Annotated in this window: 45 protein-coding genes and 2 tRNA genes; 28 read left to right on the top strand and 19 right to left on the bottom strand. The window is 38.3% G+C overall.

Annotation, left to right across the window (positions count from 1 at the left end):
- Positions 1-410: 410 nt before the first annotated feature.
- On the bottom strand, positions 411-1,331 hold the full coding sequence (locus tag VGE44_RS00310) for a PfkB family carbohydrate kinase (protein ID WP_331075780.1): 921 nt from the start codon (positions 1,329-1,331) through the stop codon (positions 411-413).
- Between the two features lie 107 nt (positions 1,332-1,438).
- On the opposite strand from VGE44_RS00310, the gene VGE44_RS00305 reads away from it, so the two are divergent.
- The 11 genes from VGE44_RS00305 to VGE44_RS00255 all read left to right on the top strand — a co-directional run bounded on the left by VGE44_RS00305 (position 1,439) and on the right by VGE44_RS00255 (position 13,768).
- Positions 1,439-1,512 (top strand) — tRNA-Asn (locus VGE44_RS00305).
- A 617-nt stretch (positions 1,513-2,129) separates the two neighbouring features.
- Entirely contained in the window at positions 2,130-3,380 is a 1,251-nt protein-coding gene (locus VGE44_RS00300; RefSeq protein WP_331075779.1) for a serine/threonine protein kinase, read from the top strand.
- Positions 3,381-3,558: 178 nt separating this feature from the next.
- Entirely contained in the window at positions 3,559-4,383 is an 825-nt protein-coding gene (locus VGE44_RS00295; protein ID WP_331075778.1) for a competence protein CoiA, read from the top strand.
- A gap of 442 nt (positions 4,384-4,825) precedes the next feature.
- Positions 4,826-6,142, top strand: coding sequence for a hypothetical protein (locus VGE44_RS00290; protein ID WP_331075777.1), 1,317 nt, complete (start codon positions 4,826-4,828; stop codon positions 6,140-6,142).
- Between the two features lie 314 nt (positions 6,143-6,456).
- Positions 6,457-7,425 (top strand): hypothetical protein, encoded by a 969-nt coding sequence (locus VGE44_RS00285; RefSeq protein ID WP_331075776.1) that lies wholly within the window; start codon positions 6,457-6,459, stop codon positions 7,423-7,425.
- Positions 7,425-7,919, top strand: a complete 495-nt coding sequence (locus tag VGE44_RS00280) for a hypothetical protein (protein ID WP_331075775.1) — start codon at positions 7,425-7,427, stop codon at positions 7,917-7,919. The genes VGE44_RS00285 and VGE44_RS00280 overlap by 1 nt, the downstream gene beginning before the upstream one ends.
- A 37-nt stretch (positions 7,920-7,956) precedes the next feature.
- Positions 7,957-9,291, top strand: a complete 1,335-nt coding sequence (locus VGE44_RS00275) for a hypothetical protein (protein ID WP_331075774.1) — start codon at positions 7,957-7,959, stop codon at positions 9,289-9,291.
- 278 nt (positions 9,292-9,569) lie between these two features.
- Complete coding sequence (locus tag VGE44_RS00270) at positions 9,570-11,522, top strand: AAA family ATPase (RefSeq protein WP_331075773.1); 1,953 nt, start codon at positions 9,570-9,572, stop codon at positions 11,520-11,522.
- An 86-nt stretch (positions 11,523-11,608) separates the two neighbouring features.
- Positions 11,609-12,853, top strand: coding sequence for a hypothetical protein (locus VGE44_RS00265; protein WP_331075772.1), 1,245 nt, complete (start codon positions 11,609-11,611; stop codon positions 12,851-12,853).
- Positions 12,854-13,246: 393 nt separating this feature from the next.
- A complete protein-coding gene (locus VGE44_RS00260) occupies positions 13,247-13,576 on the top strand; it encodes a JAB domain-containing protein (protein ID WP_331075771.1) in 330 nt (109 codons plus the stop codon).
- A 118-nt stretch (positions 13,577-13,694) separates the two neighbouring features.
- Positions 13,695-13,768 (top strand) — tRNA-Asn (locus VGE44_RS00255).
- Between the two features lie 232 nt (positions 13,769-14,000).
- Here the strand turns inward: VGE44_RS00255 and VGE44_RS00250 are convergent.
- The gene (locus VGE44_RS00250; protein ID WP_331075770.1) at positions 14,001-15,356 is read right to left on the bottom strand and encodes an IS110 family transposase; all 1,356 of its coding nucleotides are present in this window, start codon (positions 15,354-15,356) and stop codon (positions 14,001-14,003) included.
- Between the two features lie 317 nt (positions 15,357-15,673).
- On the opposite strand from VGE44_RS00250, the gene VGE44_RS18405 reads away from it, so the two are divergent.
- On the top strand, positions 15,674-15,871 hold the full coding sequence (locus tag VGE44_RS18405) for a PLDc N-terminal domain-containing protein (protein WP_414649253.1): 198 nt from the start codon (positions 15,674-15,676) through the stop codon (positions 15,869-15,871).
- A gap of 37 nt (positions 15,872-15,908) precedes the next feature.
- Here VGE44_RS18405 and VGE44_RS18400 read toward each other — a convergent pair whose 3' ends face one another.
- Positions 15,909-16,112, bottom strand: a complete 204-nt coding sequence (locus tag VGE44_RS18400) for a DUF5808 domain-containing protein (protein ID WP_414649251.1) — start codon at positions 16,110-16,112, stop codon at positions 15,909-15,911.
- Between the two features lie 324 nt (positions 16,113-16,436).
- Between VGE44_RS18400 and VGE44_RS00245 the strand changes: the two genes are divergently transcribed.
- The 4 genes from VGE44_RS00245 to VGE44_RS00230 all read left to right on the top strand — a co-directional run bounded on the left by VGE44_RS00245 (position 16,437) and on the right by VGE44_RS00230 (position 21,229).
- On the top strand, positions 16,437-17,291 hold the full coding sequence (locus tag VGE44_RS00245) for an NEW3 domain-containing protein (protein ID WP_331075769.1): 855 nt from the start codon (positions 16,437-16,439) through the stop codon (positions 17,289-17,291).
- A gap of 8 nt (positions 17,292-17,299) precedes the next feature.
- Entirely contained in the window at positions 17,300-18,265 is a 966-nt protein-coding gene (locus tag VGE44_RS00240; RefSeq protein WP_331075768.1) for an ABC transporter ATP-binding protein, read from the top strand.
- Complete coding sequence (locus VGE44_RS00235) at positions 18,262-19,230, top strand: ABC transporter permease (protein ID WP_331075767.1); 969 nt, start codon at positions 18,262-18,264, stop codon at positions 19,228-19,230. Before VGE44_RS00240 ends, VGE44_RS00235 begins: the two co-directional genes overlap by 4 nt.
- A 1,801-nt stretch (positions 19,231-21,031) precedes the next feature.
- The gene (locus VGE44_RS00230) at positions 21,032-21,229 is read left to right on the top strand and encodes a hypothetical protein (RefSeq protein WP_331075766.1); all 198 of its coding nucleotides are present in this window, start codon (positions 21,032-21,034) and stop codon (positions 21,227-21,229) included.
- 209 nt (positions 21,230-21,438) lie between these two features.
- On the opposite strand, the gene VGE44_RS00225 is transcribed toward VGE44_RS00230, so the two are convergent.
- Entirely contained in the window at positions 21,439-24,345 is a 2,907-nt protein-coding gene (locus VGE44_RS00225) for a PAS domain S-box protein (RefSeq protein ID WP_331075765.1), read from the bottom strand.
- Positions 24,346-24,679: 334 nt separating this feature from the next.
- Here VGE44_RS00225 and VGE44_RS00220 point away from each other — a divergent pair, with 334 nt between their 5' ends.
- The 3 genes from VGE44_RS00220 (at position 24,680) to VGE44_RS00210 (ending at position 29,589) form a co-directional block, all read left to right on the top strand.
- The gene (locus VGE44_RS00220; RefSeq protein ID WP_331075764.1) at positions 24,680-25,441 is read left to right on the top strand and encodes a helix-turn-helix domain-containing protein; all 762 of its coding nucleotides are present in this window, start codon (positions 24,680-24,682) and stop codon (positions 25,439-25,441) included.
- Between the two features lie 135 nt (positions 25,442-25,576).
- A complete protein-coding gene (locus VGE44_RS00215) occupies positions 25,577-25,966 on the top strand; it encodes a DUF1398 domain-containing protein (protein WP_331075763.1) in 390 nt (129 codons plus the stop codon).
- Between the two features lie 1,172 nt (positions 25,967-27,138).
- Positions 27,139-29,589, top strand: a complete 2,451-nt coding sequence (locus VGE44_RS00210; protein WP_331075762.1) for a TonB-dependent receptor domain-containing protein — start codon at positions 27,139-27,141, stop codon at positions 29,587-29,589.
- Positions 29,590-29,640: 51 nt separating this feature from the next.
- On the opposite strand, the gene VGE44_RS00205 is transcribed toward VGE44_RS00210, so the two are convergent.
- Positions 29,641-30,315 (bottom strand): arylesterase, encoded by a 675-nt coding sequence (locus VGE44_RS00205; protein WP_331075761.1) that lies wholly within the window; start codon positions 30,313-30,315, stop codon positions 29,641-29,643.
- 501 nt (positions 30,316-30,816) lie between these two features.
- Between VGE44_RS00205 and VGE44_RS00200 the strand changes: the two genes are divergently transcribed.
- Positions 30,817-31,017 carry a DUF2683 family protein gene (locus VGE44_RS00200; protein WP_331075760.1) on the top strand — a complete coding sequence of 67 codons (201 nt, stop codon included), beginning with the start codon at positions 30,817-30,819 and terminating at the stop codon, positions 31,015-31,017.
- 36 nt (positions 31,018-31,053) lie between these two features.
- Here the strand turns inward: VGE44_RS00200 and VGE44_RS00195 are convergent, their stop codons facing one another.
- A complete protein-coding gene (locus VGE44_RS00195; RefSeq protein WP_331075759.1) occupies positions 31,054-32,034 on the bottom strand; it encodes a GlxA family transcriptional regulator in 981 nt (326 codons plus the stop codon).
- 158 nt (positions 32,035-32,192) lie between these two features.
- Here VGE44_RS00195 and VGE44_RS00190 point away from each other — a divergent pair, with 158 nt between their 5' ends.
- The 3 genes from VGE44_RS00190 to VGE44_RS00180 all read left to right on the top strand — a co-directional run bounded on the left by VGE44_RS00190 (position 32,193) and on the right by VGE44_RS00180 (position 35,293).
- Positions 32,193-32,636: an SRPBCC family protein gene (locus VGE44_RS00190; protein ID WP_331075758.1), complete on the top strand. Its 444-nt coding sequence runs from the start codon at positions 32,193-32,195 to the stop codon at positions 32,634-32,636.
- 134 nt (positions 32,637-32,770) lie between these two features.
- Positions 32,771-33,262 carry an SRPBCC domain-containing protein gene (locus VGE44_RS00185; protein WP_331075757.1) on the top strand — a complete coding sequence of 164 codons (492 nt, stop codon included), beginning with the start codon at positions 32,771-32,773 and terminating at the stop codon, positions 33,260-33,262.
- Positions 33,263-34,273: 1,011 nt separating this feature from the next.
- Entirely contained in the window at positions 34,274-35,293 is a 1,020-nt protein-coding gene (locus VGE44_RS00180) for a virulence RhuM family protein (RefSeq protein WP_331075756.1), read from the top strand.
- 7 nt (positions 35,294-35,300) lie between these two features.
- Here VGE44_RS00180 and VGE44_RS00175 read toward each other — a convergent pair whose 3' ends face one another.
- The gene (locus VGE44_RS00175; RefSeq protein ID WP_331075755.1) at positions 35,301-36,308 is read right to left on the bottom strand and encodes a carbon-nitrogen hydrolase family protein; all 1,008 of its coding nucleotides are present in this window, start codon (positions 36,306-36,308) and stop codon (positions 35,301-35,303) included.
- A gap of 363 nt (positions 36,309-36,671) precedes the next feature.
- Between VGE44_RS00175 and VGE44_RS00170 the strand changes: the two genes are divergently transcribed.
- A complete protein-coding gene (locus VGE44_RS00170) occupies positions 36,672-37,391 on the top strand; it encodes an AAA family ATPase (protein ID WP_331075754.1) in 720 nt (239 codons plus the stop codon).
- On the opposite strand, the gene VGE44_RS00165 is transcribed toward VGE44_RS00170, so the two are convergent.
- From VGE44_RS00165 to VGE44_RS00110, 12 genes are all read right to left on the bottom strand, one after another.
- On the bottom strand, positions 37,350-37,721 hold the full coding sequence (locus VGE44_RS00165; protein WP_331075753.1) for a helix-turn-helix domain-containing protein: 372 nt from the start codon (positions 37,719-37,721) through the stop codon (positions 37,350-37,352). The genes VGE44_RS00170 and VGE44_RS00165 overlap by 42 nt on opposite strands.
- A gap of 447 nt (positions 37,722-38,168) precedes the next feature.
- Positions 38,169-39,077: a DUF5655 domain-containing protein gene (locus tag VGE44_RS00160; RefSeq protein WP_331075752.1), complete on the bottom strand. Its 909-nt coding sequence runs from the start codon at positions 39,075-39,077 to the stop codon at positions 38,169-38,171.
- Positions 39,078-39,095: 18 nt separating this feature from the next.
- Positions 39,096-39,752, bottom strand: a complete 657-nt coding sequence (locus tag VGE44_RS00155) for a SprT family zinc-dependent metalloprotease (RefSeq protein WP_331075751.1) — start codon at positions 39,750-39,752, stop codon at positions 39,096-39,098.
- Positions 39,752-42,814 (bottom strand): type I restriction endonuclease subunit R, encoded by a 3,063-nt coding sequence (locus VGE44_RS00150; RefSeq protein WP_331075750.1) that lies wholly within the window; start codon positions 42,812-42,814, stop codon positions 39,752-39,754. The genes VGE44_RS00155 and VGE44_RS00150 overlap by 1 nt, the downstream gene beginning before the upstream one ends.
- 1 nt (position 42,815) lies before the next feature.
- A complete protein-coding gene (locus VGE44_RS00145) occupies positions 42,816-44,132 on the bottom strand; it encodes a 5-methylcytosine restriction system specificity protein McrC (protein WP_331075749.1) in 1,317 nt (438 codons plus the stop codon).
- The gene (locus VGE44_RS00140; RefSeq protein WP_331075748.1) at positions 44,125-45,927 is read right to left on the bottom strand and encodes an AAA family ATPase; all 1,803 of its coding nucleotides are present in this window, start codon (positions 45,925-45,927) and stop codon (positions 44,125-44,127) included. The genes VGE44_RS00145 and VGE44_RS00140 overlap by 8 nt, the downstream gene beginning before the upstream one ends.
- Position 45,928: 1 nt before the next feature.
- Entirely contained in the window at positions 45,929-46,423 is a 495-nt protein-coding gene (locus VGE44_RS00135) for a mismatch-specific DNA-glycosylase (RefSeq protein WP_331075747.1), read from the bottom strand.
- Position 46,424: 1 nt separating this feature from the next.
- Complete coding sequence (locus VGE44_RS00130; RefSeq protein ID WP_331075746.1) at positions 46,425-47,699, bottom strand: restriction endonuclease subunit S; 1,275 nt, start codon at positions 47,697-47,699, stop codon at positions 46,425-46,427.
- Between the two features lies 1 nt (position 47,700).
- Positions 47,701-49,764 carry a type I restriction-modification system subunit M gene (locus VGE44_RS00125; protein WP_331075745.1) on the bottom strand — a complete coding sequence of 688 codons (2,064 nt, stop codon included), beginning with the start codon at positions 49,762-49,764 and terminating at the stop codon, positions 47,701-47,703.
- 302 nt (positions 49,765-50,066) lie between these two features.
- Positions 50,067-51,203, bottom strand: a complete 1,137-nt coding sequence (locus tag VGE44_RS00120; RefSeq protein WP_331075744.1) for a hypothetical protein — start codon at positions 51,201-51,203, stop codon at positions 50,067-50,069.
- Between the two features lie 122 nt (positions 51,204-51,325).
- On the bottom strand, positions 51,326-51,595 hold the full coding sequence (locus tag VGE44_RS00115; protein WP_331075743.1) for a hypothetical protein: 270 nt from the start codon (positions 51,593-51,595) through the stop codon (positions 51,326-51,328).
- 93 nt (positions 51,596-51,688) lie between these two features.
- Positions 51,689-51,877 carry a hypothetical protein gene (locus VGE44_RS00110; RefSeq protein WP_331075742.1) on the bottom strand — a complete coding sequence of 63 codons (189 nt, stop codon included), beginning with the start codon at positions 51,875-51,877 and terminating at the stop codon, positions 51,689-51,691.
- A 437-nt stretch (positions 51,878-52,314) separates the two neighbouring features.
- Between VGE44_RS00110 and VGE44_RS00105 the strand changes: the two genes are divergently transcribed.
- The 4 genes from VGE44_RS00105 to VGE44_RS00090 form a co-directional block, all read left to right on the top strand.
- On the top strand, positions 52,315-53,184 hold the full coding sequence (locus tag VGE44_RS00105) for a hypothetical protein (protein WP_331075741.1): 870 nt from the start codon (positions 52,315-52,317) through the stop codon (positions 53,182-53,184).
- An 85-nt stretch (positions 53,185-53,269) separates the two neighbouring features.
- Positions 53,270-53,605: an STAS-like domain-containing protein gene (locus tag VGE44_RS00100; protein ID WP_331075740.1), complete on the top strand. Its 336-nt coding sequence runs from the start codon at positions 53,270-53,272 to the stop codon at positions 53,603-53,605.
- A 6-nt stretch (positions 53,606-53,611) separates the two neighbouring features.
- The gene (locus VGE44_RS00095) at positions 53,612-54,196 is read left to right on the top strand and encodes a PIN domain-containing protein (protein WP_331075739.1); all 585 of its coding nucleotides are present in this window, start codon (positions 53,612-53,614) and stop codon (positions 54,194-54,196) included.
- Positions 54,197-54,688: 492 nt separating this feature from the next.
- Positions 54,689-54,931, top strand: a 243-nt coding sequence (locus VGE44_RS00090; RefSeq protein ID WP_331075738.1) for an ATP-binding cassette domain-containing protein, incomplete at its 3' end; no start/stop codon positions are given.

Genomic DNA, 54,931 nt, shown 5'->3' with positions numbered 1-54,931 from the left:
ATTACGCAAGCCTGCACTCTTAGCATTGAAAGATTACCAGAAACAACGGAAACAAGGCAGTGAAGAACCGGTTTTTGACGCTAAAGCTTTAGGGATTAAGAATACTGAGGTTTGGGAATAAGCCGTTTTATTCCTCATCCCGACGTTCATCCGTTATCCCCTAACGCCCAACCCGTCATCCCGAACATTCCTCCCGTCATCCCTTGACGCCCCCAACCCGTCATCCCGACGCAGGAGGGATCTCATGGCTGAAGCAGAATTTTGATCTTGTAGCACGATTCCCCTCCACTACTTAACGGCATCGTTTGGCATGACACGTTCTTCAATCGAATCCACCGCCCAACAAAAAGGGCACCCCATTCATCCGGAGTACCCTTAAAACTTATAACCTACAACTTATAACCTACAACTTACTTCTCAATAACAAAACTACTCAGTCTCACAAATTGCTGTACCCTTGCCTGAATTTCTTCCTGGCTTAAGTTTTTAATCCGCTCGATACCAAATTTCTCAACACAGAAAGAAGCAAGTGCAGAACCGAAGATGATTGCATTCTTCATATTATTGAAATTGATCGTTCCTACCTGTGCAAGATAACCGATGAATCCACCGGCAAAGGTATCACCGGCACCTGTTGGATCGAATACATCGGCAAGCGGTAAAGCAGGGGCAGAGAAGATCAGGTCTTCGTGGAATAAGAGGGCACCATGCTCACCTTTTTTAATGATCAGGTATTTAGGACCCATGGCCAGAATTTTATTTGCGGCTTTAACCAATGAATACTCGCCCGACAATTGCCTTGCCTCAGCATCGTTAATGGTTAATACATCCACATTTTTAATTACTGATAAAAGATCTTCCAGAGCGATGTCCATCCAGAAGTTCATTGTATCCAGAACAATTAGCTCAGGACGTTTATCTAAACGGTTAATTACAGTCTGCTGAACCTGTGGAGTGAGGTTTCCCAGCATCAGGTATTTGCAGTCCTGATAGCTCGCCGGAATAATCGGATCAAAATCACCAAGAACATTCAGCTCAGTGATTAAAGTATCGCGGCTATTCATGTCATTATGATATTTTCCGGACCAGAAAAAGGATTTTTCGCCCTTTTTTACCTGAAGCCCTTCGGTATCGATGCCATGATCATTGAAATTTTTGATGTCTTCCTGATGAAAATCTTCACCAACCACACCAACGATCTTTACATTCTTATAGAAATAGGATGCGGCTAAACTTGCGTAGGTGGCTGCTCCGCCCACTATTTTATCTGTTTTCCCGAAGGGAGTTTCAATTGCATCGAAGGCAACGGAACCAATAATAACTAGACTCATAATTATTTTAAAAAATTTTGATGCAAATATTGCATTAATAATTTAAAATCCCGAATATTGCACTCCCGAAAGGGGAGAACTTTAAACAAGTTTTCATAACCAGAAATTCCCGAATAGCTCAGCTGGTTAGAGCATCTGACTGTTAATCAGAGGGTCGCTGGTTCGAGCCCAGCTTCGGGAGCTAGATAAGCCCTTCAGTTTTTACTGAAGGGCTTTGTTGTTATTTGCCTGGGCGAGAAGTTTACCCCAAAATATTTTTTGGGGAGCCCAGTTTCGGGAGCAAAGTAAAGCCACTTAGATACGTTCTAGGTGGCTTTCTTGTTTTTAGAGGAAATCAGTAAGACTGTGATAGGGCTCATTTCTACGATATTGTTAGTGCAATGTTAGTGAGGAGTCAGAAGTCTCATCATCATTGGACAATCCGTAGAGCCACTGCGCCTAACTCTTCGGAAAGTGTGAATCGCTCAGGCTTCAACTTGTCACAATTATTGAATTTTCCTAGGCTCATGGCTGTTGGGTCAATAATTCCGCCAAGCCTCGTGTTTTCTGAAGAGAAAACATATCACTGGATCGCCTTATCAGGCTTTACTCCAGTGACCTTCACTCCGTCGCATCGAGGTCGCATTGATGAAAGCAAGTTATTTTTTAGGGTTCATCTCAATATTTCGGGTTAGGATATATTGTTCATAATAAAGATATTTAAAAAAGAGGACAGGATTTGCCACAATACATCCGAATTTGGGTGGCTTGTGGTAGTTATATCACCCCTACATACAAGTTAGGCGTAATTTTAAAAAGATGCTACCACAAAAGTTACAACAGGAATATAAGTTACTCAAGGAATATGGACAAGGTGGACAATCGTTGACCCTCTTAGTTCAAAATGAAGACACAAAATATATTGTCAAAATACCCAAAGCTTCATCTCTTTCAAAAGAAAGGAGATTTAGGTTAGAAAGAGAGATTAAAGCTTTGGAGTTGATGAACGGTTTTGGAGTTCCCAAATTACATTCATATTCCAATGATGAGCAAGTATTTATAGTTATGGATTTTATATCGGGGTTAACACTTAACGAGTATGTTGAGAAGAATTCTGTTGATTTAAAAACTAGCGTCTCAATAGTTATTTCATTATGTGAAATAATGGAACAAGCACATAAAATTGGATTATATCATAGAGACCTTAAGCCAGATAACATTATTATTGAGGAACAATCTAATCTTCCAATTATTATTGATTTTGGAATATGCTGGTTAAGCGATGATACTTCATTCAAAACTAAAAAAGGAGTTGAACTCGGTAACAGGTTTCTCAGGCTTCCAGAACTCTCAAAAGGGACTGATGTAACTGTATCTTCATCAGATATTACATTTTTGGTTGGTATATTATTTTACTTAGTTACTAATCATCACCCAAACATACTTTTAAACGAAGATGGCTTACAACCACATAAAAGACCAGATGTAAAAGACTTAGAAGTAATGTCAAACAAAATTTTGAAAGAAATCTTTGACAAAGGATTTACCTATGAAGTTTCTCTTCGATATTCTACAGTGGAGGAATTAAAAGAGGACTTAAATAAAATTTTGCTACCAATGGCAAACGAGCAAACTGATAACGATGCATCAAAGAGATTAGATGAACTATTTAGTAACGAGTTTTACAAAAAGAAAAGAACAAATATCGAAGCAATTAAAAATTGCCATCAAATGTTTCTAAACCAGTATAGACAATCCATTCACAAATCTTTGGTTTATGGAGGAAATGGACCAAATTTTAACGAAAAAACTCGAACAGTTGAAACAAGAATGTTTTTAGTTCAGACCGGAACAAGTGAGCCTATGGTGCATTTTTATCTTAATTCTGAGTTTAATGAGACATTTGATGTTGTTAACTCTTCGTTTGGTTCAGAAATTTTTAACGGGCAGGAACACCACACCATTAAAGAAACAACTAAAATGGAAAATCTGTATCCTGAGGTTGCAAAAGTAATAGCAGAAAACACAATGAATGAACTATTACCCAAAATTCAAGCAGGGCTAAAATGAAAATACGCCTAACACGGGTTTTACGTCAGGCAGGCTGACTGGCGAAATTGAAGCTTTGTGCTTGTATTCAATTAGTTTTTTAAATCAATTTTTGCAGTAAAAGTCACACCCTTCGAGTAGCTGTAAAACGACGTTAGCTGCAATGCAATGGAGCTACGTACTAAAAAGAAACTTTCATATGAAGTTCGCAATAGTTGACAGTAAAAAAGTTGAAGCTTTCAAGGGAGCGAAAGGTTTCTGCCAAAGTTGCGGAGCAGAAATGATTGCAAAATGCGGAGATTTTAAAATAAATCATTGGGCGCACAAAAAAATCCGTCAATGTGACACTTGGTGGGAAACCGAAACTGAATGGCATCGCGAATGGAAAGGAAATTTTCCAATTGAATGGCAGGAGGTTATTCAATTTGATAGTTCAACAAATGAAAAACATATAGCTGATGTCCGTACAGACAAAGGATTGGTAATTGAATTTCAGTATTCTCACATTAATCCGGTTGAGCGCAGGCAACGCGAGAATTTCTACAAGAATATGATTTGGATCGTTGACGGCACTAGATTACAACGAGATATTCCACGATTTATTAAGGCGCAAAAAGATTTCGTTCCCATAGATATACCAAAGATATTCGGGGTTGAATTCGCGGATGAATGTTTTCCTAAAAATTGGCTTGACAGTTCGGTTCCAGTTATTTTCGATTTTAAAGGAGAAGTTCCTCTGGACAATACTAAAAATAACAAAACTTTTCTTTATTGTATTTTCCCTATTAAGATTGGTTGGTTAACGATATTCACAGAAATCTCTCGAAAAGCTCTTATCAAAAGCATAATAGATGGTGAATGGCAGACGAGATATGACAATTTTATAAATAATGTAGTCGAGCTTAATAAACTCAAAGCGCAACAAGCGAAACAAGAATTAGAACGACAACAAGCGCATGCAAGGTTTGAATTTAATCAAAGGTTATTAGGGAGGATATCTACAAGAGGAAGAAGACGTTTTTGAGTTAAATCAGTGCAAAGCCGCCAACTTTCTAAAAACCCTTATGGATTTAAAGACTCCTATTAAAACCACCTGATCCAGATCTGCTGAAGACAAACCCTTAAAAGGGTTATATACAGTCCTATTTCATTTTTGTCTAATATGCTCATCAATCTAAATAGTGTGGGAGATTTTTCACACACTATATAATAACAGTATTCTTGAATTGAAATCTCCCTTTTGCAATTAACACTACCATTTTAGATTCAATTCAGCCAAGACTCGTATTTTCTCAAGGGAAAACATATCACTGGATCGCCTAATCAGGCTTTACTCCAGTGACCTTCGTTCAGTCGCAGACGGTCGCGGTAACGAATTTATGCACATAGAGTAAGCTTTAATTAATAACTAAGTTATGGCTAGGATATTCTACTGTAAATAAGGATATTTAACTAATCGAAAAAAAATGAAAGAGGAAAAAACTAAAGATGTAAGTAAAAAGGAGCGCACAGTAGAATCCATTTTTAACTCATATTATCGAAATATAAACGGTACAGAATTGTATTTCTCAAAATTTTCAAATCTCGCTGTTACAGAAGATCAGGATGAAATCAAGCGATCTAAAGAATACATTGACTCGTGTTTTAAAGAATTGGGACTTAACCCAAACTCCAAAAGTGGAACTTCAAAAAAAGAATTTTCAGCAGATAAGGTTCAACTCTTTGCGAATAAAATGTCTAAAGTTCCAAAAATTACGCACAAGAACTTTGAGATACTAGCCAATAGTTCCTTTCTAATGCTGAACAATTATTTCGAATATCTTTTAGCTGATTTACTCTCTTATTACTACAACAAGTACGATGGGTCAATTAGTAGAACTGATTTGGTGACTTCTCTTAGTCATATGAATGAGTTTGAAACTATTGAAGATTTAAAAAGAGATTTAATTCAAAGAGAAGTCGAATCTATGCTCATATCAATGACGTTTCCTGAACTTTTAGATCATTTTGATGAATCTCTTAAGATTGAACTGTGCAAAGACATTATTGACTGGTCAGTAATTGAAGAGTTTCGCGAAAGGAGACACTTAATCGTACACAATTCGGCTAGAGTCAATAAAAAATACATAACTCGAACTAAAAATCCATTTAACTTAAAGCAAGGAGACTTAGTCCATATCGGCCCCGAATACTTCAATTCCGCACTTCATGAATTCAAATTAGCAGGTTATTTATTGACACTTTCATGCTGGGGAAAATGGGATAAGGATAAAACGACTGACGCAATCTACAAGCTAATGACCGAATCGTTCGAGGCTTTAAGGAACAATGAGGCACTATTTGCATTACGCTTGACTATGTACTTGAAGCATATAGAACCCAGATCTGAGGAACAAGAAGATTTTGTCCTCAGAACATTGTTCAATAAATGCATAGCCTTTAAAATATTAGACAAGAAAGCTGAATTGACAAATGAATTAAAGAAAATCAAGATTGGAACAGCATCACCAATTTTTAAACTTGCACATGCTATTCTTTCAGGTACAGAACTTAAGTCAATTCTAGAATTAATTAAGCATGCCCATGCTTTAAAAGAAATAGACCTCGAAAAGTATTCAGATTGGCCAATATATCACTCATTAAGAAGTGATTCTAATTATGATGAAGCTGTGCGAAAAATATTGAAAGAATTGGGACCAATAAAGATTGTAGACCCTATAAATAAAACTGATGCCGTAAGTACCAAATCAACTAAAAAGAAATCAGCAACACTTAAGAAATAATAATCGTCTAAACCTTACTAACCAGTCTTTAAATAACTCCATTATATGTGATGAGCTTTTAAAGAAGTAAAATCACATCGGGAGATTTTCAAAGAATATATAATAAGTTTAGTTTTAAATAGAAATCTCCCCCAATAGGTGACCAATCCTCCTGTTTCTCTACAATGAAAACATCCCACAGGATCGAGTGACCCTCTCTACATTCTCAGGATCGGTGCGCTCAGATTGAGTTAATTGCTAGTTTTTTATGACATAGCAGTTTGCACATATGATAATTTTATCGGATCTTGTAAGATACAAACACTCAATAATCAATGCAAAAGCCCCCCAACTCTAAGGACAATTTATTAGAGGTTAAATTCTATCTCCATAATATTAAACTCACTCCTTATAGCAGTTCAACAACAAATTCCAATGACATTCTTTTCGACTTGATGACCTTTTTGAATAAGGAACATGCTGAGGGTAAAGCTTATTTTATTGATAAAAATAAAAACCAACCTGAAGTTGAGCGAAGAGAAATGTTTATGCGAAATCCTGTAAGGATTGCGAAGGCGAAACGGTTCAAGTGTTCAATAGCTCTCGTAAGGGATAAGCATCTTATGCTGAAACCAAATGACACCTTTGAACTAGTCCCATTTAGTAAAACGACTGGTTCTATAGTAGATGTCACACACTTCTTTATTGATTTTAGTGTTACACCAGCGGTTATGTGTGTTGAATTTAATAACACTGGTCCACGTCTTTCTGATATAGAATACTATCTGCGAAATCTTGCTTTTGGATTAAAAAAAGCAAAAGCATGTCAAACAACCACTCACCTAAATGTTCCAATAGACAGTACGCTTGCGCATTTATACAATGTTTTAAAATTCGAAATAAAGTTAAAGCCGCAAAACATTACTCAAATGGACGATGATGTTAAAGGGTATATTACGGAGTTTGCAAATTTAGGGAACCGACTAAAACCCAAGTTTGTCCGAATCGAGGCTATGTTCCAAACTCCAGGTTCAAAAATCAAGAGCCAATATCTTAATAAAGAAGCAAATACTATGATCAGGGCTTTTCTCAATAAATTTAAAACTAAGCCTTTCCACATCGATCAGTTTGAAGAGTTTGAAATTAAATTCGTTAATCAGGATGGTGAAGATGAAATATTCAATCTTATAAAAGGGAAAAGAGAAATCGTCATAAAAATCGAAAGAGACAAACATTATACACAAACCCAATATTATGAATTTGTGGAAGCTGAATTCGATTCATTTATTCAAAACTTGAACTAATGATTGAAAAATACTTTAAGCGTCCGTTATTATATGACTACACATTAGGATTTCTATTGTGCGCTTTAGTACGCTATTTAAACTTAACATGTCTGATAGATTTGCCCAGCATAGATTCTACACTCTCCACCACAACTGACCTTGCAACGATTGCACTAACACTAGCGGGATTTGTTTTAACTTTATTAACAGTGCTTATTACATTCAAAACTGGTGCAAGAATCCCGAATGGGAAACAGAATGAGGATATTCCTCTGTTTGATCTATTCTTCTCAACCAATTTATATTTTAAGACAATTGACCTTTTGAAAGGGTGCATTAAATCTTTAGTTTTTGTCGCTGTATTGGGTTTTTCATTAAAGCTCTTTGTGAATGTTGATTACATTAAATACATATTCTTTGCTAACATCCTTGGACTCATCATCATCGTAACGACGCTTTGGAGGAGTTTATTAATCTTAACAAAGATAGTAGGCCTTCAAAAAGAAACTTAATAACTTAACATCATACCAAATCTATAATTAGCGCGAAATGAGTGAACAAATAACCTACATAATTCCTGGTTTACAACAAGGAGAAAACATCTTCGACACCTACACAATGTTCATCGAAGCCCAAAAGCAAAGAAAGACAGATGCTTCTTATTATGATTTTTTATTGAATGTTATAGAATCACTTGATCGGAACCTAGTCGATCTGAGTGATGACAAAAAGTTCTCCGATGATTATAAAGTTAAATTAAACGAAGCGACCCTAACGGTTTTAAAAGATTGGTTTCCCGTCTTAACATTCTATCAGTTTAGTGGAGACTTCGTTTACGCACTCTCTTACAATTTATATGGATTTGGGAAAATTTTCGCAGAAAACTGGTCTAGCGATGAGTTGAAGAGTTTAGTGGCATTCTTCTCTCCGTCTATTGATTATAACACTATATTGAACAACGACTTCATCGTTGACCATAATAACCCTGTAACAGTCCGCACATCCCTAGTAGAATTAATCAAAACAAATAAGACGCATATCTTAAACGCATCATTGGAACACGTTATCCCAAATGAGATATTAAACCGATTAGAAATTACGAATCATAAAATTTTCCATCGAGTTGATAACCATGCATTCGGAGTTGACTACTTAGACCTCTTAGAGTTCAACATAGAAGAACTTCGAAGAAAATCAACTGAAACTAAGTTATCTGCAATAATAAACGATTATCAATACAAACTGTTTAACGACTCCAACATCGTTTGGGAGATCAAGTTAACAACTAATGAAAATGAGCCGAATGCAGTTGAGTTTCTTGGGGCGATTTACAACATAGCCATTGGAATTGAAGCTTCTTCACAAAATGTTGAGGTGAAAATTATTGACTGGGGTAATGGCTCGAAATGGGCAAAACTGCAGATAATAATTAAAGATTTCATTGCCAGAGAAGATGTTAAATCAGTAGTTGAAAAGGGCATTCAAGCTGCATCATCTAAATATTTGGACGCACCTATTGCGGATGTTCAAAAAACTCAGTCGGAGACTGAAAAGATTAATAAAGAAACTTCTGCACTACCTGATGCCCTCGTTTCAGCAAGAATGCATGAGCTAGATTTGCAAAACAAGGAGTTATCCAATATTGAGAAGGTTATAGAACTTGAGTCAAAACGACTTGACAATGAACTGAAAAAATTGGAACTGATCAAAACTGCCTCCGAGATGGTAAGCTCCGGTATATTAAAGGGTGACAGTACTTTCCAATTGGAGATTAACGATGTTATTATGTTTGCAAACCAAAAACATATTCCATTTACAACTATAAATGAAATTGACGAACGTGCATCACTACAACCAAAAGACAAAGACGAACCTATTAGCTAAATATTTATTACTTATTTAGACAAAACCCCAAAAAAGGGATATATACACCCCTTTTAAATATTTTGTCTACGACCATAAGGACTTCAACTACTTTGTTATTAATAATCTCCACAAATTTTCCTTCAGTCTCTAAACAATATAAGGAGTTAAGCGTAAACGCACTTTACAGCCTATATTTCCATTTATTCTCTGGCTTCTTAATACAATACTACATAGTAGGGAGATTTTTTTCCGCTATATAAAAAATATATATTTAAGTGAAAATCTCCTAAACTTATATGATAGACTTTATCCAATTCCACCCAGATTCAACTTTTATAAAGGATTATTACGATGGTGAAAATCCAATAACCTCACTTAAGAATATTTCACAAATAAACCTTTTTGTAGGTCCAAATAACTCAGGGAAAAGCCGATTTCTAAGAAACTTAGCTAAGCAGTTTTATAAATATAGAACTCCAGCCTTTGATGATAAAGTCCGTTTACCTTATGATGAGACTCGCGGTATATCACTGACAACAATATCTTCCATTGATTTTATAAAAACTTTGGATAAGATCTTACCTAAACTGAAGAAAATATCGTTGAGCCTTCACGACCAGTGGCTGTCTTCTCTTAACAAAAAAGAATATTTTGATGAAAAGACTTTAATTTACTCATTCAATGATTGGTCGATTCTTTCTCATCCTCGATCGAAAAACATGACAGATTTTAATAAGTCAGAGTTAATAGATCTGGAACAGATTAAAGAGGAAATAAAAGCTCACATAGATTCCATAATAAAAGTTCCAGCGAATCGAGGACTGAAGACTACATACGTTCCTTCTTTTAGAAGTCTAAGAAAATTTTCTACCATTAAAGGAAACAAGAAAATCTCTCACCAGGTAAATCCAATTGATTTTGAGACAATTCAGAATCCAATACTAGGGATAAGACCTTTTTTAGATTATTTTGTCGATGCTGTCAAAGATGAATCTAATATCCATGCAGCACCTAAATACATTCCAACTTTTCCCGATAACAATATATTTTCCGGCGAATCGCTATTTGACGATATTTATACATTACGTAACGGAAACGAAGAGAAAAGGCAAATTATAAAAGGGTTTGAGTTATTTCTTAGCGAAAAGTTCTTTAATAACAAAAATGTAGAACTTAATGCTATAGAACATGATAACATAAAAGATGTCTTTGTAAAAATTGGGGAAGAAAAAGAATTTCCAATTTTTCATTTAGGGGATGGAATTCAGGCGATAATTATTTTGATTTTTCCGTTATTTTATTTTAGGAAGTACAATCACATTATTCTATATGAAGAACCCGAGCTCTATCTTCACCCTGGAATGCAACGAATATTCATAGAAGCGTTAAGACTATTTCCTTTAACCTGTGCATTTATCGTTACTCATTCAAATCATATTTTAGAAACCTCACTTGACAATAGAAGCCAAATTTCCATTTTTTCTTTTGAAAAATCTCTCATAAATAATCAACCAAGGTTTCATATGCAAACTTTTTCTACCCCAGATTTATCTTTACTTAACCTTTTAGGAGTACGGAATTCTTCAATCTTTCTTTCTAACTGTTGTATATGGATAGAGGGTATTTCAGACAGGATATACCTAAAAAAGTATCTTGAGTTATACATGAAGGAAAAAGAGAAAGCTGCAGGTGCAAAGATATTTCATGAAGATTTGCATTTTTCCTTTCTTGAATTTGGGGGGAACCAAATAGTACATTACAACTTTGACGAATTAGAACAACCAAATAGTCAAATTAAAGCGAAGAGGATAACTAATAGATTATTATTGATACATGATCTTGATGAAAATAAGTCAGAACGACATAAAGTGTTAGCAAGTCAACTCTCAAAAAATTATATTCCTTTACCTGTAAGAGAAATTGAAAACCTTCTTACACCATCTATCTTACTAAATACGTTGAACCATTATCGTAAAAGAACAGCGAAAGCCTTAACTTCATTTGGCCTTGATCAATCACAATATGCTTTTATACCGTTTGGCAACGTTCTCCAACCATTAATTGATGATGGAACACTCAAAAAAATCACTATGATTGTATCAAAAAAGGCAACTCCAATATTATTAAACAAAGCTGAGTTCGCCTTGAAAGCAACATCTTTTATGAACAATTGGGATGACATGTCAGACGATGCAAAATCTCTAATTGAGAAAGTCTACCTTTTCATACACGATCATAATAAGTTTTGATTACGGTAGATGTGCTGTCTTACATAACCACGAAGGTTTTAGAAGACAGAAAGTTTCCTCTCACATGATTAGATTATTTATGAATTATGTCTGGAACAATATTTAACAACGAAAGTGAAATGCAGGTTTGGCTTAGTACCAAGCTTAAAGAAGGGGATGGCCTTAACGACCTAATTATCAATAGGGAAGATTTCAACTTGTACCTTCCAAAAAGTCTAAGTGACGAAAAAGTGTTTGATAGTTTTAAATATTGTCTTGCATCTTTAGACATAGTCGAAATTATTTCGGAGAATGACAATATCTCCTTTAACCCATCCGACTCTCTCAAACCGGACTTTCTTCTTTATGCACCTGAGACTGAAGCAATAGTAATTGTTGAACTAAAAAATATTGTGACACCTTCTAGACAGGCCGGAACCGAAATTAGCGCATATGCAAATGAGGTGAAGACATATATTCCCTTTATCTCTGATGGTGACATTATTAACGTCCTTATTTCTTCGGTATGGCCGACCTTACTCAAACATTATGCATTCCATGAAATATTTTGGCAGCAAAGAAATCTTTTATGCTTGGAACCAATAATCGATAAAGGCGAGGTAAAACTAAGAATTCTTGATGTTTCTTCTATTGCCGAGGACACTGTATCGTTTACCCTTTGTAATGAACATATAGGTGGTTTTCAACTTTGCCTCTATGATTATAACCTTTATGAAGATCAAAGTAATCGCACGAGACTCGATCCTTATGTTTCACAAATGAAAACCGCTCTCTCAGCGATGGCTTCGAAAGGCAACGCTCAAAAAAATCATGGCTTTGCTTTCTTGTGGAAAGACAACTGGGAGTTATCTCTTGCACCGTATAGTATTTCGATTTTCAATTTTGCACCATTTCAATCATTTGAGCGACATTTTCACAATGAGAATTTTGAACCAAATATAATTGTCAAAAAAATCGTAAATATTATCAAAGAACACGACCCTATGGGCCATGGCGGATCGTTAATATCTATTACAGAAGTAGGTGAATCTTTCTTGGCAAATTTCTGTACTCCTAGGGTGGAAGGGTTTCAAAATTGGCAGACATTAAGTGAAGATATGCTAAAAAGATGCTCTCCATTATTAAGTTTCAGATGTTGGGGTGCTATTGAGGAAGTCTTTACAAAGAAACTCTTGCAGAAATACAATAAAGGAGATATAAGCATAGCTTTTGATGATCCAGATATTGGTTTGGAGGTTATTAGAGAACTAATAGATCCCAATTATCAATTCTATAATATTTTCTGGGAGGATGAAAGGGAAGACCTTTTTGACGATATGGAGGACATTTAGACCGCTTAAACAAATAAACTGCAATCAAAAAATAGTTCATACCTGTTATTAACTCTTAAATTCATTGCAACATTTTTTACTTACTAAGAATTCACAGATTCGTTACGTTCGTTTATCTACAACTGCGGGACTTCAACTATTTTATTATTAATAATCTCCACAAATTTATCTTTCAATCTCCACACATTAAAAGGAGCTTGGCATAAACCCACAATTCTGCCCACAAGTCCATTTATTCCACTCCTCCTTTATTTAGTGGAGATAGAAAGCTGATTGAGTTCCATATAAATAAAAAAATATGGAAACTAAAAACATGAAGTTGGCTGAAGTCCGGCTAACGTACAAATCAAAAGTTAAGGCATCTGAAAGGCCGCAAATAACCAATCTCAGGATGTGCATAAGCTGCTCTTGGAGAACTGGAATTTTGAAATCATTGAGTTTATCGAAGAGTTTAAGATAATGCTTCTGAACCGAGCTAATAGGGTTCTGGGAATAGTTAATATTAGTCAGGGTGGAATGGCAGGGACAATAGCAGACCCAAAGGTGATATTTGCAGCAGCAATTAAAAGTGCAGCATCACAGATAATACTAATACATAACCATCCTTCGGGAAATCTCAAGCCTAGTCAGGCTGATATCAGTTTAACAAGAAAGCTAAAGACTGGAGGAGAGTTATTGGATATATCTGTACTTGATCATATTGACAAAGGTTGGATACCTTAGTATGGCAGAAGAAGGATTTTGCTAGAAGGAATTATCTGAATACCGAGAATTATTAATTTATTATATAAATCGGTCACAATGTTTGCACAAACAGTATTTGTAGATAAAAAAGAGGAATTCCCGAATAGCTCAGCTGGTTAGAGCATCTGACTGTTAATCAGAGGGTCGCTGGTTCGAGCCCAGCTTCGGGAGCAGGATAAACCACTCATCTGTCCGTAGTTTAGTGCAGCGCTCTACGGATTATTAAATGAACATGAGTCTTCAGACTCGATAACAAATAAATAATCAGGTTATTCATTATCACCAGCGAGTATATTTTGTACTTAAATATGATGAAGCGTTATTTTCATCTGGGAGGAGTCAGAAGACTCCTCATCATTGGACAATCCGTAGAGGCGCTGCGCTAAAACTGTACAACAGCATATCAAGCCGTTGAAAATGAGGCACCTTGAAATAGGAAGTTCAATTGCTCTTGGCTTAGTTCAAGTGCTTCAACTCTTGTCCTAATATTCTTGATTATTTTATTTTTCACTTTGTCTGATAAGGATACTGGATTGGAAGGCTTATAACTTTCTCGTTTAGTTACCATATTATAAATAATAACTGCAAGTTTTCTGGCTGTAGCGGTTATGGCCGATGCTCTATCCTTCCTGTATGCGACTCGCTTAAAGAAATTAACCAACTCACCCTCTTTCTGATTTCCTATTGCGTTGGCCGCCTGACGTAGTGCCAATGAAAGCGGATTCTTTCCTTTTGGCGTTCGGCTACTTATGATCTTACCCCCAGTTATTTTGTTATTTGGAGCCAGCCTTAACCAGCTGCAGAAATGCTTACTGCTTGGAAAATGATTTATGCGATCTCCGACCTGAGTTAAAAAACTTAGGACTGTTCCGCTTCCGACTCCCTGTATTTCCATTAAATTTACTCCATAATACTGCCAGCTGAAACGTTCAATATCAAACTCGGGTATATATTTATTTCGTTGTTTAGTTGCTTTTGCATACTTAAAGTCTGCTGCCACTTGAGAGTGAGACAACAGGCTTTTTATGGCAATCTCTAGTTGGTGGTCACATTCCTTAATTTCATGGCAATACACATCATGGAGAGTCAAACAACGTCGTAGTTCAAATAATAGGTCATTCCGCCAGTTGCCTATCAGTGCTTTTGCTATCTCTTCCCTGCTTTTTTTCACCCGATAGTTTGCTAAGGAAGCCAGTTTATCTGAATCGCGCTCACCTGCCAGAATAGCCTCGATGATTAAACGACCGGATTGCCCCATTACATCATTCAATACCACATCCAATCGGATATTCATCAAACGCATTGCTTTTTGCATCTTGTTAATGTATCTGCTACATTGTTCAATCAGATGTATCCGATGGCGGTGATAGGTTCGCAGGCTTTGGATTTCAGCGGCAGGTAGAAAGCTGCCATTTAAGAGTCCTAATGAATGTAGTTTCTGAATCCACAAGCAATCCAGTACATCCGTCTTTTTACCTTTTACATTTTTGATCTGATTGCCATTAACAAGCTGCACCTCAAAGCCGGCCCGCTGCAACGCATCAAAAAGCGTTTGCCAATAGTTTCCTGTGCTTTCCATGGCAATGGTTTGAATCTGGTGCAACTTCAGCCATTTAATCATGGCTTGCTGATCTTCCGAGTAAACTCCGAATTGCCTGACATTTTCACTTCTTTGATCCACTGCTACCACATGGAAGCGTGAACCCACATCAATTCCTGCACTGCGGGCATTGATAACTTGCATTGATAAGTCTTTCATATAATGATTTTTAAAAGACTATCAGGGAATGTATCTTTGTACTAAGAGTAAACTGTACGGGATTCCGCTAAGGATCACCAAGCAAACCAACAAAGGCCGTAGCACTAACTACGGCTTTTACATTCCAGCCAGAAACTCTAAAGGGCTAGTAGCACCATTCAGCATCAAGGCTTCTTCTGAAAGTCAATAGAAGTTACGACTTGACTGTTGTACTGAAAAATCAATTTTGGTAATCGCTGGAAACTCTAAGGACAGTGGCGGTGATTTGATATTAATTATTAATTTCTTCTTTATATTAGTATCATGCTAGATGATTGATGAACACATTACCCGTGATTCTCTTGATATTAATGATCCCATGTGTTATTGTTGCATTGTGGGCTACGATTGACATTTCCAAGGCATCCTATCATAAAAAAGATCAAAAATGGCTTTGGACCAACATAGTTATTCTTTTTCCTTTAATTGGGCCTTTTATCTATTTGTATTATGGCAGGAAGAAATTGTTTGACTAAGACAGAGTTTAGAGTCTTAAGCCTGATAGCATAATGACTAAATCAAAAAAACCGGTATAAGAACAGCTAAAAGAGGAAACAAGATGACAAATAGCATAAGGTACCAGGATGAGCGATGAGCGAAATTCATAGTTTGCCCGTATCCAAACTGTTTGTCTACAAATAAAGAGGGGTCATCGGGATTATAGTAAATCAATCCCCAGCATTTATAAAACCTCCGATCTTTTCCGGGTCTTTTCATAATTAAAATTGCAAATATTTATCAATCATTTGTTCGTTTTTAAACGCAGCGCTCTACGGATTATTAAATGTTCTCCTGTACATACGGGACAGACTCGTTTATCATTAATCAGCTCAATACTTCATTCCTAAAGACCTCCTCCCATCCCCATCAAACCCTTGCCATCTCCGCCATTCTTAACCCCCTCAATTTGTTAAAAAATGTTAAAACTATTTGAAATTTTTGTCCGGCTTTTTTTATTTGAGCCATCATTTTAGAAAAATAAAAAGCATTTAATTCAGACATTTTTTGAAGGCTATTATTTAAAATTTTAGTGGTTAGATCATGTTATCCCAATTATTACTTACCCATTTCAGCGCATTGCGCAAATTGACAATTCTCTTATTATTGCTTGTTTCAAGTCCGTACCTACAGGCTCAGCCATCGGCGGTCAGGAAGGGCGGTAAATCAAGTTTTACGGCTAAGCTCATGAATATTGAAGCTGCGGCAAACGAAACGTTCAGGTACACCACCAGCCTTTATAACGCTTCGGCAGAGAATCGTGTTTTTGAGTTGAAGGCAGATTTACCGGCAGGCTGGATAATCACTTACCGGGTGGAGGGCAGTCAGGTAGGTTCACTGAGCCTGGATGCCGGTAAAGTGCAGGACATTGCGATCGAAATTAATACCACCGCAACTGCAGCTCCAAAAAAGTATATCATCCCGCTTAAGGCCATCTCCGCTTCCGAAACCTTATCAACAACGATTGAAGCGGTCGTAAAAGGCTCGTATGGCTTAAGCCTGAGTACCCCGAGCGGAAGGTTAAGTGAGGAACTTACTTCGGGCAGCCAGAAGAAACTGAATTTTATCCTGAAAAACACCGGGACACTTCCCTTAAACGATGTGGAGATGACCTCTCAAATGCCTTCCGGCTGGGAAGCATCTTATGAACCGGCAAAGATCAAACAGCTGGAGCCCGGAAAATCAATTGAAGTTAACGCTTCATTAAAGGTTCCCGACAAGACCATCGCCGGAGATTATGCAGCTACTTTTACAGCAGCAAATACGAATACGAATTCTGCAGCAGCTTTCCGGCTGATCGTTAAAACTTCCCTGCTTGCGGGCTGGATAGGGGTTTTAGTCATCATGCTTTCCATAGGCTTAGTTTATTATCTGATTCGAAAATACGGCAGAAGATAAATATCGGTATGAGCAGTCCTATCATAAGCCTCAGGGGTTTAACCAAACACTATGGTTCCCTTAAAGCGGTCGATGATCTGAATCTTGATGTTGGGAAAGCTGAGATCTTCGGCTTGCTTGGTCCGAACGGGGCCGGAAAAACCACCAGCATATTAATGATGCTGGGACTTACCGAGCCGAGCAGCGGTACAGCCCATGTTTGCGGATATAATGCGACCAGTAACCCGATTGCGGTTAAGAAAAAAGTGGGATACATGCCTGATAACCTGGGCTTCTACGACCAGATGTCGGCACTTGAAAACCTGGTCTATATAGGCCGGCTGAATGGCCTGGCCGAGACTAAAGTTAAAGCACGTGCGATCGAACTTCTGGAACTGCTGGGTCTGAAGGATGCAATGCATAAAAAAACCGGCACCTTCTCCAGAGGGATGAAGCAGCGCCTCGGTCTGGCCGATGTGCTGATCAAAGAACCGGAAGTGATTATTCTGGATGAGCCTACCCTGGGAATTGACCCTGCCGGAGTAAAGGATTTTCTCGCATTGATTAAACAGTTGAGTAAACAACAGGGACTTACAGTACTCCTTTCATCGCATCATCTGCACCAGGTCCAGCAGGTGTGTGATCGGGTGGGGATTTTCGTCAATGGGAAATTACTCGCGCAGGGTAATATTGATACACTTGCGCAAAGTTTATTCGGTACTGATGCATTCATCACCACTATTAATTTAGCGCAGGCTGTTCCGCAGCCCTGGCCGCTTGAAGCCGAATTAAAGCAGTTCGATGCTCTTAAGAAAATCATGATCCATGATCAGGAAATAGAATTTACATGCAGTCGCGAGTTTACAGCTCCCCTGGTTCGCTTTTTAGTTGAAAAGGGTTATGATATTCTGGGGGTACATCAGAAAAGCTACGGACTCGATGAGATCTATCAGAAGTATTTTGAATCCAATAGCATTAACCAAACAAAACCATGAAAAGTCAACCTGCTACCCGGAAGCCTTTTGGCGTGATGGTGCACAAGGAAATTGCTGATCATATCCGCAGCTGGCGCTTTGCTGTTCTTATTGCCCTTATTTTACTGACCTTTATTGCTTCGATGTATGTGTCGCTTTCGAATATCAAACCGGCAACAGGCAATACGAACGACCCGGATCGAATATTTTTATACCTTAAGCTGCTTACTATAACCGATAACTCTATTCCTCCCTTCCATGTTTTTCTGAGCTTCCTGGCGCCATTGCTGGGCATCAGTCTGGGATTTGATGCGGTTAATTCGGAGCAGAATAACGGTACATTGATCCGCTTAATGGCACAGCCCCTGTACCGGGATAATCTCTTGCTGGCAAAATTCGCAAGTGCGATGGTGATTGTCAGCAGCCTGTTTGTCGCGCTGGCCCTGCTGATGATCGGTGGCGGACTGATCTTAACCGGTGTACGCATTGAACCGGAAGAGTTCCTTAGGATCTTAGGTTTTATCGCCCTGACAATAGCTTATGTCGCATTCTGGTTAAGCCTGTCCATTACCCTGTCAGTCCGTTTTAAACAGGCGGCAACATCTGCCCTGGTCGCAATTGGTATATGGTTATTCTTTACCGTATTCTACCAGATTGTGATCAATCTGATTATAAAATCCATTGTTCCTGATCCGAATTTTCTCTCTCAGGCCCAGGTGATTTATTACAATGAACTTATTTTAAATCTGTCGCGCATTGCTCCGAACCAGTTGTACACTGATGGAATAACTACCCTGCTGATGCCATCTGTACGCAGCCTCGGGCCGATCACGATGGAACAAATGGCAGGAGCCATTCCTTCGCCGCTTCCTTTTAAAGAAAGTTTAATGATTGTATGGCCCCAGGTAAGCGGTTTACTGGCATCCACAATAGCCTGCTTTGCCCTTGCTTATTACCTGTTTATGAGGAGGGAGATTAGGGGTTAATTAAAGGACAGGGGGTACAACAGCTGATTGATGTTTTGTTTGTAGACCAGTTTTGTAAAGCGCAGGAAACTTACGGACAGAGATTGTGTAGGTGGCGGGTCAAGCCCAATGTCATTATTTATTGTCTTAAATATTTGATTTACAGATTTTAATATTTATTACGGATTAAAATTATTCCGTATGATTTCAAATTATACCGCTCATAGCCGCGGAGGCCTATTTACTTTTTCCTTGATGAAAAAGTAACCAATGCCGAACCGCCCTTGCGGTGAGACCACGAAGACCTTAAAAAACAATAATTAAAACTGAGTAAAATCAAGACTGACCCCTCCAAAAGGTCGGGGCAGGCTTCGCTCCCACCACTGAAGGCCATACACCCGGCCCGCCGTTTTGTCCTCCCCCCGCTCGGGAAATCCTGCTTCATTTAAATTAATTTCTCCATATCGAGATTCGAAGATTACTAAGATTAACGTTAGAGGTTTAGGAATATTCATCCATAAACGGCTGCGTACAGGGCTATGAAAGTCAGTGCTATGGCAAAGACAATTTTACCGCCCTGTCCAATGCCGCAAAAAAGTATATGAATGTCATTGCAAGGCGATATGCCTAAAATCCTGCTAATTCACGCCCCTCAATGTTTTTATTAGACGCCACGCTAGCAGCCCCCATTAATAAGCTTTTTTCCGTCCCGATGGCCATCGGGAGCGGTGCGGCAACGATTGTCCGGGCCTAAGCAGAAACCTTCAAAGCATCAGGCGCAGCGGCGGCATTTATTCACTGTTGGTTATTATTTTTTAGGGTGTTCATGGTCTCGTCGTTCCTCCTCGGCATGGTCCTTTTCTGCTGCAGGAAAAGGACTAGGCCCCGCGGCCATGAGCGAGTAATATATCCCATAAATTGAAATTGATAGTTGAAATCATTAAAAGAAGAAATTAACATGCTAGTCAGATTTTATATGTAAATAGCTTAACTTAATAACATTGGGGTCAAGCCCGCCATGACAGTCGATTGGTGGGAGAAAGGAGATTCCGGCTCAAGGCCGGAATCTGCCAGCACAGCTCGAATGATTTAGTAAACCATCTTTTCTGTTAGCACTTATTTCAATCCGATTCCGGGCTCCGAGCCGGAATCTCCAGTTTTCTTAAAACCGATATGTCATCGTGGCGAAGGCCACGACCTCCATTTTAATAAACCATATGTCATGATGTTGTATTAAAAGATCAATTTTGGTAAACGCAGGAAACTCTTCGGACAGAGATTGTGTAGGTGGCGGGTCAAGCCCGCCATGACAGTCGATTGGTGGGAGAAAGGAGATTCCGGCTCAAGGCCGGAATCTGTCAGCACAGCTCGAATGATCTAGTAGACCATCTTTTCTGTTAGCTCATTTGTCCGTAGTTTAGCGCAGCGCTCTACGGATTATTAAATGAACAAGAGTCTTCAGACTCGCTAACAATTTAAATAATCAGGTTATTCATTATTACCAATTAGCATATTTTGTATTTAAATATGAAGAAGTGTTATTTTCGTCTGGGAGGAGTCAGAAGACTCCTCATCATTGTAAATCCGCTTCGCTTAACTCTACAGTGGGCCCAAATCCCATAGCTAATAGCCCATAGCCCATAGCCCACAGCTCATATCCCATATCCCATATCCCATATCCCAAAGCAATCAATCGTTTCAGCACGAACAGCTTTTTTCTTAAAAATTCAAAAATATTTTAAAATTTTTTCTTCCTTTGGGTTACCTTTTGAAAAAACTTGTATTAAAACATATTACTTAAACTCAATTAAATAACCAAACAATGAAAAACTTATTCAAATTCGGTTTCTTAGCTTTAGCTATTTCTCTTTCAGTTGCTGCTTGTAACTCAAACAAAACTGAAGAAGCTGCTACTGACACAATTGATTCTACTGCAGAAGTTATGACTGATTCTTTAGAAGCTCAAATCGATACTGTTGATTCAGCTGCTGCTGCTGCTGTTGATTCAGTTAAAAAGTAATTAACCCAAAAATTACAATAAATACCCTCTCATCTGTTTGAGAGGGTATTTTTGTTTATGGAAGTCGCCCGGAAGATGCCAAATCCACTCTTCCTTGAGTTAGGTGCAGCGTCTTCAATCCCATACAGATGGGACAGACTCATCTGTAATATATCCTGGTATTCCTTTTGCCATGATAGTTAAAAGGAATAATTAATACCTCTCTGAATTTATTCCAACTCAAATTCTATTTTAAACTCTGTCCCTTTATTAACTTTACTACTGACACTTATCTTACCACCCAATTTCTCAACCTGGGCTTTCACCATAAACAAGCCCATACCTTTGCCCTCTAAATGCGGGTGGAATCTTTTATACAAACCAAAAATCTGATCACCTTGTTTTTCGAGATCAATTCCCAAACCATTATCAGTAAAAGCTAATTGGAGTTTCTTGTCATGCAGATGGCTTTCAATTTTAATAAGACAGGGAATCTGAGGCTGGCGATATTTGATACTATTGGATATCAGGTTATAAAAAATACTGTGGATATAACTTTTTAAGGTTGAAAAGGTATTAATTTCTGAAAAGTCGTATACTATTTCTATCACATCCAGTTCGAACAAATTTTTAATACTGATCTTTATGTCTTCTACCAAAGTAGAAAATTCAACCTCCTCGTATCTTTCACTCCTCGTACCCCTGATCTGAAGGATCTGATTAAGATCTTTTACTATGTCATCCAGCTTATCAACAGACTCAAGTAGCCCACGATTTAATTCTTCCTGTTCTTCCTGGCTTAAGCCCGGAGTATTCCGGATGTCAACAAGGCCAAGGATATTGGCTACCGGGGCTCTCAGATTATGAGAAACTATATAAGTAAATTGCTCCAAATCCTTATTTCGCTGGATTAGGTCCTTTGCTACCCTGCTGCGCTCAAACTCGGCAAACTTGCGTTCAGAAATATCCTGATGCGAGACTACAACCAATGACTGATTGCCCTCAAACTTCATTGCGCGCATGCCAAACCAACGTTTTTCATCAAAGGAATGACAGGGATATTCAAGATAAAAAACATCTTTTTCATCATTCAAAACATCTTTTATCCCCGCGCATGCCTCTTCGGCATATTCTTCTCCATCTTCTGCGGCTTTTGAACAAACCTCAAAATAATTGCTACCAATGCCGTTACCTGCCAATGTGCAGGCACCATTCTCGAGGCCGAATGTATTCCATGATTCATTAACAGCTACGAGAGTCCCGGTAAAATCAATTACTGCAATGTTGGAATTCAGCGAATCCAGTACACCCCGGTTGAACGACTCACTGTTTCGGAGCTGCTGTTCCACTTCTTTTCGCTCAGTGATGTCCTGAACAATTCCGTAAACCCGGACAGGCTTGAGATCAGTGTCAAAATCCAATAGTTTTAAACTGGTACCGTACCTGGTAAGGCCTTCTCTGGTGATAAATCTGAAATCAAAAGAGTAGTTTTTATGAGATGTCAGCGCATTCTCCATTTCTTTTGATACATACGCTAAATCCTCGGGATGTATAAAGGAAAGAAATGCTTCTTGCGAAGGAATCACTTCATCTCTTTCCACACCGAATAATTTATACATTTCATCAGACCATGAATGGGTTTGATCTGACAGATCGATCTCCCAGCTGCCCAGGTGTGCTATTTTTTGAGATTCTTTTAGGCGCAATTCACTTACTTCGATGCGCTTTCGGGATTTAACCTGTTCTGTTACATCAACGGCAAAAAAGAAAATACCATCAATTTGCTGATTAGTGTCCCTGTGTGCCTGGTAACTAAAGTTCAGGTATTTATCTGTAAGTTTTCCTCCGATATCAAGTTTTATTAGCATCTCATTAGCTGAAAAGGTTTCTCCGGTTTTATAAACAGAGTCCAGGATGCTAATGAATCCCTGATTGACCATAGCCGGCAAAACTTCTTTTACAGATTTGCCTATTATGTTATTCATACCTATTAGTTCCAAATAAAGGGGGTTAACCACCTCATAAATATGATTCGGACCACTTACTACTCCTATACTCACCGGGGCTTCCAGGAACAGGTCATAAAACCGTTGTCTTTCAATTTCGACCGCCTTCTCCAGTTTTTTCTTTTCGGTAATATTTCTTGCAACTGCATACCTGATCTGGTCTTTTTCATCCCAGCGGACAGACCATGAGATAGGCACTATCGATCCATTTTTATGGACATATCTGTTTTCAAAATTCACTGCGTTTATTCCGGCTAAAACATTGTCGGCAGTTTGCTGGGTTTTAATGCGGTCATCAGGATAAACAAAGTCAATGGTACGTTTTCCGATAAGCTCATCTGCTCTATAACCCAACACCTCTTCACATGCGGCACTCACCCTTATGAAGTGACCATTGGCATCCACCGCACAAATCATATCAAGAGAGGATTCCAGCGTTTTGTTATTTTCATTCAGTGCCTGCTGCAAAGCTGAAGACATATCATTCAATGCCTTCTTCTCAATTTCCAGTTCTTTTTTCCATTTTATTTCTTTCTCAATGGTTTTTTGTAAACTTTTAAATAGGCGGGGAATCAGAGCAACACATAGAAAGCTCAGGAAAATCAGGTTTGTTGAAACTGCGATCCATTCACCAAAATTATGGGCATGAATGTCTGTCTGAGGTATCAGATTGTATTTTATCAGCAAAGCGAAGATCACACATATAAAAGTATTCAGCCAGGCAGACCAATAGACATAGTTTGTTGAAAAGATCAGGATACTGAAAATACAGCTGGTAAGCAAATAGATAAGTCCCGGCCCATTGAGCCCAACAAAATATAAAATGGCACAGCTAAACAGATAAGCTGAGGAGATGAATATTACCTTACGGAAAACGAGCTTAATCTTGGGAACAAATCCTATTATAATAATGCATGTAACAGTTAGAATATCAATTACTGCTATGACATACATATCAATTTTTAAACTCCAGTAAATGCCTGGTACCAGAGCAATAAGCGACAAAGGTAAAAGATATATGATAGTGGTTGAGAACAGCTTGTTTCGCCAAAAGGTTAAATCCTCCTCGCTTTCTGTGGAATTGCTGCAATTACGTATAACCTGATTGATATACCTGGCTGTTATATTCATGTAACTATTTATTGAAAATTTAAAGGCAGGTGGCTAAAGCCTGAGAACCTTAGAGATTCGACTCCTTCATACGTACAAACACAATGCAATGTTGCCGCTAAGAGGCTGTATTGTTAGGTTTTAGGAATATGATTTTATAAATAATTGTTCAGTAGACTGTTATAGAGAATAATTTAAACAGGTATTACCTGGTCTTTATGATATTTCTAATAATTTAGTTCAATAATCAGGCCACTGAGAAAATTTGGTAGTAAACAGGGTAATATGCAGGCCCCTGCTAAGAATAACAATTGCTAAATTATTATTTTTAAAAATCGCGAACAGAAAGCCCAAAATGAAATTTGATAAATACTTTCCTGTCGATTCCTTAAAGCCATATATCAAATACTTTGTCGTATCAGAAAATGAACTGGAAAACGAGTATAAAGTATTTCCGACTTCAGGATTGGTTATCGGCTTTCAGTATAAAGGGCAACTCTCAACAATTCAGGACAAAACTTTAAGCAAATTAGCACCGGCAGGAATAACGGGCATTTCCGACAGCTTTAAACTGTTCAAAAGTTCAGCCGGCATAGGTACTATTCTGATTTACTTCACTGAGATTGGATTTGCCTGTTTTGCATCAAATCCGGTTCATGAATTGTTCAACCAGAGTCTGTCGCTGGATTATATTTTCGACAGGAGCAAAGTTAATGAAGTGCAGGAAAGATTAGCTCTTGCCGCAAAAGATAAACAGCGGATAAAAATCCTGGAACAGTTTTTATTGTCGCAGCTCAAAGATATTCAGGCAGATAAGCTTATTCTTGAAGCGCTTAACCTTATCTACCAGAGCAAAGGAAGTATCAGGATCAGCGAGCTGAATGAGAAACTGTTTATCAGTCAGAGTCCCTTTGAAAAACGATTTCGTAAAGTGGTAGGAACCACACCTAAAAAATTTGCTTCAATAGTGCGTTTTAATGCGGTTCTCGACAATCTGAACGCAAAATCACTGATGGAAATCTGCTACGAAAACAATTTCTTCGACCAGGCTCACTTCATCAAAGATTTCAAACAATTTACAGGCGATACTCCCGAGCAGTTCAAACGCTTTCTGTAGATAAACGATTTTTTACAATCACAGGGAATTTTAGCAATGCACTTTTGAAAGGTAATTTTTAGGCTTAGCTATTAGGTTCTAAGAATCAGGATTGCAAAAAGTTCAATGAGTCGATTAACAATAAATCAAAAAACAATGATTACAGCAGATCAAATTAAGGCTGCACACAGCAAGGTAAAATCGGGAGCCGATTTTCCGGCCTACATCAGGGAAATTAAGACAATGGGTATCACTCATTATGAATCTTATGTCTTAGATGGACATATTGACTATCATGTTTCAGGGGATTATACAGTAAAGGTGCCTTCAAAATATGAGGCCGTGACTATTGCAGGTTCAGTGGATGCTGAAAAATTTAAAGCCGACCTGAAAGCGCATCAACAGGGTAAAACAGACTACCTGACCTTCATCAGTATGTGCGCAGCCTACGGTATCGAAAAATGGGAAGTCTGCATGGATAAAATGAGCTGTACTTATTTTGATAAGGCAGGAAATGAGGTATTAGTGGAAGGGATTCCTCATTGATTAGGGACTGCAATCTTTGGGAATTTATTTTATTGGTTGAGGTGGCGGGTCAAGCCTTATATCAATGGATTATAGAAAGGTTGAGGTGGCGGGTCAAGCCCGCCTTGAAAATAAATTATTAAGTGGTGTAAAGAGGAGGTCGTGGCTTTCGCCACGATGACAATAAGTTAAGAAGAAAATGAGGTCGTGGCCTCCGCCACGATGACAGTTCAATATTTAATAGCAGGGGAGATCCTGACTTTTGTCAGGATCGGAGTTAGTACCTAAAAAGGCCTTTTCAATGTGTAAATTGCAGCTATTGATAAGACCCCAATTCCGGCCTTGAGCCGGAATCTCCTCTCGACACCCAAGGAGTTGTCATCCGATAGCTATCGGATCTCGCGAAAGCGAGAACCTCCTTTGTAATTAACGCGTAATTTATCCTTAAATAATGACATTGGGCTTTCGCCACAAATTGGAAAACGGACTGGGTAAATACAATGTTCAATTAGAAAACCCGAAATGAAATGGATGAAAGACGATTCCTTAAATCATTTCCATCGGATTTGGCAGATTCCGGCCTCTGAGCCGGAATCTCCTTTTCACCCACCCATCGGCTGTCATGGCGGGCTTGACCCGCCACCTCCCCCTGACATATAAATATTCCGGCCACCGAGCCTAAATTCCATTTTTTTCTCAAAATTCAATGTGATGGCTGACTTGACCCGCCACCTCCCCCTGACATATAAATATTCTGGCCACTGAGCCTAAATTCCATTTTCCCTCATAATTCAATGTGATGGCTGGCTTGACCCGCCTCCCCATTCCACCTCCCTGGGCAAATCACAGCCCCTACTGTGGAGAATGACGTGGCATCAAAATAAAAAAAAACAGATTATCCTCTGGCGTTTTACATTAGCGGTAGTGTCCCCCGCCGGCGGGGGAATTAAAGGGGGTGGTGTGTAAGATTATCAGTAATTATAAGAATATATTCCCTTTGCCAACCCAATAAGCCGAAGCCCCCCGATATGCGAAAATCCCTTTTTTCCATTCTTACTGTAACCAAATCATTTCCCTGTCGTCTTATCATCAAATACATTTAAACCAATAACAGCAATCTGCTTTCCTGTTTTGTAGCAAGAATCATTGAAAAGATTCTCAGGAGAGTTTTGTGCCCGATTTTAAAAATAAAAATGAATAAACTATACTTTGCTTCTATACTTACTGTACTTTTTTTCCTTTGCGCTGCAGGACCCGGCTTTGCCCAAAACAAAATCCAGGGATCAAAAATAAGCGGAACTGTATTGGATGAAGAGAAAAAACCTCTTGATTTCGCGACCATAAGCCTCTTGAAAAGCCTTGATTCTTCACTCGTACGCACAGCCGTAAGTGATCTGGATGGTAAGTTTTTACTTTCTGATTTACCCGCCGGAGATTATTTTCTGACCGCTAGTATGATAGGATTTAAGAAAATAAGCACTAAAATATTCAATATCAGCCAGGCTAATCCTTCAATGAATTTCCCTGAGATTATCGTCTCAAAGGATAGTAAAATGCTTGGAGAAGTCACAGTAAGAGCCATTAAACCATTTGTAGAGCGCAAAATGGACAGGCTGGTAGTAAATGTTGAGAACAGCAGTGTCGCAGCAGGTTCTACTGCCCTGGAGGTACTTCAGAGAGCCCCGGGAGTTACTGTAGACCAGAATGATAACATCGCTATGCAGGGTAAGCAGGGTGTTTTGGTCATGATTGATGGCAAGCAAACTTATATGAGTAATGCAGATGTAGCAAACCTGCTGAAAAGTATGCCCAGCTCACAGATCGAAACGATTGAACTTATAACCAACCCTTCGGCCAAATACGATGCAGCCGGAAATTCAGGAATCATCAATATCAAAACCAAAAAGAGCAATAATGTGGGTACAAATGGTACCCTGACTGCAGGTACCGGTTATGGGAATAATTATCGTTCAAATGCCGGACTTTCATTGAATCACAGAAACAGGGATATTAACCTTTTCGGGAACTATAATTTCTCAAGTGTAGACCGCGGACAGGATTTGAGCATTAACCGGGAGGTTTCAAACTCAAATGTGATGACTTATTTCGGGCAGCAGGTAAATTCATTAAGGAAGAGCGATAACAATAATTTTAAAGCAGGGCTTGACTTTTTTCTGAATAAGAATAATACACTGGGATTTCTGGTGAATGGATACAGCAATTCGGGTACAGATCAGAACAATAATATAACTGCTATCGGGCGATCATTCAGCCAGGCCGATTCGTCGGTAATTGCTATAAATAATGAAAATAGTAAGTACAGTAATATGGCTTATAATTTGAATTATAAATCAATTCTGGATACTTCGGGAATGGAACTTTCGCTTGACCTTGACTATTCCCGTTTTAACGGCGATAACAGAACCCTTTACGACAATCGATTTGTAAATTATAACGGACCGAACAAAGCCCCTTCTTTATTCAGGAACAGTACCCCTTCTCTGATCAATATTAAAGCCCTCAAAGCAGATTATACCCTGCCTTTGAATAAGACTATGAAGTTTGAAGCCGGAATAAAGAGCAGTATTGTTAAAACTGATAATGATTTCAGGTTTGAGGAACTAAAGGGAAGTAATTGGGAAAATGATATCCGAAGAAGCAATCAGTTTGTATATGATGAAAATGTGAATGCCGCCTATACGAATCTGAATAAACAGTTTAAGAAAACAAGTGTTCAGTTTGGATTGAGGGCTGAGCAAACAAATTCAAAAGGAAATTCCATCACTACCTCTAAACTGGTTGAACGCAGTTATCTGGATGTTTTCCCAAGCCTTTTTATCAATCAGACCTTATCAAAAAATCTTGATATGTCCTTCTCATACAGTCGCCGTATCGACCGCCCGAGTTATGATGCCCTGAATCCCTTTATTTACTTTCTTGATCAGTACACCTACAATCAGGGAAATCCATTCCTGAATCCGCAGTACACCAATAACTATGAAGTGTCTTATAATTATAAAAAGACCTATAATCTATCCTTAAATTACAGCCTGACCAGGGATGTAATTACTGAGGTTCTGCTTCCTGATACTGCAAAGAAGGCATTATTCCAGACCAATGAGAATCTGGATAAACAGATCAATTATGGTTTAAACCTGAATGCCCCGGTCACTTTAAGTAAATGGTGGAGCAGCAGTAATAATATACTTGCATACTATCTCGGATTTCGTTCTTCCGACCTTAGGGGACAGGATCTGAACAGCGGAAAAGTAGCATTTCAAATTAACTCACAGCATAAATTCAGTATTAACAAGACCTTAAGTGCTGAACTTTTAGCTGATTACAGATCCCCGATTGAGTATGGAACTTTGAAAATAAGTTCACAGTATGGTATTGATCTGGGCATCAGTAAGACTTTATTGGATAAGCGGGCAAACATCAAATTTGCGCTTAGCGATATATTTGATACCCGCCGACAAACAATAACCAGTGCTTATACCGGACTTAATTATAATCTGGAGCAGAAAAATGAAACCCGGATTGGCCGTATAAGTCTGAGTTACCGCTTTGGTAAGACAGAAATTAAACCCGAGCGCCGCCGCTCAACCGGTTTGGAAGATGAGCAAAGACGAATTAAAAATTAGTTTAATGTTGATTGGTTGAAATGGCCCCGGGAGACCGGGGCCTTTCGTTTTTTAGAGGAGATCTTTCAATACCACCCAAACATTTTCGGCTAGTATTTTATGTCCTTCAGGTGTAGGATGAATACCATCGCTCTGATTCAGTTCAGGAACACCGCCAACTTTATCGAGCAGGAATGGGACCAATGCCATATTGTTTTTCTTAGCCAGTTCCGGAAAAATTACCCGGAACTCAGAAGCATATTTGCTCCCCATATTAGGGGGCACTTCCATGCCGGTCATTACCTGTTTAGCATCCGGATATTTAGCTTTTACCTGATCAATGATACTCTGTAGGTTCTTCCGGGTTTCAGTAAGCGGAATCCCCCGTAAGCCATCATTTGCACCCAGTTCAAGTACAAACACATCAACTTTTTGTTTCAGTAACCAATTGATTCGTTCTTTTCCGGCGGCAGTAGTTTCACCACTTAATCCGGCATTAATCACTTCATAAGGAAGATTTAAGGAATCAATTTTATTCCCGATAAGTGCCGGAAAGGCTTCATCAGGCTCTACACCGAGTCCGGCAGTAAGGCTATTTCCAAAGATGAGAATGGTTTTCTTTGTAGTTACACTTGCGACACTCAGGCTATCAGCAGTTTCGCTTTCTGCTTTTTTATTTTCACCATTACCACAAGCGCTGATAATAGCAAAGAAGAAAAGAATGCCGTACAATTTTATTTTGAACATAATCTTTGAATAAGGAAATCCGAAAATACAGATTTAGGGTTTTGTTTCCTAAAAGGATTTCAGACCCGATAGCTATCGGGTTACGAATTTACCTGGGCGTTTTGCCAGTTAAATTCGTCAGTCACATTTTGATTGAGCGACCCGATAGCTATCGGGTGACGAAATCGACTTTCTTTTCGCCCATGTGATTTCGTAAGTCGAATCGTTAAGACCCGATAGCTATCGGGTTACGAATTTACTTAGGCGTCATGCGTTTAAATTCGTCAGTCGCACCTTGATTGAGTGACCCGATAGCTATCGGGTGACGAAATCTATTTCCACTCGCACAGGTGATTTCGTAATTCGAACCTTGTATAATGGATAGAATGATTATTGTATGATAATTTGTAAATTTGATTTAATATCAGTGTATAACTAAAGAACTTAAAAAAGCTGCTGGGTAATAGTAAAAGATAGTCTGAGGTAACCTATTCATTAGAAAGATATTAACGAATTTGTATTATGGAAACCTACGTTGTGCGTCCCGATAAATTTCAGGAAAAGGCGTTAAAAGCATTTTTAAAAGCATTAGGAGTTCCTTTTGAAATTAATAAGGAAGCAAATTTACCTGCGCATGTAGTTTCAGGCATTAGAAAGGGCCAGGAAGATATTGAAGCAGGTAAAAGTATAACACTAGAAGAATTTAAGGATAAGATAGCGTAGCTTTCACAATCCCGAACGATTTTTGCCTATAATTCATTAAAGTTTAGTTGAATTATATTTATTCTGATATTCCATCGGTGATATCCCCGTAATCTTTCGAAAAACCTCCCTGAATGCCTTCAAATCCGAATATCCTACTTCATACATCACCTCATTTACGGTTTTCTGACTACTCTCAAATGCCCGTTTTGCCGCTTCAATTTTAACCCGCTGTGTGTATTCGCCCGGGGTATTGCCGGTAGCTTTGATAAACCGCCGGTCGAAATTCCGCCTGCTGACAGAGAATCTGGAGGATAATTCTTCAAAGGAGATCTTCTGGTGTAATTCAGCTTCAATATGGGCTTGTGCTTTTTTAACCACTTCATCACTGTGTAGTTTTTGTCCGGTGAAAATGGCAAAATCCGACTGGCTATTACGGTCCATTTCGATTTGAAATACTTTGGAGCAATAAATGGCAGTCTCCCTGTCGCAATATTTTTCTACAAGGTAAATCATAAGATTCAGGAAAGAATAGGCACCCCCATTCGTATAAATCCCGTTTTCATCGGTGATCAGTTTATCAGCCTGCAGATTTACCTCCGGAAACAGACTTCTGAAATTTTCGGCTGCAGCCCAATGTGTTGAACAACTTTTGCCATTCAGCAAACCACTTGAAGCCAATAGAAATGCGCCGGTGCAGATCGAAGCAATTTCAGCGCCCTGCTTGTATTGTCGTTCAATCCAGTCCATCATCACCTTATTTTGAGCTACCGCCTGCTGATAATTATGATTCAGTGAGGGGATAATTATCAGATCAGTACTACTGATTGCCGAGATATGAATATGCGGCTTAACGGCAAACAAACCCTCGTAATACTCAACTGTTTTCGAAATACCAGCTAATTGGATCCTTAACAATTCGCCCCTGCCCTTTTGCTGGCAATAGGCATTAGCCCTCAACAATATTTTGTAGGCACCAACAATGCTGCTGAGGTTATTGGCTTCGCCTGATGGGACAAGAATCGTGATATGTTTCATTTTGGTGATTGAGAAATTTATTGGGCATTAAAAAATAATACACATGTACAAAGCTAGTATACTGACTTGTCTATATCAACCCTCCATAATGTCTATTTAGCCACCTGCGGAAATGCTTAAAAGCAAATATTTTTGTTTCATACTAATCTAAGTGACCTATGACAACAAAAGACTTCACGCTAAGCCTGCTAACTGATCAGAGTCCCGAAAAGGTATTTCAGTCTGTTAATAATGTTCGCAAGTGGTGGTCGGGATATTATTCGGAAGAAATTATTGGTGACACAGAGAAGCTCAATGATGAGTTTAGCTTCAGCGCCGGAGATGGTGTTCATTTTACGAGGCACAAATTAGTGGAAGTAATACCCAATAAGAAAGTCGTCTGGCTGACTACAGAAAGCAAGCTGAATTTCATTCAAAAGCAGGACGAATGGACAGGCAGTAAAGTGATTTTTGAGATCTCCCAAATTGGAAACAAGACCGGGTTGGTTTTTACCCATGTAGGCTTAAGCCCCGAAGCAGAATGTTATGAAGCCTGTGCCCCGACCTGGACACAGTATTTGCAAGACAAGTTATTACCACTTATTAATTCAGATAATAATTAGTACCAGTTTACCTGAAATTCAACTGCTACCCTCAAAATTTCTTACCCGCATCGTCCAAAACCTAATACCTAATACCTATAACCTAACACCTATAACCTAACACCTAAAGCCTAATACCTAACACCTAACAACCCATGCAAAACAAAAGTTTCACCACAAACATCCTTGTCGACAAAAGCGCGGCAGCAACATTCAATGCAATTAAAGACTTTCGCGGCTGGTGGTCCGAAGAAATTGAGGGCAATACCGATAAGCTCAATGAAGAATTCTTTTACCATTACAAAGAAATTCACCTCTGTAAAATCAAACTGATTGAAGCCCTTCCTGCGAAGAAACTAGTTTATCTGGTGCTCGACAATGAGTTCAATTTCGTTGATGATAAGTCGGAATGGGTCAATACCAAACTTGTCTTTGATATCACAGAAGAAAATGGTAAAACCCTGGTACAGTTTACTCATGAAGGTCTGGTGCCAGAGTACGAATGTTATAAGGTATGCCATGATGCCTGGAGCGGCTATATCAGGAATAGCCTGTACAAATTGATCAGCATCGGCAAAGGGGAACCTAATCCTAAAGATGCGGATGGATTTAATGCGGAGCTGGCGGCGAAGTGGAAGTTGGGTTAGGTGTTAGGTATTAGGCATTAGGCGATAGGTGTTAGGCTTTAGGTGGTTTAACTATAAAGAAAATTTTAATTTAAATTCAGATCCTGATGATTCTCAGGCTTAAGAGCCTTCATCAAAACCCTTCAAATGTTTTGCCTCATTAATAAAATATTTTGTGATCCAATTTACCCTGCAAATTATAAAGCTGCTCCTTTCTGCCCGGCATCTGGAGCAGCTAAAAAATCAGGTTAAAAATCAGGATTTTTTGTAAATTTAATTCAAGCCCTGGGGAGCTCAGAACTCCGGGACTATTTTCCGTTTTAAGGCTAAAATAAGGCTGTCAGAAATAAGATTTCGATCCTGACAACATTGTGTTCAGGCAAAGTGCAAAATCTCAACAGAATTCTTTATTCAGGCCTTAAATTGAAACAGTGCGTTTCCAGCGCGTTTCTTCGGGAAAATTTACATTTTGTTCATGTAATCTACCTTAAAACGCATTTTTTATTCTTTTTCTTCGGAAAAATGTTCAATTCCTTCGAGTCCGCTTCGACTGCTGTTCGACTGCTGTTCGACTGGCCTTCGACTCGGGTTCGAGACAGATTCCTAACAGCTTCGTGACTGCTTCGACAAGGCTTCGACTGGCTTTCGGCGGCAAGCGAAGGGCACCCGAAGAGCTGCCGAAGGATTGGCGAATCAGGGAGGAATCAGGTACGAATTTGGTACCTGGCAGAGGGGTAAATTGATTGAAATTGCTACAAAAGTTGTGGATATTTTTTCATTATAATTAAATAATTAAACTTAAAAGGCATTTTTTTTATCTGCTTGATACCAATAACTAATTTCGATAGGGTAAATAGCTACTTGCGGACATCGGGCTTGATATAGTCAAAAGATTTCCCTCGTTCCTTATCAGCCATATTGAATTTATAAATTAAATTAGCATTGCAGATAAAATCAAAATCTAAAGAGTTTAAAAACTCATATTGTGTAAGAATTGTTGCTTTCAATTTTAAAAAATAGATAATAAGGCCTGTGAATACCAGCGAAATCATCATATACCAAAACCCTGAAGGCAACATCAAAATAGATGTGCGACTGGATGATGAAACGGTTTGGCTAACTCAGGCGCAAATGGCTGAACTTTTTGGCAAGGCTAGAACAACCATTACAGAGCATATACAAAATGTTTTCAAAGAAGGTGAGTTAGATGAAAATGTGGTGTGTCGGAATTTCCGACAAACCACTCAGCATGGTGCAATTCAGGATAAAACCCAGGACAAGGAAGTAAAACACTATAACCTGGACGTTATCATTTCAGTTGGATATCGTGTGAAATCCACTCAGGGCACACAATTCCGTATATGGGCTACACAGCGGCTCAAAGAATACATCATTAAAGGTTTTGCGCTTAATGATGACCGTTTCAAATCGGGCAGCTCCATGAATTATTTCAATGAACTGCAGGAACGCATTCGGGAGATAAGGATTTCGGAACGTTTCTTTTATCAGAAGATTAAAGATATTTATACCACCAGTATTGATTACGATCCCAAAGACGAAAAGACAATTGAGTTTTTTAAGGTAGTTCAGAATAAATTGCTTTGGGCTATAAGTCAGCAAACAGCTGCTGAACTGGTATATCGCAGAGTTGATGCAAGCTTGCCCCTACTCGGAATGCAGTCGTTTGACAAGAATAATACTGTCTCTATCAGGAAGGCAGATATAAGCATTGCCAAGAATTACCTGATCGAGAAGGAAATAAAACTACTAGGTTTACTCGTGGAGCAATACCTGGCTTTTGCAGAAACTATGGCGCAACAGCAAACACCCATGTATATGGCCGACTGGATTCAGCGATTGGATAGTATATTGCAACTCAATGGCAGAGAATTGCTTAACCATGCAGGAAAAATAAGTCATGAAAAAGCATTACAGAAATCAGAAGCAGAGTTTGAAAAGTATAAAATAACCCAAAAAGTAATTGAAAAGGAACAAAGTCTTAAAGAGATTGAGGAAGATATTAAAAAATTGAAAAAGGCCCCAAAATTCTGATTTTCATTTAAGGTAAAAGCATTTGCTTTTTCCTGAACATTCTGGAACGGTCAAAATAGGGATCCAGAAGTTCAATATCGAATTCTTTAACCATCTGCAGGGCAGTAATGGCTTTATCCTCACTGGTAATCATTACAGACCCCACTTTTCCGGGATCATGAATGCTTACTGCATCACCATATTTCGCTTTTAGCTTTTTGAGTTTATCCCAGTTATAATCCAGATGCGCTAATTCATAATCCAGGTTAATGGTGGCCAGCGTATAATTGAAGTAATTGGTGCTGGTTGCGACGATCTCTCCGAGCGGATTAAGAACTTCTGAGGGCAATTGCACAACTCCAATTGCACTTACAAAATAAGAGCGGCAGGAATAAGCCCATATTCCCTGCATCAGTCCGCCATGGTAAACTGAGGAAAAGAGCATGATATCAGGCTGCTGTTGTGCATATTTTGCACGCAATTCATCATAATTCAAATCAAAACAAATGGCCATTCCAACCGTACCGAAATCACATTGAAAAATCGGGGCCTGATCACCCGGGATAACTCCCTGCTCCATTTCAGGAATAGTTGGAAAGTTCTTGTGGTAAGTCCCGGCTATTTTTCCGGCCCTGTCTAATAAAATCAGGGAATTGCGAAGTCCTTTATCAGCATTATGTAATGATCCAAAGGCGATATAACAATTATTTTCCTTTGCTACCGAAGCAAAAAAATCTGAAAGCCTGTCTTTTCTCACATCGACATACAGTTTTTGCTCTGCAGTACTCAAACCTGTCGGCACATCACAAATTTCGGGCAATACAATCAAATCCAGTTTAGATTTAAGAACCTGATTTAGCTGTCCCTGCCAGAAACTAATCATTTGTTCCACTAAAACCTCCGGCGACTGATTTTTATTGATCGAAGGGGAAGCCCCAATCGTCGCGATTCTTACAGGTTTAGATGCCTGTGCCATTGGTATCAAAAATAAAAACAGCAGCAGGCTGGCGATGGTAAACTTTGATTGATTTTTCATAAGCTTGATTTCACTGTAAATTTAATGTTCCTCTTATATCCAAATCCTTTTCTTAAGCTTCAATCAGGATTTGTAAAACCAATATACAGCTTTAGGTGGAGAATTGGAATTGAAAAATACGGGGCTCTTAGCACCTATCTTAGAGTGAGGCGCATCTTCAATACAAGGGTTGGGCCTTTCCATCATTCTTAAATTCGATTAAAAAATGAAACAGAATTCCCTTATTACGGCTTTAAGGTAATAATAATGACCGTTTCTTATTTTTTAAACTCAATTTTGCAATGTCACACCAGTAATACCTAATACCTAAGGCCTAAAGCCTAACACCTAACACCTAAAAAAACCCCGTATATTCACTCCATTATGGAAGCAAAGCCATTCTTAAAAGAAATTATACTAAACTCTGAAAAAATAGCCGACAGAAGTGTATACCCATTTTCCATCCCGGCGCTTATGAATTTCGAGTCGCTTAAATTCCATCCTGATGTTACTTTTATTGTTGGAGAAAACGGTTCGGGCAAGTCCACACTCATAGAGGCAATAGCGCTCAACCAGGGCTTTGGTTTTGATGGAGGTACCAAAGGCGTTCAATATGACCCCAGGGAGAAAGTCTCAGAACTGCATTTTCACCTAAAGGCTATTAAAAGCTTCAGCAAACCTAACAACTACTATTTTCTTCGCGCCGAAACCTTCTATAAGGTCGCGTCTTATTTAGCCGAGATAGATCCCGACCGGGAATTTGGAGATTATCTTCACGAGTTTTCTCATGGGGAAGCATTCATGAAAACATTAGACAGGCTTGGCAGTAAAGGCCTCTATCTATTCGATGAGCCTGAAGCAGCATTATCGCCCAGCCGGCAGCTTGCCGCCCTGGCGAAGATTCACGAGCTGGCACAAAATAAAAATTGCCAGTTTATCATTGCCACCCATTCTCCAATCCTGCTCTCTTATCCCGGCGCAACGATTTTTCGACTCGACGAAAGCGGGATCACAGAGATTCAATATGAAGAGACCGAGCATTATTTGGTTACCAGGGAGTTTTTAAATAATTATAAGAGTATTCTGGGGAGTTTGTTGGGTTGAGTCTTTCCTGGAAATATCTGAATGGACTTCAATTCCTTTAATTTCAAACCTTAAGCCTAAAGCTGCCTGTATTCTGGCCAGAATATTAAAATTAGGCAAACGATCGCCACGAAAGAGCTGAGTGATATAGCTGGCAGAAGTATTTACTTTTTCAGCCAGGGTTTTTTTGCTCATCCCTTGCCTCTTCATAGCCATTTCGATTTCACTTAAAAATTGAAAAGATAATAATCGCGCCTCCTGTTCTATTAGTTCTTCTTCAGAAAAACTGCTGAACAGATCATCGAAAGATTTTTTAATTTGAATTGGGGTCAATGATTTCCTGGTAGTCATAGCTTGCTACTTTATGGATTATAGTCAATATTTTCTTATCGATTTTTTGTGTCTTCTTCCTTTTTAACAATTCAGAAGCTATTATAAAAGTTTTGTCTTCAAGTATAGAAAAATAGGTAGAGCAGAGCAATTAATGTTAGGGAACGGTAATGGAGCAGGCCGGAATATGATAAGCCTGACATAAGGTGAGTTCGATAAGCATTAGTATTTTTCAGGTTTCAACTGTAGTGAAGAATTGAGTGTTGAAATTTAACCCGATAGCTATCAGGTCTACTCCTACCTACTCTCACATTAATTTTGCAGCTACCTTATAAGCACGTTTATGAATGTTTAATGAGCGATTATGAGTAAGTTCTTTTATAAATAATACTATTTTGTAAGGCAAATGTATCTGATCTCAGATCTTGAACATATTAACCGAAAGCTGGATATGATTGGAAAAATCTATTATTTAATGGCTTGTTTTATCAAACTCATTATGTATTCCAGGTCTTTGTCTGATTCAACCTGTATCTGATAATCGCCATTGCCCCAATGCCCTTTTTCAGATACGTCTTCTGCAAGTTGCTTGGGATCATCTAACTTTCCTTTTTTTAAGTTAATCCATATTTTAAGAGAGTTTTTCAAAATGCATATATCTGTAAATACTTTGTTGTCTTTACGAAAACCGATTTCCATTTTCTTGGGTTTAATCTCAATGTCATCTGCCAATTGCAAAACCCCTTGTCTGAACTTTTGAAAGAGTTCTGCAATGAGTTCGGTTGTCTTTTGAATATGTTCCTCTTCGGTGTAAACCTTTATTTCTTCGGTTACTTTTTTGAGTGCTTCTTTATTTTGGGTTAGTGGTTTTATACTTTCTGCTGCATTTGATTTTTTTATTGGATTGATGATGATGGTATCATTCTCAAACTGCTTTACTTCCCACAACTCAATAGCGATGTCTTTGAAGTTGGTCGCCTGAACTTGGTTTTCGGTAAAGTTTGTTGATACAAAAGCAACCCTTGTCTGGCTCCAATCCACATCTTCTCTTTTCATATTTTGGTGTAGGCTTTCATTGTACTCCACAATGAAATCTGCTTTATTTTCCAGCATCAAACTGAGGTAAGTAAAGCCCTGGTCAACCACACTGATGCTTTTATCTCTTTTGTATTCTATAATGATAAAGGCACATGTCTGTGGATCATAAGCCAATGTATCTATTCGCTTGTTTTTAATGGTAAATTCACTTTTAACCAATACAAGCCCCATTATGGCAGACAGGTTTTCCTCAAAAACTTTTTGAATGTCTTTCTCCAGTTTAAAAGGTTTTTCTTTTACCTCCTTTAGTTTGCCAGTTTGGTTTGTGTATAATGCCATTTCTTTTTGCGTTTTGTTTTATAAACTGTTGCCGTATTTATCAAGCCAATTGATTGCATCCTTGTAATCGGGAAAATACGACTTGAGCATTGTCCAGAATTTGTGAGTATGATTCATAACAACTGTATGGAGCAACTCATGTACTATCAGGTAATCCATCACAAACATTGGGGCTTTGATCAAACGCCAATTGAGTGATATGTTCTTTTCTTTTGAACAATTGCCCCACTTCTTATGCTGATTGCGGATGTATAACCTATTGTATTTAAAGTTTAGCTTTCCTGCTAATTCTTCGGTGCGGCTTGCAAGGTGTTTCTTTGCAACATCTGTTAACCAAAGCTGCTGAACGGTTTTATCTAAAAGATTTCGCTTTGCCCTGATGGTTTTATACTCATGGTCAACGATTACTTTATGCTCATAGGTTGAATCATAAAAATAGGTGTACCTGTTTCCATATAACAATATTTGATTTCGTTGAAGGTTAATTTTTGACATGCCTTTGAAGAATTTCAAATGCCTGTCAATCCATCGTTGTTTTTTCTTTATCAATGCCTCCACATCTTCCTGAGAAAATGCCTGTGGAATAATTACACGAATACGGCCGTCTTCACTTACCCGTAATCGGGCATGTTTAACTTCCTTTTGTATCAATATGTAATTATCCGGTAACTGCATTAGTTTAAACTATAATTTACTAAGATGGCTTTCATTATTCTTTCTATCAGTTCTTCCTGCTCATCAATTTTCAATTCTTCAAATTTTGGATTAGCAGCCAATAGCTCAATGTCCGTTTGAAGTCGTTCGTACTCTCTTGGAACATCCTGCCATCCGATATATATTTTCTTTTTAATAACGCTATCAAATGCACTCAATGAAAAATCTCTTGTGAGTTCTTCGTTGAAATCTGCCTTTGAAGCGTTTTTAATCAGTGTAAATATTTCAAACGTACCTTTGTCAGGGAAACCCATACGCTTCGGTAATGATGCAACTTCATCCAGTTCTGAATACAAAACTCCCAACTGATTCAGTATTTCCTCTATTGCTAAACTTTGTTCCTGCTTTTGCTTTATCAGATCATCTAAGCGATTTTGGAACTCCACATAAATAGCTGAGTTGACTTCATTCTGCCTGATTACTGTTTCAATATCCCTGATGATTTTTTCAGCTTTATCAGAAGGATTCAGTTTGGTTTCTTTGAGCTTGCTCAAATAATCAGAATCAATTTTAATCTCCGGCAGATGGCCTTTAAAATTTATCAGCTTGGCGGTTTCTTGAATAAGTTTACGGGTTTTTGCTGCATAGATCTCCGCATCAAAATCTACACGTTTAAATTCTTCAAGGTATATTTCGTAAATCTCATTTAGCCACAAATACTTTTCTCTATGCTCCCTGAGTTTTGGATGTGGTGAAATTGATTCCCAAAGCTGAACTACTTCCCTAAAGGAATTTTCAAACTTGCCATGATCGAGTTCTGTCAGCTTCCTTACGATGTTCATTGTACACTCGTAACTGTCTTCCAATTGAATATCTTCAAATGGTTTGAAGGCATCATCCAATACTTTAGGGAAGGTGGCGACTAAACTTTCTACATCTTCAAATTCACCAATGTCTTCGGGGTCATAATTTAATGCCTCTTTGTAATTTGTAAATACACCCACGTAATCTACGATACGGCCAAACTCTTTTGATAACTTGGACACTTTATCATCATAGGGTCTGTTTGTCCGTGCAACAGCTTGTAAAAGGTTGTGGTCACGGATTGGACTATCGAGATACATGGTTTGCTCGATGGGTGCATCAAAACCAGTGAGCAACATATTGCATACAATGAACACTTTTAGGTTATTGCCTAATTTCTGTTCTTCCTCTGTAATCCTTCGCTTAAACTGCTTGACTAATTTTTTCCGTTCAGCATCCTCTTTGTAATGGTCTTTATAGAGTTTATATTTTTCACCTTCATCATAAGCACCTGTTGAAAAAATGATGGAGATTTCTGAACGGTCGAAATATTTAAGTAGTTCATTGTAATACAAAACACAGGCTTCTTTATCGCAAGCTACCACCTGGGCTTTGTAACCTTGCGGTTCAACTACATTTCTGTAATCCTCGGCAATATCTTTTGCCAGTGCTTCAATTCTTTCGGGGTGTTTCAAAAATACTTTCCATGCCTGAACCCTTTTCTCTACCAACCGCTTTTCATCTTCATCCAATTCAGCGGTAATTTCATCATAGCCCTGTTTTAGCTTTTCCTTATCCAAAAACCACTCCTGTGGTCCAAAGGTGTAACGTATGGGTTTGGTTGCTCCATCATCTATGGCATCCTGAATGCTGTACCTGTCAAGGTAATACTCATGCTCACCTTTTTGCCGCACTATGCCAAACTCCTGATGTGTCTTGGGGATGGGTGTGCCCGTAAAGGCGAAGCGTTTTGCATTGGGTAAAACCGCCTGCAGCTCCATTTGAAAATCGCCATACTGGGTGCGGTGGGCTTCATCAATTAGAATGATGACATTGTCCCGGGTATCCTGCCGGTTGCCTAATTCCCTGAACTTTTGAATGGTGGTAATAAACACCCCTGCCGGAGCTTTGTCAATAATGTATTTTAGGTCACCAATGTTGTTGACTGCTCTGGCATTGGGAAACTCACAATCGTCAAACGTGCCACCTATCTGCTCCCTCAAATCCTTTCTGTCCACCACAATGTAAACAGTAGGGTCTTTTAATTCTTTGCTCTGTCTGAGCTTAAAGGCAGTATAAAGCATAGTTAAACTCTTGCCTGAACCTTGTGTATGCCAGATTACACCCTGCTTTAAATCGGAATTGATTACCCGGTCGGCAATTTTGTTGGCTGCTCGCAACTGCTGATAGCGGGCTACCTTTTTTATAATTTTCCCTTCGGTTCTCTCAAACACCATAAAGTGTTTGAGAATATCCAAGACCTTTGCCGGTTGCAATAGGCCAATGATGCCCAATTTCATTCTTTCCAATACCTCACCATTTGGTAAACGGGCTACATCAAAGTGCCAGTAGGCATCTTCCGGGTCTTTGTAAACAAAACACAGGTCATTGCTCGGATCTAAAACCGGATTGGGCTGTGCAGTATCTATCAGATTACTTTTCCATTCATTGAAATAAGAAGAAGATGCTCCCGGAATACCATACTTGGCAATACGTCCATTGCAAGCCACGCCAAAGGCATGGCACATAAACAATTTATCAGCTCGTTGGTCGTAAGTGGAAAACTGTGCTACACCCTCTAACCAGTTTGTTCCTTTTCTAGCCCTCTGTTTTGCCTCGATGGGTACTATGGGAATACCGTTTACCAACAGCACAATGTCTGTTTTCACCATTTTATAACCTTGCACCCAATATTGATTGGTTACAATAAAATCATTGTTCCAGATGTCTTCAAAGTCAATAAAATGCACATCAATATCATCGCCCTCCACTGAAATAGTGACATGGGAAGCTAGTTTATCCAGGAAAGCCTCATTCCCTAAGATAGGTATTGGGTTATTCAGGTTTTGAAGCAATTGTTCCACCGCTAACCTGGCAACTGCCGGAGTGATATTGTTAATCTGTGCTGTCTTCTCAATAAGAATAGGTTCCAGCACCGGATTGGAAAATGGGCGGTTATACGCTTTCAAATCATCATTGCTTTTGAAAGTCCATCCCATTTTGCTGAGCCATTCGGTTACGGGTTTTTCAACTCCTTTTAATTCTGATAGTTTGCCCATGTTATGAAATGCTTTTTATGATGCGGTTTATAAATGCTGCCTCAGCCTGAACGTGCTTTTCATTATCTTCACCTTCAGATAGCTCTATGCCATCAACTGAGAAATTCAGTTTAACGCCTTCTTCGTTAATCAGGTGAGGACTTTTATATTCATCAAAATTTGGTGAACAAGAAATAGGATAAAGCAGACCACCCGCCTTAACCGTTTTGTGGTTTAACTGATATTGGATGTAGGTGTGAATCTGAAAAAAGTCGGAACGGTCAACATCATAATATCTACCCTTCATTTGCTTATATTTGGCATCCCAAATCGCTATCTCATTCTCTTTTTGGAAAACCAAATCCGGAATCAATTCTCTTTGGAAGAAATACCCCTTGTATGCCACCTGCTTTTCTTTTTCGTTCTTGCTTCTCCAACCATGCGGCAAAAGATGTTTTTTTAAGGTGGCTCTGAGGTATTGCTCCCAAACTTCGGCCATGTCTATAAAGAACCCGAAGCCCTGCTTGGCCTTATCCTGTTTTAAGCTGAACTGTTTTCGCTTGATAATGTCCCAAGACAAATCCACTACCGGCTTCCAGCTTAAATAAATGTCCTTGTACTTGATATTTCTGTAATCGCTTTCGCTTAGGTGAACTTTATTCTGTACAACAGTGTGTATCTGATTTATGGCATCTTTGGCTGAATCGGGGATATTGATTTTGCCCATATCAAAATCTGATTTCAGAATTTGGTAAGCCTGAAAAATTATTTGAGCTATATGCTCATCCACCTGCTTCTCCCGATAAGATGAAATTACCTCACTGTTTTGGTGTAGAGGCTTTATTGATCTCCTCACATCCAAACGCCCCCTTATGGTTTGCCCCTTATGTTCTCTTTGTACCTGTGTTTTAGGAACACCATGCAAATTGGCGTTCGCCAATTTTTGCAACCAGATAAACGCTATGATACGCTTAATGTAATGCTGCCAGTCAACACTTTTACTGGTTTGGCTTGCCGAAGTAGTAATCCGAATATTGAAAATTTCTTCCAACATTCTGAAAAGCACTTTTTCGCCAAACCTTGGCTTAATGGTAATTCTATATCGATGATTGTCACATTCAAAATCTGCCTCACCCACAAACCTGCCAGCAGTCCATTGATTGCTGCGGTAATCGTACTCTACTAATTTACTTTCATCATTTGCATTGTACTCGGCAGAAAACCAAAACACATTCTTGCTTTGCGATTGCATAAACTCCTGTAATACATCGCCAGTTACCGCTTCGGTATCGAAGGGCAAGCAATCAAAAGCGGTTATATGTTTTAATGATTCATCCATTAATATAAACAGCTTCCATTGATTTTATTTTTTCTTTCCTATCATCCTTTTCCATATTGCCCAAAAAAGCTTCGAGCATTGGCTTAATTGAAATATCCCAAAGAATTTTCACTGGCCCATTAAACTCGAATATGCTACTCAACTTTCTTCCCTGAACATCCTCAAATCGCTTGAATATTTCAACAATCTCAGCAAAAAAAGTGTGGCCAATATGATATTGTGTCCCCAATTCTTCGGCTTCTGTTATCTTGTTATTTAAGTTTGTGCTGTTACCAATGAATCGCTCTAAATCATCAGCACTAATTTTGTTTAGCAAATCCCTTTGTTTAAAATGTATAATTTCTCTGAGTGAATCGGCACTAAAGCCAAAGGGAAACCATACGAATCTTCTTCTCAATGCAAAGTCTATTCTCTCAAGAGAGAAATCAATTTCGTTCATTGTGCCAACTACGTACAAGTTTTCAGGAACCTTTAAAATAAATTCACCTACCGACAATTTTATTTCTTCATTTCTATTTTCAATAGCCGAAAAGAATTCACCAAATAATCGAGATAAATCCACACGATTTATTTCATCCAAAATCAGTATGTGTGGATAATCATCAACTGCCACTTTATCTTCAATGAGTTTTAGCAGATCTCCCTTCTGAGGAATTGTTTTACCATCAACTAATTTTATTCCGCCAATAAAGTCTTCATAATTGTAGTTGGTATGGAGTTGTAAGCGATGTATACGATGGCTGACTATTCTTTCTATTTCCTCTTTATTACTGACGGTTTTTAAATAATCCTGAAGATTACATTTAGGTAAATGATGTCTTAGAATAGCATTCTCTGCTATTTGTTTTGCAGAATATGTTTTACTTGTTCCCGGAGGGCCATATAAAACTATTGCACGTTTGTATAGTAAAGCTGTTAATGGATCAAAATCATATTCATATGAGTTAGCTTTCCCGCCCCATCCCCAAATATTACCAACGTAATTGTCATAAAAAGTAAATTCATCATCCTTAAGTATTTCAGCAACTATGCCTCTGATATACAAAATTTGTTCTTCTCTGTTTTTTGCTTTTATGTCTGCAGGGGCTTCTTCTATGAAAATATTAAAGGCGTTTCTAATTCTGTCCTTGTGACTGTCTGATGCTACAGGTTCATATTTATCCGGATTGCTTAAATGAAGTAAAATGTTGTACATAGCCAATTTCCCTTCAGGTGTATGCTTCCAAACAGTATCATCAACTATTCCACTGTGTTCGCTATCCCAATTGAAACGAGACTCCAGACACATGTTTTCGATCATCTTTTTTGCATCATCAAGAGTATTAATTGACTGATCCGCAACTTTTAATTTAAGTTGTTTCATTACCAACAATAGGAATGAGATTTCCTTATGTTTTCTAAACTTTATGGAAGGGCCGGCATCGCCAAAACCACCATCAGGGTATATATCTTCTTTTATCGGAACCCTTTTGGCATCGCCTAATATCCAGGATGCAACATTCTTCTTGTAACTTTTCTGAAAATCGCCAGGTGACATACACCATAACCAATTTACATGTGCAAACGAAAGTACGGTCTCGTATGGTGCACCATCAAATTGCCTTCTAATTTTATTCTCAAATGAATCTTTTCCTTCGATCACCTTTACGATAAACCGATCTATACAATCGTCAATAGCTTTTAAAGTTATAACGTCCTTTTCATCCGTTAAAAAGCTGTCGTTTGTGAGAATACACGTAGAGATAAATGCATCAAACAGTTCATATACTTTATAGTCTGCCCAATCTGGTTTCATATCAATTGATTATATTTTTCAAATATTGCCAAATACATTCTTCCCAATGTTTTCTCCCAGCTGACGAGGTGGATGGAGCTACATACAGCTTTGTATTACCGATAGTTTTATCCTGCAAGCCATAACCTACCTGCTTTGTGTATTTGAGGTTGAAATATACTTTGGCCACTTCTTTTCCGTTAAAGCAAACCAACTGCGGTTGGTATTGTAGTATCTTTTGTTCAAAGCTTTTGGCATCGTAATGTTCTTGCTTCAAATCTTTGTCCATGCCAAAATGGTGCTTTACCAAATCGGTGAGGCCGATGCCATAATCCAATAAATTTGGAAATTCTACAGGTGTAAGGATACGTGGTGTAAAACCACAACTTGAAAGGGTTGGATAAAACAAGTTGCCGGAACCGGCATAGTATGCCTTTCGTTCGGCAGACTTATTTCCTGCGGCTGTACCGCAGAAGACAATCTTCAAGTTATCTTTTAGCAAGTCAGGCAATATCATTTCATATTTCGTTTAAAATATTTTCAATTTTGCTTAAATCAACTCTTACCTTTCCGGTAAGGAGGTTTTGCATCAGACTTTTTTTGAGACGCTGAATAGTAAAGACCTTTTTTTGCTTTTCTTTTAGAAATGCATCTAGTGATTTAATTTTTGATGAAATCTCTGATTGGTCTGTATCTGGAATTAGAACCCATTTCTTTAAAAGCTCACCTCGGCTGACATTAGGAAATGTAGTTCCTGCACCTTTGGCTTCAGCAAGTATTTTCTCAGAAATTGTTACAAGTGTGTAATAGATGAAATCAATATCACTTCCTTCTTTTGCCCTTATTGCAGCAATACCTCTGCCTATACAATACTCTTGGTCAGCTATATTCATTCTACCCGTACTTGAACCTCTTACGGTAAAAAGTATATCACCTATTTGGCAAAGCTTGGTCACCTTAGTTGTAAACTGAACAGGAATAGGATGCAAATCTGTGAATTCAGTAGGGCCATTTAGCATAGGAGTACCAATTCCATCTTCATTATAGAACTCCCCACTTGGAGATTGACCAGCTACAATATCAGCTATTTCTGATAACCTGCCCCAATGCCAACTAACAGGACAATTACCAAATTTATCATGCTTGTAAAACTCATCTTCCTTCCGCCAGGTGCCATCGGGTTTTAACTTGCCGGTAAGCAGGTTTTGCATCAGGCTTTTTTTGAGTTTCTCGGCTGCCTTTATGCTGTTTTCGGTGGCCTTGATGGCTTCATCTACTTTTGAAAGGATGGTGGCGATGGCTTTTTGTTCGACTTCATTATCTGGATATTCAATATCCATATTTCGCAAGTAGCGTATATCAAGATTACCTAAACCAGTTGTGCCTTCAGAAACAGAGGTAATTCGCTCCTGAACAACATGAGATGAAAACCATTGAAAAAAGTATTCCGGAGTAATATCAGCATCTTGTTTTGGTTTAAATGCTGTGAGAAATGATGCGAATAAATAATCAGTATCATCACTTATGAATATTGCATTTCCTATTCGCTTTCTATTTCCATTGGAGCTTACCGCAATTGTCCAATCCTTGCTAACACTTTTTTCTTTTCTATCTCTATCTTTAACATCCTTCAGATATAATTTACTTGATAGATCTAATTTCTCCTGAATGTTAGTTACAGTCAATACACGAACAGTACCTTGTTCAGGCTTATCTAACTCTTGTTCTTTGCCCCAAGTGTAGCCGGACTTATGTTCAATTAGTTTTTTAAATTTCTCTTGTTTAAATCCCATCTTAATTTTGAATTAATGCGTTTTCAAGAGATGTAATTGTTTTTTCAAAGGAACTTTCAGCTGCTACCACCAATTTGAAGTCTCCTATTGCCTGTAATAAATCAATTTCCTCTTCGGGTTCAAATGTGTCCACATAGCGGGGTATGTTTAGGTTAAACTCGTTTTCTTCCAATTCTTCCATATCCACCACTGAGAAATACCGTTTTCGTAATTCAGGGTCTTGCAACATTGTCAATAATTCCTGTTCTACTTCGTCAATAGCCTTCCGTTCTTTGGCAGCCTGTCCATGTGCTGTTAAAATCTTATCTGCTTTTTGGTTCAGTAATTTTTCCAGGCTGCTGTTAGCCGTTTCAAGATTTTTAAGCTCGGTTTTAGTCGCTTTCTTTCCTTCGGCTTCTTTATCTGAAATGATCTTGTTTATTCTTTCGGCCTTTTTAGTATGGATTTCAATAACCTGATGATAAAAGTCTTCTATTTCGGATAGTTTAAATCCAAGGTCTTCTTGTATCAAAGTCCATAACCTTGTTTTTTGGGTAGCAATATGCTCTTTGGCCAATTCTACATCACCCCAGCTTTCCAATATAGTTGAAATGCGAAGCATATCATGAGGCAGCAGCACATTCATGTTGGGTTCTTCTTTGTACCAACCCTTTTTTGCTGCGTACACCATCAGCACTTTGTCCTTGCGATTCTCTGGCTTGTTTTTATTGATAAAGAGGATAGAGCCGGGGATGGTAGTGCCATAAAACAAATTGCCGGGTAATACCACCACGGCATCTACTATATTGTGCATGGCAGTAAACTCACCGTTGCTGTCAATAGGCCCTTGCAAAAAACCCCTGCGTATCAAATACTCATCATCTGCTTTTCTGTTTTGTCCGTCTTCTTCTTCTGTTTTTGCGGGTTGCCCTCTGAACAAAACACCCTGCGGACAAACCACACCTGCTTTGCCATCATCTTTTAAGGAAGCCACAATGTGTTGCAGAAAAGCAAAGTCACCATTGGAAAAAGGTGGATTGCCATACACAAAACGTTCATAAGGGTCGTTGAAATCTTCTTTTCCGGGATATTCCAATTGGGGGGAGCCGTCTTTTTTATTTACGGTTTTGCCTTTTGCATCTTTCTTAGGCTCACCATTCTTCCACCAATTCTCCTGTGAGAAAGGGAAATTGGCCATTGCCAAGTCGAATTTTTTTATCTCCAGTTCATTGTCTTCCTCTTTAAACTTTGGGTCGAGAATGGTATCGCCTTTTTCAATTTTGGCATCCAATCCGTGCAGGATCATATTGATGTTGGCAATCGCCCAGGTGTTCCATACATCTTCCTGGCCATATAAGCGAATAGCTTTTTGATTACCATAGTTTATTTTGCAATACTTGGCGGCATCAATTAGGAAACCACCGGACCCACAAGTAGGGTCGTACACTACATTGCCACTTTGCGGCTTTAGGTAACGTACAATTATATCCCGTACTTCGGTTGGGGTATAAAACTGCCCCGCAGTTGTGCCGCCTTTGTTTTCATCGGCAAAGCGTTTAATTAAATATTCGTAAGCATCGCCCAATACATCCACACTGGCGTTCTTGTTGCTCAGGTCAACCGCATCGAGGTAGCTCACCAATAGAGAAAGGACTTCAGGGCTTAGCTTCTTACCGCCGGAACCATCCGGTGCAGGCTCGTTCCAACGAACGGTATTGATAACCCCTTTGAGAAAAAACCTACCATCTTTATCTACATTGGCTTCAGCAATGCCATTTACAGCTTTGTGCAAGAATTCATTCTTTTTGTCAATGGTTGCTTCCCGCACATCTTTCCAAAAGCAACCTTCAGGGATTTTGAAGTCATGCTTTTTCTTGTAAATAACGGCTTCTTCCTTGGCTGTTGGTAGTCGGTCGTGTTCCTTCTCAAATTCTGCAATGGCATTTTTGTTTTCCCATTCGTAGTTGTCGGAAAGACGTTTGAAGAATAAGAGTGAAAGGATATAGGCTTTGTAGTCCTCTACCTTATCTCTTAATATATCGGCCATTCCGAAAAGGGTACTGCCCAGGGCTTGTTTAGTTATCATTTATCTATTTTACAATTAAACTCTATTGATTTCTTCTAGCAAAACTAATATAAAATAGCTCGTTATAGGATTCTATCAAACTTGACTCATTAAATAAGATTACTGAAACAGGCATTGTTATGATCCAATCCTTCCAATCCAAAAATCAGCATACTTCAAATTATTTATAAAATGTTTTTGACGTATGAAACGGTATGTGAAATCAAATTATATTTCGTGGGTAGAGTCAATGTACCCCCCCTTATGCAATAGCAGAAAAATGATTAACCAACGATTCAGATAAAACAAATCGGCATTGAAATTCAAGATCTACTCGTCGCCAGGAGCTCAGTGACGTAATCAGGCACTTTTTTTAAAATAAAGCTATCATCGCTCACAATTCTGTCACCAAAAAACACTTTAAACCTCTCCTTTTCGTCATTTAAGTATTTACTTCCTGGATACAAAACCACTTCGACTTGGGTAGTTTTAGGGATACACCGAGATAGCAACTGCCGAATTTCAAAATCTGCCATAGGCAATGAATAACCAATAAATACAACTTTCGACGCCTCTGCCAATTCAATACCGGCATTCTGCCATACTAATTGGATTTGTATGTTGCTCAAATCCTTAAGAAAGGTTGGGAGAAGCAAATTGCCTTTCAATCTTATGTTATTAGTATTGTTAAATTTATAATTGATTTTACAGTGCTTACAGAACTTAGGTTTTCCTAAAATTTGCTTTTCGTTATATTTGATAAACATCCTTTGACACATTGGGCAGTGTAGCCAATTCATTGATCCATGAAGCTTCAAATATTTTATGTTATACCCTGATTTGCCTAAGGCTAATAAACCAGGTTTTATGTGATGATCATCCTCTAATGAACTGATATAACAACAATAATCGATAACGGCTAATTTTTCACCACCATTTATTTCTTCTTCCTCGCAAAATTCCTTAACCAACGTGTTTAAAGAATTATCCAATAGAATGTCCCAGTTTGTAGTGATTACAGCGATATTGTCATTCTTTATATCAGTCAAACGACGTCGGGCTATGTTATTCAAATAATTTGCATAATCATCAATGTATTCTTTTTCATTTTTCCGGTCCACTCCAAACTGTATAGAAGCGCCCATCAATCCATGAAACCCCTCTCGAATTCTTACCAATTCCTTAACATCATGTTTTTTAAATGACTTTCCATTTGAAATGCATCTATCAATAGGCGTAAAAACATCTTCTAAAGCCACCGCGTTCCATAAGGATTCTGGTACGCCTAAGTCATCTTCTAAAAATGATATAAACTCCTTTCTAGCCTGTGACAGTTCGACTGTATCTACATATTTCTCTTCAAAACCTTTGCTTAAAATAGTTTGAATTATACCGTTTTGAATAGGCCCTCCTGCGTCTGCAGAAAAACCTGCGCCCAAAAAATAAACTGTTTTATCCATTAGTTTTTTTTTATCATTTATACCAACGCTTTATTTTTTTAAAGTCAGGTTTTTCAACTCAGGTCAGTGTGTTAAAATGGTTTGCTGTGGCTTTCGGAGCTGTTTTCATGATACTTAAGTTATTATATTTTACAAACCTTACAAGCCACATTCCCTGCCGCCACAGCCTTCTTCAGCGTCGTCTTAATCTTACTCTGATTCAAATACCTGCAGGAAGATTTATGATATTTTGTTCCGGTATTGGTTATATAAACAACCGTCTCCTGGTTTCTATTAACAGCATAAGAAAATGAGGAATATCTTGCGGGTTCAGCCAGCAGGCTCTTTACAGAAAGAATGAAAGCAGCACACAGAACAAGGTCCCGGAAGTACCGCAGGTTAAGATTTTTCAAATAAGAGTGCGTTTTAGTTAATTAAATTTAGGATAAAGAAACCGTTAATACAAATAAAACTACCGTTTACTCATTGATTTACAAATACTTATACTAGGCAATACCTGCTTTCATCTGCTGCAGGTCAATGTTTAGATTAGGCAAATGATGTTTGGTGTAAAATGCACTTATACATTTTATTCCGGATTCATTCCTTCTATTTCTCCTCTTGCTGTTGCTGCCTCTTACCATTTCGAGGATATCCTCGTAAAGGTCGGCTTTTGCTTTCCACTCGGTAGGCACGTGTTTCTTTAACCATTCTGTGAGGTATAAAAAGCCTTATTGAGCTTATTTAAATACTTTGTATAAATCCCGGTACTTCTTGCCCAAAACTGCTGTGAGTTGGAGTTTTGTATATGCTTGTTCATATTGCTCATAAGAGCATTTCATACTCCACATATAGGCGGATGAAGCTTCATAAATGCTGAAATATAATGTTTCTTCTAACCACAGATTTTTAAATATACAGCCAGGTTTTTAACTTACAGGCAAGTAGGGATTGGTGCATCCTCCTATACGATTAACCAGAGATAAACTACTTTACAATTGTTTCTTCCATTTATTTTAAAAAAGATGATGATTTGATTGAAAAAACCAATTCAATTTATCAGCATATTTATACCGATTGGTTGTTAGGACTAAATAGTATTTAAAACAAAGGATATTAAACGTATTACGAGGTGATTGAAATAAATCTTGGTGAAGACTCCATCCTGACAGATTTCTCTGGTTTTAGACAGCTTTTAAAGTTTTATGAAACTTGTCGCAAGTATGAAGGTACTACTGTTGACATTAAGCTAGACGATATCAGATGGATAGATGGTAACCTGTGTGCATTTTTGGGAGCACTATTATACCGACTTAATAAGGAAAATCAATTACTGTTTTCAATAGATGCTAAGCAGGTTGCTGAAAAATGCGGTATCTTATTTCATAATAATTTCATTCAGGTTGAACAGAATCTTGATCAGTATCATAAAAAAAGCTGTATACCTTATCAGGGCTTTTTTCCACAGCAGAAGGATGAGTTTATAGATTATCTGGAGAATGAATTACTTATTCACTCTGCAATGCCTAAATTCTCAGAAGAAACTAAAGAGAAATTGATTGATGATCTTACTGAAGTATATGCAAACATAGATAAACATGCTGAAACTGGCAATCCTTTTTTTGTCTGTGGACAGCACTACCCGCAACAACAAAAAATCCACTTTACGATCTGTGACTTAGGGGTGGGTTTTTATAAAAAAATCAAGGAGCGTCAACCTGATAAAATTAAATCAGACGGGGATTCAATTTTATGGGCCATTGAAGGCAACAGTACTAAACCTGATGCGCCTGGTGGAAGCGGACTGAAAAACCTGCATAGTTATTTAGATGAAAATAATGGAGGCCTTCAAATCTACACAGGCGAAGCTGGCTGGTGCAGTAAAACAATGAAATCTGGATCCATTTATCCTAATGGGATTACTAGTCTTAGAAATACATATATAGGCTCTGTAATAAGTTTGGAGTTCAATAAAAAATCATTACTTTCAGGAAAGTTTTAAGATTTGATATTTAAACTTATCTTTGTACCCTTGAAAACATTCTACTATAATTTTCGTTATTGTATTGAAAAACAAATCCTTAGCAATGAAAATTAGTGTCATAAATATTCTTAATAGCTCTAATGCCTCTCTTCACGATGATGGCATTAAAGTATATAATGAAATAAGAAAGAATTTCGAATCTTCTCAAAAGGAAGAGGTGGAAGTAGACTTTTCTGACATTAAACGCTGTTCCACCTTATTTCTAAATGCTTCGTTCGGTAAATTGTTAGCCGATTTTGGGGAAGAAGAAGTTAGAAAATATATCCATCCAGTTAGTTATACACAGATTTTGAACTTTATGCATAAGTACACCGATATGTGGGATAACTTCGTGAACAAGGAAAATTATCAGGCCTACCGTGAGGAAGCCCTTGCCTAAAACACCTTGAACATTGTCAATTTACATAATAATAGCAATCCAAAAGATTGCTATTATATTTTAGACAGTAATGTTTGGCTTCCTATATTGGGTATTGATGACGAACCTGTAAACCAGCATTATAAGATATTCTTTGACAAAATCTTCAAGCTTGAGAACGCGAAAATAATTCTTTGCTCGCTACAGTTAAGTGAAATCCTTAATCGCTTATTGCGATTTCATGCAAGAAAGTCTTACGATGGGAAGTACAAAAACAGATCAGGGTCTCCTAAATTCACCGAATTCTATAAATCAGAATACCGGGGTAGTGACCAGTGCGAACTACAATATGCGAGTATCATTGATGATATTGAAGGATATTTCTCTCATATAGCTTTTAAAGATCTTACAAACACTGAGTTTTCAGAACTAACATCTTTTGACTCTAAAAAATTGGATTTTAACGATCACTATTTATACTTGTTAGCAAAACAGGAATCAGCAATCATTATCACTCATGACGCTGATTTCCTAGGCCTGGATACCGAAGTTGGTACCTACAACTTGAAATTGTATAAGGCTCATACTGATTCGATCAAACCCAAAAATTAAAGATGATTTGCCTGCCAATAAAGAATAACTGGCTTTCTATGAGCCTATATAAGTTTAAAGGTGATAATTGGCAAATTTTCATTGCCATTCCCCAATCCTGAAAATTAAGTAAAAGCTTCCTGTTTGCTGCCACTTTGTTGATACCTTCTTGATACCTTGTTCGGCTATTATTGTGCTGGGATAGCCAAAAATGCATTTTAGCCCAAGAAAAGCTCAACAAGGTATCAACAAAAGCCCTTTTTTAGACTGTTTTTTGATTTGGTATAAAAACCGCTCTGAAATGCAAAATGGTTTTTAGCCCGCGGTTTTAAAACTACAAGGTTTGCAACAGGGGATAATGAGGCTCTGTTAAGGATTCAATAAATTTGTAACATCCCCCACCCCTCACCATCCAAGAATATGAGAAGATTTTTACAAAGCAGGTCAGGCTAAGACCTTCATTTTGTTTATTTTGCGAAGATTGCTAACCCAATATTAATTTAACCAGACAGTTTGGACATTATACTGAATATTCAGAATTTGAGTAAAACTTATCAGAGCGGGGGGCGTACGCTGACCGTTTTGGATGATATAAGTTTTGCAATAGAAGCGGGCTCGACTATGTCGATCGTCGGTCCTTCGGGAAGTGGTAAAACAACGCTCCTTGGTTTATGTGCAGGTCTCGATCGCTCGACTTCAGGCATCGTGGAACTGAATCATATCCGCCTGGATAATCTGAACGAGGATCAGCGGGCT

The organism is Daejeonella sp. (genome assembly GCF_036405355.1).
Lineage (GTDB): Bacteria > Bacteroidota > Bacteroidia > Sphingobacteriales > Sphingobacteriaceae > Daejeonella.
The sequence above is the reverse complement of the archived record's forward strand: the minus strand, read 5'-3'. Positions and strand labels throughout refer to the sequence as shown.

Bases quoted from the DNA above. Each gene is read 5' to 3' on its own strand.
- VGE44_RS00310 (WP_331075780.1), bottom strand. From the start codon at position 1,331: ATGAGTCTAGTTATTATTGGTTCCGTTGCCTTCGATGCAATTGAAACT.
- VGE44_RS00300 (WP_331075779.1), top strand. From the start codon at position 2,130: ATGCTACCACAAAAGTTACAACAGGAATATAAGTTACTCAAGGAATAT.
- VGE44_RS00295 (WP_331075778.1), top strand. From the start codon at position 3,559: ATGAAGTTCGCAATAGTTGACAGTAAAAAAGTTGAAGCTTTCAAGGGA.
- VGE44_RS00290 (WP_331075777.1), top strand. From the start codon at position 4,826: ATGAAAGAGGAAAAAACTAAAGATGTAAGTAAAAAGGAGCGCACAGTA.
- VGE44_RS00285 (WP_331075776.1), top strand. From the start codon at position 6,457: ATGCAAAAGCCCCCCAACTCTAAGGACAATTTATTAGAGGTTAAATTC.
- VGE44_RS00280 (WP_331075775.1), top strand. From the start codon at position 7,425: ATGATTGAAAAATACTTTAAGCGTCCGTTATTATATGACTACACATTA.
- VGE44_RS00275 (WP_331075774.1), top strand. From the start codon at position 7,957: ATGAGTGAACAAATAACCTACATAATTCCTGGTTTACAACAAGGAGAA.
- VGE44_RS00270 (WP_331075773.1), top strand. From the start codon at position 9,570: ATGATAGACTTTATCCAATTCCACCCAGATTCAACTTTTATAAAGGAT.
- VGE44_RS00265 (WP_331075772.1), top strand. From the start codon at position 11,609: ATGTCTGGAACAATATTTAACAACGAAAGTGAAATGCAGGTTTGGCTT.
- VGE44_RS00250 (WP_331075770.1), bottom strand. From the start codon at position 15,356: ATGAAAGACTTATCAATGCAAGTTATCAATGCCCGCAGTGCAGGAATT.
- VGE44_RS18405 (WP_414649253.1), top strand. From the start codon at position 15,674: ATGAACACATTACCCGTGATTCTCTTGATATTAATGATCCCATGTGTT.
- VGE44_RS18400 (WP_414649251.1), bottom strand. From the start codon at position 16,112: ATGAAAAGACCCGGAAAAGATCGGAGGTTTTATAAATGCTGGGGATTG.
- VGE44_RS00245 (WP_331075769.1), top strand. From the start codon at position 16,437: ATGTTATCCCAATTATTACTTACCCATTTCAGCGCATTGCGCAAATTG.
- VGE44_RS00240 (WP_331075768.1), top strand. From the start codon at position 17,300: ATGAGCAGTCCTATCATAAGCCTCAGGGGTTTAACCAAACACTATGGT.
- VGE44_RS00235 (WP_331075767.1), top strand. From the start codon at position 18,262: ATGAAAAGTCAACCTGCTACCCGGAAGCCTTTTGGCGTGATGGTGCAC.
- VGE44_RS00230 (WP_331075766.1), top strand. From the start codon at position 21,032: ATGAAAAACTTATTCAAATTCGGTTTCTTAGCTTTAGCTATTTCTCTT.
- VGE44_RS00225 (WP_331075765.1), bottom strand. From the start codon at position 24,345: ATGAATATAACAGCCAGGTATATCAATCAGGTTATACGTAATTGCAGC.
- VGE44_RS00220 (WP_331075764.1), top strand. From the start codon at position 24,680: ATGAAATTTGATAAATACTTTCCTGTCGATTCCTTAAAGCCATATATC.
- VGE44_RS00215 (WP_331075763.1), top strand. From the start codon at position 25,577: ATGATTACAGCAGATCAAATTAAGGCTGCACACAGCAAGGTAAAATCG.
- VGE44_RS00210 (WP_331075762.1), top strand. From the start codon at position 27,139: ATGAATAAACTATACTTTGCTTCTATACTTACTGTACTTTTTTTCCTT.
- VGE44_RS00205 (WP_331075761.1), bottom strand. From the start codon at position 30,315: ATGTTCAAAATAAAATTGTACGGCATTCTTTTCTTCTTTGCTATTATC.
- VGE44_RS00200 (WP_331075760.1), top strand. From the start codon at position 30,817: ATGGAAACCTACGTTGTGCGTCCCGATAAATTTCAGGAAAAGGCGTTA.
- VGE44_RS00195 (WP_331075759.1), bottom strand. From the start codon at position 32,034: ATGAAACATATCACGATTCTTGTCCCATCAGGCGAAGCCAATAACCTC.
- VGE44_RS00190 (WP_331075758.1), top strand. From the start codon at position 32,193: ATGACAACAAAAGACTTCACGCTAAGCCTGCTAACTGATCAGAGTCCC.
- VGE44_RS00185 (WP_331075757.1), top strand. From the start codon at position 32,771: ATGCAAAACAAAAGTTTCACCACAAACATCCTTGTCGACAAAAGCGCG.
- VGE44_RS00175 (WP_331075755.1), bottom strand. From the start codon at position 36,308: ATGAAAAATCAATCAAAGTTTACCATCGCCAGCCTGCTGCTGTTTTTA.
- VGE44_RS00170 (WP_331075754.1), top strand. From the start codon at position 36,672: ATGGAAGCAAAGCCATTCTTAAAAGAAATTATACTAAACTCTGAAAAA.
- VGE44_RS00165 (WP_331075753.1), bottom strand. From the start codon at position 37,721: ATGACTACCAGGAAATCATTGACCCCAATTCAAATTAAAAAATCTTTC.
- VGE44_RS00160 (WP_331075752.1), bottom strand. From the start codon at position 39,077: ATGGCATTATACACAAACCAAACTGGCAAACTAAAGGAGGTAAAAGAA.
- VGE44_RS00155 (WP_331075751.1), bottom strand. From the start codon at position 39,752: ATGCAGTTACCGGATAATTACATATTGATACAAAAGGAAGTTAAACAT.
- VGE44_RS00150 (WP_331075750.1), bottom strand. From the start codon at position 42,814: ATGGGCAAACTATCAGAATTAAAAGGAGTTGAAAAACCCGTAACCGAA.
- VGE44_RS00145 (WP_331075749.1), bottom strand. From the start codon at position 44,132: ATGGATGAATCATTAAAACATATAACCGCTTTTGATTGCTTGCCCTTC.
- VGE44_RS00140 (WP_331075748.1), bottom strand. From the start codon at position 45,927: ATGAAACCAGATTGGGCAGACTATAAAGTATATGAACTGTTTGATGCA.
- VGE44_RS00135 (WP_331075747.1), bottom strand. From the start codon at position 46,423: ATGATATTGCCTGACTTGCTAAAAGATAACTTGAAGATTGTCTTCTGC.
- VGE44_RS00130 (WP_331075746.1), bottom strand. From the start codon at position 47,699: ATGGGATTTAAACAAGAGAAATTTAAAAAACTAATTGAACATAAGTCC.
- VGE44_RS00125 (WP_331075745.1), bottom strand. From the start codon at position 49,764: ATGATAACTAAACAAGCCCTGGGCAGTACCCTTTTCGGAATGGCCGAT.
- VGE44_RS00120 (WP_331075744.1), bottom strand. From the start codon at position 51,203: ATGGATAAAACAGTTTATTTTTTGGGCGCAGGTTTTTCTGCAGACGCA.
- VGE44_RS00100 (WP_331075740.1), top strand. From the start codon at position 53,270: ATGAAAATTAGTGTCATAAATATTCTTAATAGCTCTAATGCCTCTCTT.